The sequence below is a fragment of the Roseateles hydrophilus genome, assembly GCF_026712245.1.
GTDB classification, from domain to species: Bacteria; Pseudomonadota; Gammaproteobacteria; order Burkholderiales; family Burkholderiaceae_C; genus Pelomonas; species Pelomonas hydrophilus.
This window is the reverse complement of the sequence record NZ_JAPPUY010000001.1, coordinates 1-53776: the sequence shown is the minus strand read 5'-3', so window position 1 is coordinate 53776 and position 53776 is coordinate 1. Positions and strand designations below refer to the sequence as shown.

General features: G+C 68.0%; 56 protein-coding genes, 1 tRNA gene and 2 pseudogenes (1 of these 59 cut by a window edge). 20 read left to right on the top strand and 39 right to left on the bottom strand.

The genetic code is table 11. The features are described 5' to 3' along the window. The 5 genes from prmC to NYO99_RS00275 form a co-directional block, all read left to right on the top strand. On the top strand, positions 1–11 hold the 3' portion of the coding sequence (prmC, locus tag NYO99_RS00295) for a peptide chain release factor N(5)-glutamine methyltransferase (protein ID WP_268165096.1). The gene continues 793 nt to the left of window position 1, outside the view; the window shows 11 of its 804 coding nt (coding positions 794–804); the start codon falls outside the window, past its left edge; it ends in the stop codon at positions 9–11. A 131-nt stretch (positions 12–142) separates the two neighbouring features. Beyond that, the gene (locus tag NYO99_RS00290; RefSeq protein ID WP_268165095.1) at positions 143–715 is read left to right on the top strand and encodes a hypothetical protein; all 573 of its coding nucleotides are present in this window, start codon (positions 143–145) and stop codon (positions 713–715) included. Positions 716–774: 59 nt separating this feature from the next. Next, a complete protein-coding gene (gene grxD / locus NYO99_RS00285) occupies positions 775–1089 on the top strand; it encodes a Grx4 family monothiol glutaredoxin (protein ID WP_268165094.1) in 315 nt (104 codons plus the stop codon). Next, positions 1089–1652, top strand: a complete 564-nt coding sequence (locus tag NYO99_RS00280) for a UbiX family flavin prenyltransferase (protein ID WP_268165093.1) — start codon at positions 1089–1091, stop codon at positions 1650–1652. The genes grxD and NYO99_RS00280 overlap by 1 nt, the downstream gene beginning before the upstream one ends. An 82-nt stretch (positions 1653–1734) precedes the next feature. After that, positions 1735–2310: a hypothetical protein gene (locus NYO99_RS00275; protein WP_268165092.1), complete on the top strand. Its 576-nt coding sequence runs from the start codon at positions 1735–1737 to the stop codon at positions 2308–2310. Between the two features lie 8 nt (positions 2311–2318). Here the strand turns inward: NYO99_RS00275 and NYO99_RS00270 are convergent, their stop codons facing one another. The 3 genes from NYO99_RS00270 to NYO99_RS00260 form a co-directional block, all read right to left on the bottom strand. Continuing rightward, the gene (locus tag NYO99_RS00270; RefSeq protein ID WP_268165091.1) at positions 2319–4451 is read right to left on the bottom strand and encodes a M3 family metallopeptidase; all 2133 of its coding nucleotides are present in this window, start codon (positions 4449–4451) and stop codon (positions 2319–2321) included. 79 nt (positions 4452–4530) lie between these two features. Beyond that, the gene (locus NYO99_RS00265; RefSeq protein WP_268165090.1) at positions 4531–5133 is read right to left on the bottom strand and encodes a lytic transglycosylase domain-containing protein; all 603 of its coding nucleotides are present in this window, start codon (positions 5131–5133) and stop codon (positions 4531–4533) included. Further along, positions 5130–6875: a proline--tRNA ligase gene (locus tag NYO99_RS00260; protein WP_268165089.1), complete on the bottom strand. Its 1746-nt coding sequence runs from the start codon at positions 6873–6875 to the stop codon at positions 5130–5132. The genes NYO99_RS00265 and NYO99_RS00260 overlap by 4 nt, the downstream gene beginning before the upstream one ends. Positions 6876–7015: 140 nt before the next feature. Between NYO99_RS00260 and NYO99_RS00255 the strand changes: the two genes are divergently transcribed. After that, entirely contained in the window at positions 7016–7600 is a 585-nt protein-coding gene (locus tag NYO99_RS00255) for an RNA pyrophosphohydrolase (protein ID WP_268166430.1), read from the top strand. A gap of 28 nt (positions 7601–7628) precedes the next feature. Here NYO99_RS00255 and proB read toward each other — a convergent pair whose 3' ends face one another. From proB to rplU, 4 genes are all read right to left on the bottom strand, one after another. After that, a complete protein-coding gene (proB, locus tag NYO99_RS00250) occupies positions 7629–8744 on the bottom strand; it encodes a glutamate 5-kinase (protein WP_268165088.1) in 1116 nt (371 codons plus the stop codon). Next, the gene (obgE, locus tag NYO99_RS00245; RefSeq protein ID WP_268165087.1) at positions 8741–9805 is read right to left on the bottom strand and encodes a GTPase ObgE; all 1065 of its coding nucleotides are present in this window, start codon (positions 9803–9805) and stop codon (positions 8741–8743) included. Before obgE ends, proB begins: the two co-directional genes overlap by 4 nt. A gap of 135 nt (positions 9806–9940) precedes the next feature. Further along, the gene (gene rpmA / locus NYO99_RS00240; protein WP_025564361.1) at positions 9941–10204 is read right to left on the bottom strand and encodes a 50S ribosomal protein L27; all 264 of its coding nucleotides are present in this window, start codon (positions 10202–10204) and stop codon (positions 9941–9943) included. A gap of 38 nt (positions 10205–10242) precedes the next feature. Then, positions 10243–10554, bottom strand: coding sequence for a 50S ribosomal protein L21 (gene rplU / locus NYO99_RS00235; RefSeq protein ID WP_268165086.1), 312 nt, complete (start codon positions 10552–10554; stop codon positions 10243–10245). Between the two features lie 348 nt (positions 10555–10902). Here rplU and ispB point away from each other — a divergent pair, with 348 nt between their 5' ends. Together ispB and NYO99_RS00225 are read left to right on the top strand one after the other, a co-directional pair. Then, positions 10903–11832, top strand: coding sequence for an octaprenyl diphosphate synthase (gene ispB, locus NYO99_RS00230; protein WP_422395476.1), 930 nt, complete (start codon positions 10903–10905; stop codon positions 11830–11832). Positions 11833–11854: 22 nt separating this feature from the next. Then, positions 11855–11931 (top strand) — tRNA-Pro (locus tag NYO99_RS00225). Positions 11932–12118: 187 nt separating this feature from the next. Here NYO99_RS00225 and NYO99_RS00220 read toward each other — a convergent pair. From NYO99_RS00220 to NYO99_RS00210, 3 genes are all read right to left on the bottom strand, one after another. Next, a complete protein-coding gene (locus NYO99_RS00220; protein WP_268165082.1) occupies positions 12119–13645 on the bottom strand; it encodes an IS3 family transposase in 1527 nt (508 codons plus the stop codon). A gap of 161 nt (positions 13646–13806) precedes the next feature. Further along, complete coding sequence (locus tag NYO99_RS00215; protein WP_268165080.1) at positions 13807–14319, bottom strand: hemerythrin domain-containing protein; 513 nt, start codon at positions 14317–14319, stop codon at positions 13807–13809. After that, the gene (locus NYO99_RS00210) at positions 14316–14681 is read right to left on the bottom strand and encodes a SirB2 family protein (protein WP_268165079.1); all 366 of its coding nucleotides are present in this window, start codon (positions 14679–14681) and stop codon (positions 14316–14318) included. The genes NYO99_RS00215 and NYO99_RS00210 overlap by 4 nt, the downstream gene beginning before the upstream one ends. A 133-nt stretch (positions 14682–14814) precedes the next feature. Between NYO99_RS00210 and NYO99_RS00205 the strand changes: the two genes are divergently transcribed. Further along, positions 14815–15681, top strand: a complete 867-nt coding sequence (locus NYO99_RS00205; RefSeq protein WP_268165078.1) for a hypothetical protein — start codon at positions 14815–14817, stop codon at positions 15679–15681. Here the strand turns inward: NYO99_RS00205 and NYO99_RS00200 are convergent. The 4 genes from NYO99_RS00200 to moaA all read right to left on the bottom strand — a co-directional run bounded on the left by NYO99_RS00200 (position 15666) and on the right by moaA (position 19946). Next, positions 15666–16352 (bottom strand): Crp/Fnr family transcriptional regulator, encoded by a 687-nt coding sequence (locus NYO99_RS00200; RefSeq protein ID WP_268165077.1) that lies wholly within the window; start codon positions 16350–16352, stop codon positions 15666–15668. The genes NYO99_RS00205 and NYO99_RS00200 overlap by 16 nt on opposite strands. Beyond that, entirely contained in the window at positions 16336–17571 is a 1236-nt protein-coding gene (locus NYO99_RS00195; RefSeq protein WP_268165075.1) for an NnrS family protein, read from the bottom strand. Before NYO99_RS00195 ends, NYO99_RS00200 begins: the two co-directional genes overlap by 17 nt. After that, the gene (locus NYO99_RS00190; protein WP_268165074.1) at positions 17568–18782 is read right to left on the bottom strand and encodes an NAD(P)H-dependent flavin oxidoreductase; all 1215 of its coding nucleotides are present in this window, start codon (positions 18780–18782) and stop codon (positions 17568–17570) included. The genes NYO99_RS00195 and NYO99_RS00190 overlap by 4 nt, the downstream gene beginning before the upstream one ends. 66 nt (positions 18783–18848) lie before the next feature. Continuing rightward, complete coding sequence (gene moaA / locus NYO99_RS00185) at positions 18849–19946, bottom strand: GTP 3',8-cyclase MoaA (RefSeq protein ID WP_422395462.1); 1098 nt, start codon at positions 19944–19946, stop codon at positions 18849–18851. Between the two features lie 142 nt (positions 19947–20088). Between moaA and NYO99_RS00180 the strand changes: the two genes are divergently transcribed. From NYO99_RS00180 to NYO99_RS00170, 3 genes are read left to right on the top strand one after another with little or no spacing between them, the layout of a single operon-like run. Further along, positions 20089–20490 carry a ribonucleotide reductase subunit alpha gene (locus NYO99_RS00180; RefSeq protein ID WP_268165073.1) on the top strand — a complete coding sequence of 134 codons (402 nt, stop codon included), beginning with the start codon at positions 20089–20091 and terminating at the stop codon, positions 20488–20490. Positions 20491–20504: 14 nt separating this feature from the next. After that, positions 20505–20702 (top strand): DUF3079 domain-containing protein, encoded by a 198-nt coding sequence (locus NYO99_RS00175; RefSeq protein ID WP_268165072.1) that lies wholly within the window; start codon positions 20505–20507, stop codon positions 20700–20702. Then, positions 20699–21088 carry a putative zinc-binding protein gene (locus NYO99_RS00170; RefSeq protein ID WP_268165071.1) on the top strand — a complete coding sequence of 130 codons (390 nt, stop codon included), beginning with the start codon at positions 20699–20701 and terminating at the stop codon, positions 21086–21088. The genes NYO99_RS00175 and NYO99_RS00170 overlap by 4 nt, the downstream gene beginning before the upstream one ends. 2 nt (positions 21089–21090) lie before the next feature. Here the strand turns inward: NYO99_RS00170 and NYO99_RS00165 are convergent, their stop codons facing one another. Then, positions 21091–21426, bottom strand: coding sequence for a cupin domain-containing protein (locus tag NYO99_RS00165; protein ID WP_268165070.1), 336 nt, complete (start codon positions 21424–21426; stop codon positions 21091–21093). 227 nt (positions 21427–21653) lie between these two features. Here NYO99_RS00165 and trhA point away from each other — a divergent pair, with 227 nt between their 5' ends. Beyond that, a complete protein-coding gene (gene trhA / locus NYO99_RS00160; RefSeq protein WP_326494809.1) occupies positions 21654–22268 on the top strand; it encodes a PAQR family membrane homeostasis protein TrhA in 615 nt (204 codons plus the stop codon). Positions 22269–22403: 135 nt separating this feature from the next. Here trhA and NYO99_RS00155 read toward each other — a convergent pair whose 3' ends face one another. The 12 genes from NYO99_RS00155 to NYO99_RS00100 all read right to left on the bottom strand — a co-directional run bounded on the left by NYO99_RS00155 (position 22404) and on the right by NYO99_RS00100 (position 33266). Beyond that, entirely contained in the window at positions 22404–23180 is a 777-nt protein-coding gene (locus NYO99_RS00155) for an anaerobic ribonucleoside-triphosphate reductase activating protein (RefSeq protein WP_268165068.1), read from the bottom strand. Further along, on the bottom strand, positions 23165–23389 hold the full coding sequence (nrdD, locus tag NYO99_RS00150) for an anaerobic ribonucleoside-triphosphate reductase (RefSeq protein ID WP_268165067.1): 225 nt from the start codon (positions 23387–23389) through the stop codon (positions 23165–23167). The genes NYO99_RS00155 and nrdD overlap by 16 nt, the downstream gene beginning before the upstream one ends. 11 nt (positions 23390–23400) lie before the next feature. Continuing rightward, positions 23401–25410: a ribonucleoside triphosphate reductase gene (locus tag NYO99_RS00145; protein WP_268165066.1), complete on the bottom strand. Its 2010-nt coding sequence runs from the start codon at positions 25408–25410 to the stop codon at positions 23401–23403. Between the two features lie 92 nt (positions 25411–25502). Next, positions 25503–26390, bottom strand: coding sequence for an acyltransferase (locus NYO99_RS00140; RefSeq protein ID WP_268165065.1), 888 nt, complete (start codon positions 26388–26390; stop codon positions 25503–25505). Further along, a complete protein-coding gene (ipdC, locus tag NYO99_RS00135) occupies positions 26387–28033 on the bottom strand; it encodes an indolepyruvate/phenylpyruvate decarboxylase (RefSeq protein ID WP_268165064.1) in 1647 nt (548 codons plus the stop codon). The genes NYO99_RS00140 and ipdC overlap by 4 nt, the downstream gene beginning before the upstream one ends. Then, on the bottom strand, positions 27999–29102 hold the full coding sequence (locus NYO99_RS00130) for a hypothetical protein (RefSeq protein ID WP_268165063.1): 1104 nt from the start codon (positions 29100–29102) through the stop codon (positions 27999–28001). The genes ipdC and NYO99_RS00130 overlap by 35 nt, the downstream gene beginning before the upstream one ends. Then, complete coding sequence (locus NYO99_RS00125; protein WP_268165062.1) at positions 29099–29422, bottom strand: metal-sulfur cluster assembly factor; 324 nt, start codon at positions 29420–29422, stop codon at positions 29099–29101. Before NYO99_RS00125 ends, NYO99_RS00130 begins: the two co-directional genes overlap by 4 nt. Then, on the bottom strand, positions 29419–30486 hold the full coding sequence (locus NYO99_RS00120; protein WP_268165061.1) for a DUF1513 domain-containing protein: 1068 nt from the start codon (positions 30484–30486) through the stop codon (positions 29419–29421). The genes NYO99_RS00125 and NYO99_RS00120 overlap by 4 nt, the downstream gene beginning before the upstream one ends. After that, entirely contained in the window at positions 30483–30908 is a 426-nt protein-coding gene (gene ubiT, locus NYO99_RS00115; RefSeq protein WP_268165060.1) for a ubiquinone anaerobic biosynthesis accessory factor UbiT, read from the bottom strand. The genes NYO99_RS00120 and ubiT overlap by 4 nt, the downstream gene beginning before the upstream one ends. Next, on the bottom strand, positions 30905–31888 hold the full coding sequence (locus NYO99_RS00110) for a U32 family peptidase (RefSeq protein ID WP_268165059.1): 984 nt from the start codon (positions 31886–31888) through the stop codon (positions 30905–30907). The genes ubiT and NYO99_RS00110 overlap by 4 nt, the downstream gene beginning before the upstream one ends. A gap of 7 nt (positions 31889–31895) precedes the next feature. Further along, a complete protein-coding gene (gene ubiU, locus NYO99_RS00105) occupies positions 31896–32924 on the bottom strand; it encodes a ubiquinone anaerobic biosynthesis protein UbiU (RefSeq protein ID WP_268165058.1) in 1029 nt (342 codons plus the stop codon). A gap of 36 nt (positions 32925–32960) precedes the next feature. Continuing rightward, entirely contained in the window at positions 32961–33266 is a 306-nt protein-coding gene (locus tag NYO99_RS00100) for a DUF2249 domain-containing protein (RefSeq protein ID WP_268165057.1), read from the bottom strand. Positions 33267–33409: 143 nt separating this feature from the next. On the opposite strand from NYO99_RS00100, the gene NYO99_RS00095 reads away from it, so the two are divergent. Then, the gene (locus tag NYO99_RS00095; RefSeq protein WP_268165056.1) at positions 33410–34024 is read left to right on the top strand and encodes a class I SAM-dependent methyltransferase; all 615 of its coding nucleotides are present in this window, start codon (positions 33410–33412) and stop codon (positions 34022–34024) included. Positions 34025–34031: 7 nt separating this feature from the next. Here NYO99_RS00095 and NYO99_RS00090 read toward each other — a convergent pair whose 3' ends face one another. Genes NYO99_RS00090 through NYO99_RS00055 form a run of 8 tightly spaced genes read right to left on the bottom strand, consistent with a single transcriptional unit; the run spans position 34032 to position 43855 of the window. Further along, the gene (locus tag NYO99_RS00090; protein WP_268165055.1) at positions 34032–34313 is read right to left on the bottom strand and encodes a DUF2249 domain-containing protein; all 282 of its coding nucleotides are present in this window, start codon (positions 34311–34313) and stop codon (positions 34032–34034) included. Further along, entirely contained in the window at positions 34306–35010 is a 705-nt protein-coding gene (locus NYO99_RS00085; RefSeq protein ID WP_268165054.1) for a carbonic anhydrase, read from the bottom strand. The genes NYO99_RS00090 and NYO99_RS00085 overlap by 8 nt, the downstream gene beginning before the upstream one ends. Before the next feature lie 5 nt (positions 35011–35015). Further along, positions 35016–35768 carry a peptidylprolyl isomerase gene (locus tag NYO99_RS00080; protein ID WP_268165053.1) on the bottom strand — a complete coding sequence of 251 codons (753 nt, stop codon included), beginning with the start codon at positions 35766–35768 and terminating at the stop codon, positions 35016–35018. Between the two features lie 4 nt (positions 35769–35772). After that, complete coding sequence (narI, locus tag NYO99_RS00075; RefSeq protein WP_268165052.1) at positions 35773–36474, bottom strand: respiratory nitrate reductase subunit gamma; 702 nt, start codon at positions 36472–36474, stop codon at positions 35773–35775. Then, complete coding sequence (gene narJ / locus NYO99_RS00070; protein ID WP_268165051.1) at positions 36471–37160, bottom strand: nitrate reductase molybdenum cofactor assembly chaperone; 690 nt, start codon at positions 37158–37160, stop codon at positions 36471–36473. The genes narI and narJ overlap by 4 nt, the downstream gene beginning before the upstream one ends. 12 nt (positions 37161–37172) lie before the next feature. Then, the gene (narH, locus tag NYO99_RS00065) at positions 37173–38696 is read right to left on the bottom strand and encodes a nitrate reductase subunit beta (RefSeq protein WP_268165050.1); all 1524 of its coding nucleotides are present in this window, start codon (positions 38694–38696) and stop codon (positions 37173–37175) included. Positions 38697–38710: 14 nt separating this feature from the next. Beyond that, on the bottom strand, positions 38711–42502 hold the full coding sequence (locus NYO99_RS00060; RefSeq protein WP_268165049.1) for a nitrate reductase subunit alpha: 3792 nt from the start codon (positions 42500–42502) through the stop codon (positions 38711–38713). A 15-nt stretch (positions 42503–42517) separates the two neighbouring features. Further along, positions 42518–43855 carry an MFS transporter gene (locus NYO99_RS00055; RefSeq protein ID WP_268165048.1) on the bottom strand — a complete coding sequence of 446 codons (1338 nt, stop codon included), beginning with the start codon at positions 43853–43855 and terminating at the stop codon, positions 42518–42520. A gap of 154 nt (positions 43856–44009) precedes the next feature. Here NYO99_RS00055 and NYO99_RS00050 point away from each other — a divergent pair, with 154 nt between their 5' ends. Then, the gene (locus tag NYO99_RS00050; protein ID WP_268165047.1) at positions 44010–44303 is read left to right on the top strand and encodes a hypothetical protein; all 294 of its coding nucleotides are present in this window, start codon (positions 44010–44012) and stop codon (positions 44301–44303) included. Between the two features lie 105 nt (positions 44304–44408). On the opposite strand, the gene NYO99_RS00045 is transcribed toward NYO99_RS00050, so the two are convergent. The 4 genes from NYO99_RS00045 to NYO99_RS00030 all read right to left on the bottom strand — a co-directional run bounded on the left by NYO99_RS00045 (position 44409) and on the right by NYO99_RS00030 (position 50105). Then, on the bottom strand, positions 44409–46049 hold the full coding sequence (locus NYO99_RS00045; protein WP_268165046.1) for an MFS transporter: 1641 nt from the start codon (positions 46047–46049) through the stop codon (positions 44409–44411). 135 nt (positions 46050–46184) lie between these two features. Next, positions 46185–47456, bottom strand: a complete 1272-nt coding sequence (locus NYO99_RS00040; protein WP_268165043.1) for an MFS transporter — start codon at positions 47454–47456, stop codon at positions 46185–46187. A 142-nt stretch (positions 47457–47598) separates the two neighbouring features. Continuing rightward, positions 47599–48258: a response regulator gene (locus tag NYO99_RS00035; protein WP_268165042.1), complete on the bottom strand. Its 660-nt coding sequence runs from the start codon at positions 48256–48258 to the stop codon at positions 47599–47601. Continuing rightward, positions 48255–50105: a type IV pili methyl-accepting chemotaxis transducer N-terminal domain-containing protein gene (locus NYO99_RS00030; protein WP_268165041.1), complete on the bottom strand. Its 1851-nt coding sequence runs from the start codon at positions 50103–50105 to the stop codon at positions 48255–48257. The genes NYO99_RS00035 and NYO99_RS00030 overlap by 4 nt, the downstream gene beginning before the upstream one ends. Positions 50106–50163: 58 nt before the next feature. Here NYO99_RS00030 and mobB point away from each other — a divergent pair, with 58 nt between their 5' ends. From mobB to NYO99_RS00005, 5 genes and pseudogenes are all read left to right on the top strand, one after another. Further along, positions 50164–50769 carry a molybdopterin-guanine dinucleotide biosynthesis protein B gene (gene mobB / locus NYO99_RS00025; RefSeq protein ID WP_268165039.1) on the top strand — a complete coding sequence of 202 codons (606 nt, stop codon included), beginning with the start codon at positions 50164–50166 and terminating at the stop codon, positions 50767–50769. Further along, a pseudogene (locus tag NYO99_RS00020) lies at positions 50744–50941 on the top strand (transposase); the annotation flags it as partial. The gene mobB and the pseudogene NYO99_RS00020, both read left to right, overlap by 26 nt. Continuing rightward, positions 50942–51205 (top strand): annotated as a pseudogene (locus NYO99_RS00015) (N-6 DNA methylase); the annotation flags it as partial. Positions 51206–51226: 21 nt separating this feature from the next. Continuing rightward, positions 51227–52219 (top strand): Abi family protein, encoded by a 993-nt coding sequence (locus tag NYO99_RS00010; protein ID WP_268165038.1) that lies wholly within the window; start codon positions 51227–51229, stop codon positions 52217–52219. A 344-nt stretch (positions 52220–52563) separates the two neighbouring features. Beyond that, positions 52564–53676 (top strand): hypothetical protein, encoded by a 1113-nt coding sequence (locus NYO99_RS00005; protein ID WP_268165037.1) that lies wholly within the window; start codon positions 52564–52566, stop codon positions 53674–53676. The last annotated feature ends 100 nt before the right edge of the window (positions 53677–53776 follow it).

Sequence of the window (53776 nt, the reverse complement as noted above, 5' to 3'; positions counted from 1 at the left end):
GGCTGGGGTGATCACGCCACATGCGGCACCCGCTCGCGGGTCTGCGTGATGTTTTGCCAGCAGTTCGTCATTCCCTCGCACGAACTGCCGGCGTAGTATCGAACCCCGGTGCCCTCTCGTTCGCACCGCGCAGGAGTCGATCATGTCCCGCCTCGCCCGCGCTGCCATCCTGAGCCTCTCTGCCGTTCTGCCGGCCACCGCCTTCGCCGACCTCACCGCCAGCCCGCGCTGGCAAGCCCGCCTGCAACTCAGCAGCACCGACGCCAACGCCGATGCCACGCCGCGCCTGGGCGGCTCGCGCATCCTGAGCGCCAACCTGCTGGGCGACTACTACCTCACCACCTCGGGCCTGTCCGGCGTCAGCGGTGGCCTGCGCGCCACCGGCGGCGTGCTGCTGGGCGCGACCGCGATCTCGCAAACCAGCAGCGGCCTCGCGCTGGGCGGCGGGCTGCTGTCTGCCGGCAGGCGCAGCATGTCGCTGAGCCGGCTGGACAGCGATGTGCTGGGCCCTGGCAGCAGCCTGTCCTACGTGGGCATCGGCTACACCGGCCGCCTGGAGGGCAGCGGCCTGGCCTTCAGCGCCGACCTGGGCCTGATGTCCGGCACGCTGGGCGGTCTGCGTCTGGGACGCAGCGCGGCCCAGGGCTTCGAGGACGCCATGCGCGACCTGCGCTTCAAGCCCTTGCTGCAACTGGGCCTGGCCTACAGCTATTGAGCCCGGCCGGCCGCCGTCTCGGATAATCCGGTTTTCCTCACAAAACCCGAGATCCCCACATGAGCGACGTTCAGCAACGCATTGACGACCTGGTCAAGTCCAACCGCGTCATGCTCTTCATGAAGGGCACGGCCCAGTTCCCGATGTGCGGCTTCTCCGGCCGCGCCATCCAGATCCTGAAGGCTGCCGGCGCCACCGACATCAAGACCTTCAACGTGCTGGAAGACGAGGCCGTGCGCCAGGGCATCAAGGACTACGCCAACTGGCCCACCATCCCGCAGCTCTACATCAACGGCGAATTCGTCGGCGGCTCGGACATCATGATGGAGATGTACGAGTCGGGCGAGCTGCAGCAGGCGCTGTCGGCGGCCTGATGACTCAGCGACTGGTTGTCGGGCTGACCGGCGCCACCGGCGCGGCCTATGCGCTGCGCCTGCTGCGCCGCGCGCGTGAGCTGGGCGTGGAGACCCACCTCGTCGCCACGCCTGCCGGCATCCTGAACGCTCACCACGAGCTGGGGCTGGACCGCTCCTCGCTGGAAGCCGAGGCCAGCCACGCCCACTCGCCCGGCGATGTCGGCGCGTGCATTGCCAGCGGCAGCTTCTCGACCGCCGCGATGGTGGTGGCGCCCTGCTCGATGAAGTCGCTGGCGGCCATTGCCCACGGCCTGGGCGACAACCTGCTGACGCGTGCCGCGGACGTGACGCTGAAGGAGCGCCGCAAGCTCATCCTGATGGTCCGCGAGACGCCGTTCAACCTCGCCCACCTGCGCAACATGGTGGCCGTGACGGAGATGGGCGGCATCTGCTTCCCGCCGCTGCCGGCCTTCTACCACCATCCCAAGAGCATCGACGAGATGGTCAACGAGACGGTGGAGCGGGTGCTGGAGCTGGCCGGCATTGCACAGGCGCAGCCCAAGGTCTGGACGGGGCTGTAGCACGGCATCGCCCGAGCAGCGCGGCCAATCCCTCGCTGTTGCGGCGTTAGGCCGCGGGCCGGTGCCGCACCATGCCGGCACCATGGTCTCCAGCATCAACAGCGCCCTGCTCGGCTATCTGTCCACCCAGGGGCAGGACAGCAGCAAGGCCGCCGCGTCCAGCGGCAAGTCGGCCACCACCACCCTCTCACCTGCCGCGATGCAGCGGGTGAGCGGCATGACCAGGAACGCCAGTGCCATCCAGGCGCTGGACAACCGCCAAAAGGCGCTTTCCGCCGACCTGCGTGCGGCGATGGAGAAAGCCGGCATCAAGCTGACCGGCGCCATCGAGTTCACCATCAAGAGCGACGGCAGCGTGGACGTCAAGGCCAGCGAGGCCGACAAGGCTGCCACGCAGGCCTTCCTGAAGGCCGACACCAGCCGGCCCTCGTTCGCCACCCGCATCGCGACGCAGGCCAAGGAGGCGCTGCAGCTGTCAACGACGCTGCAGCAGAGCGCCGCCATCTCGCAGGCTGCCAAGGCGGCCCGCAGCACCGGTGGCGTCATGGCGCTCTACACCTCGCTGATGCAGCAGGCTGGCACGGCCAGCGTCAGCTTCTCGGTGTCCGCGACGGCCAGCACGCTGACCTACCCGGGCTCACTGACGGCCCGGGCCTGACCCGTCGCTCAGGGCTTGGCGACCACCAACCCACGCCGCTCGAGCAGCGGCTCGATGCGCGGCTCGCGGCCCACGAGGTTGCGGAACAACACCATCGCGTCCTCGCTGCCGCCACGCGACAGCATCTTGGCGCGCAACGCGTCGCCATTGGCGCGTGTCAGGCCACCCTTGGCCAGCAACCACTCGACGGTGTTGGCATCCAGCACCTCGCTCCAGATGTAGGCGTAATAGCCCGCCGCGTAGCCACCCATGATGTGGCTGAAGTAGGGCATGCGGTAACGCGGCGGCACCGGGGCGAAGGCCACGCCCTCTTCCTGCAGCACGCGGGCCTCGAAGCCCATCAACGCGTCGGCTGCCGGCGCCTGCGCCGCCTGGTGCAGGCGCTGGTCCAGCAGGGCCGACTGCAGGTAGGACAGCGTCGTGTAGCCCTGGTTGAAGCGCTTGGCGCGCGCCACCTTGTCCAGCAGTTCGCGCGGCATGGGCGCGCCCGTTTGGTAATGCTTGGCGTAATTGGCCAGCACGCTGGGCCAGTCGGCCCAGACCTCGTTGACCTGCGAGGGGTACTCGACGAAGTCACGCGGCGTGCGTGCCAGGCTGGGGTAGCGGCTCTTGTTGAACATGCCGTGCAGCGCATGGCCGAACTCGTGGAACAGCGTGTTGACCTCGTCCCAGGTCATCAGCGTCGGCTGGCCGGCCGGCGGCTTGGGGATGTTGAGGTGGTTGGCAATGACCGGCTGCGTGCCCTCCAGCGCGTTCTGGCCCACATAGGCATTCGCCCACGCACCGCCGCGCTTGGCCGGGCGCGCGTACATGTCGGCGATGAAGATGGCCAGCGGCTTGCCGTCGGTGTCGAAGACGTCATAGACCATCACGTCGCTCTGATAGACCGGCAGGTCCGTACACCGCTTGAACGTGATGCCGTACAGCTTCTCGGCGGCGAAGAACACGCCGCGCTCCAGCACGCTGGTCAGCTCCAGGTAGGGCTTGAGCTGGCTCTCATCGAAGCCGTACTTGGCCGCCCGCAGCTTCTCGGCGTAGTAGCTCCAGTCCCAGGCCTGCAGCGCAAAGCTGGGCTGGCCCTTGGCGGCCTGCTCGCGGTCGATGAGCTGCTGCAGCTCGGCCGCCTCCTGCTTGGCCGATGCCAGCGCCGCCGGCGCGAGCTTGCGCAGCAGGGCATTGACGGCGGCCGGCGTGCCCGCCGTTTCATCCTCCAGCACAAACGCGGCCGGCGAGGCATGGCCCAGCAGCGCCGCGCGCTCCTGGCGCAGGGCGATCACACGGGCGACCGTGGCACGCGTGTCGAAGCCATTGCCACGGGCGCCACGATCCACCGATGCCCGGTGCAGGCGCTCGCGCAAGGCACGGTTGTTCAGCGAGGCCTCAAAGGGCTGGATGGTGGTGTTGAGCAGCGCGATGACGTACTTGCCCTCCAGGCCACGCTTCTTTGCGGCCTCGGCGGCAGCGGCGATCTGCGCGGGGCTCAGGCCGTCCAGCTCCTGCACGCTGTCGACCACGACGGCGGAGTCGTTGACCTCGGCCAGCACCGCCTTGCTGAAGCTGGCGCCCAGCGTGGCCAGCTCGGCATTGATGGCCCGCATGCGGGCCTTCTGCTCGTCATTGAGCAGCGCACCGGCGCGCACCATCTCGCGGCGATAGCGCTCGATCAGGCGCTTGGCCTCGGCATTCGGCGCGGCCTTGTCCCGGGCGGCGTACAGCGCTTCCACGCGCGCAAACAGCTTGGGGTTGAGCAGCACCGCGTCGCGCTGCGCGGCCAGCTTGGCGGCGTACTCGGTCTGCAACTGCTGGCGGGCGGGCGTGACATCAGCGCCGATCAGCGCGAACAGCAGCGTCGTCGTGCGGCCCAGCAGCCGGCCGCTTTTCTCCCAGGCCACCAGGGTGTTTTCGAAGGTCGGCGCGGCCGGGTTGTCCGCGATCGCCTGGATCTCGACCAGCTGTTCGGCCATGCCGCGGTCCAGCGCAGGCGCGAAGTGCTCGTCGCGCACCTTGTCGAACTGCGGGTACTGCAGCGGCAGCTGGCTGAGCGTCAGCAGCGGGTTGTCGGCGGGGGCCTGGGCCTGGCTCAGGCCGGCGGCCAGCAGGACGGACAGGAGCAGGGGCGCGAAGCGTTTGGCAGCGGGCATGGCGTGGTGTCTTGTGGACGAAGTCCGCAAGCCTAACCGGCCTGCGCCTGCGGGCCGAAAGCCATGCGCGGACGGCGCGCTAACGCTCGCCGGGCAGCAGCCACTGGCGCCGCGCAGCGAACACGGCGTTGGGGTACTCCGCGCGGCCACGGCTGCCGTTGTAGCGGCCCAGCGCCAGGAACAGGTCGCCCTTCTCGCGGTCCAGGTAGTGGCGCAGGATGACGCAACCGAAGCGCAGGTTGGTCTGCATGTGGAACAGCGTCGAGGCGTTGCCGTCGCCGATCACGCGCGTCCAGAACGGCATGACCTGCATGTAGCCACGCGCGCCGGCCGTGCTGATCGCGTACTTGCGAAAGCCGCTCTCGACCTGGATCAGCCCCAGCACCAGCCCAGGCTCCAGGCCCGCACGCTTGGCCTCGTACCAGACCGTCTCCAGGAACTCGATGCGGATCTGCGTCTCAGTCTTGCGCTTCTTGAGACGCTCGCTCATCTCGCCCAGCCAGCGCAGGTAGGCCACACGCGCGTTGGGGTCGTCGAACCGCGGGCGCGGCGGCGCGGCCTGCGCGATGGAGGCGCTGAGCGCCGAGCGGATGGAGTCGGCCAGCGGCTCCTCCACCTGCGCGCCGGCCCGCGCCAGCAGCGGCGCGCCCAGTCCGCCCAGCAGCAGAAGCCGGCGCTTCAAAGCTTGAGCTTGCCCTTCAGGTGGGCCACGATGTCCGCCACGGCCACCTTGGTCGCTGCCTCGTCACGGCGGCCCTGGTACTCGACCTGGCCTTCCTTCAGGCCGCGGTCGCCCAGCACCACGCGATGCGGCACGCCGATCAACTCCCAGTCCGCGAACATCGCGCCCGGACGCTCGCCGCGGTCGTCCAGCAGCACGTCCACGCCCAGCGCCTTCAGCTCGCCGTAGAGTTTGTCGGCGGCGACCTTGACGTCCTCGCTGCGATCCGCGCCGATGGGGCAGACGACGACAGTGAACGGTGCGATCGAGTCCGGCCAGATGATGCCGCGCGCATCGTGGTTCTGCTCGATGGCGGCGCCCAGGATGCGGGTCACGCCGATGCCATAACAGCCCATCTCCAGCAGCGCGGGCTTGCCGTTGACGTCCAGGAAGGTTGCGTTCATTGCGGCCGAGTACTTGGTGCCCAGGTAGAACACATGGCCCACCTCGATGCCGCGCTGGATGGCCAGCACGCCCTTGCCATCGGGCGAGGGATCACCGGCGACGACGTTGCGGATGTCAGCGACGACATCGGGCTCGGGCAGGTCGCGGCCCCAGTTGGCGCCGGTGAAGTGGAAGTCCACCTCGTTGGCGCCGCAGACGAAGTCGGCCATGTTGGCCACCGTGCGGTCGGCAACGATCTTCAGCGGTGCCTTCAAACCGATGGGGCCCAGGTAGCCGGGCTTGCACCCGAAGTGCGCGTCAATCTCGGCAGCCGTTGCAAAGCGGAAGCCGCCCTTCAGGCCGTCGACCTTGCCGGCCTTCACTTCGTTGAGCTCATGGTCGCCACGCACCAGCAGCAGCCAAACCTGGCTCTTGATGATGGTGCCGTCCTTGTCCAGTTCGTCGGTGGCCAGCACCAGCGACTTGACGGTCTGCGCCAGCGGCAGGCCCAGCAGTTCGGCGACATCCGCGCAGGTGCTCTTGCCCGGCGTAGGCGTCTTGGCCAGCGCCTGGGTGGCAACGCCGCGTTCAGCCGTCAAGGCGACCGCCTCGGCCAGCTCGATGTTGGCTGCGTAGTCGCTGGTGGGGCAGTAGACGATGGCGTCCTCGCCCGTCTCCGCGATGACCTGGAACTCGTGCGAGCGGTCGCCGCCGATGGCACCGGTATCCGCCGCCACGGCGCGGTACTCCAGGCCGAAGCGCTCAAAGATCTTGCAGTAGGCCGCGTACATGTTGTCGTAGCTGCGGCCGGCGGATTCCACGTCACGGTCGAAGGAGTAGGCGTCCTTCATCGTGAACTCGCGGCCGCGCATCAGGCCGAAGCGCGGGCGGCGCTCGTCGCGGAACTTGGTCTGGATGTGATAGAAATTTTTCGGCAGCTGGCGGTAGCTGCGCAGCTCCTGGCGGGCGATGTCGGTGATGACCTCCTCGCTCGTCGGCTGCACGATGAAGTCGCGGCCATGGCGGTCCTTCACACGCAGCAGCTCCGGGCCCATCTTGTCGAAGCGGCCGGTCTCCTGCCACAGCTCGGCGGGCTGGATGACGGGCATCAGGCACTCGACGGCGCCGGCCGCATCCATCTCCTCGCGGATGATCTTCTCGACCTTGCGGATCACCCGCAGGCCCATGGGCATGTAGTTGTAGATGCCCGCGCCCAGGCGCTTGATCATGCCCGCGCGCATCATCAGCTTGTGGCTGACGATCTCCGCGTCCGCGGGCGCTTCCTTGAGGGTGGAGATGAAGAACTGGGAGGCTTTCATGGCGGGGCTGGAATGCGAAGGCCGGGTGAAAACCCGGCCAAGTCACGACAAAAGGGAGAGAAGTCTCCGGGTTAGCGAGGGCGCTACCGCGATCGCGGCCCGATGCAATAATCGAACCAACTAGAGATTTGAGGTTGATTATGCTCGACCGTGAAGGGTTCCGCCCCAACGTCGGCATCATCCTGCTCAACCATCGCAACGAGGTGTTCTGGGGCAAACGCATCAGGACGCATTCGTGGCAGTTCCCGCAAGGGGGCATCAAACACGGCGAGACGCCTGAGCAGGCGATGTTCCGAGAGCTCCACGAAGAAGTGGGGCTCACACCAGAGCATGTGCGCATCCTTGCGCGAACGCGCGACTGGCTGCGCTATGAAGTGCCCGAGCACTTCATCCGGCGCGACGCGCGCGGCCACTACCGCGGTCAGAAGCAGATCTGGTTCCTGCTGCAGATGGCGGGCCGCGATTCCGACGTCAACCTGCGCGCCACCGACCACCCGGAGTTCGACGCCTGGCGTTGGAACGAGTACTGGGTCCCGCTGGAAGCCGTCATCGAGTTCAAGCGCGGCGTCTACGAGATGGCGCTGACCGAGCTCGCCCGCTTTTTGCCCCGCATCAACCACCACAACCGCTATCTGCGCGCCGGCATGCGGCCAGCCCATCGGGAGCGGCACAGCGCGCCCGCGCCGCTGGATGCGGCGCCCGCCAAAAGCGATCCACCGGCCTGAGCTGCCAGGTGGCGCAGGGCGAGCCCGCCTAGCGAAGCACCAGGTTGTCGCGGTGGATCAGTTCCGGCTCGGCCGCATAACCCAGCAGGCTCTCGAACTCCGATGACGGCTTGCGTGCAATGAGCCGCGACTCGGCGCCTGAGTAGTTCGCCAGCCCACGCGCCAACTCCGTGCCATCTGGCGCCAGCACCGCGATGACGTCGCCGCGGTGGAAGTCGCCCTGCACCTCAGTAACGCCGATGGGGAGCAGACTCTTGCCCTCGCCGCGCAGCTTGGTCACGGCACCGGGGTCCACCGTCACGGCGCCGCGCATCTGCAGGTGATCGACCATCCACTGCTTGCGCGCCTGCAGCTTGGCAGTGGCGGCGTGCAGCGCCGTGCCGATGGCCTCGCCGCGCGCCAGCCGCAGCAGCACGTCGGGCTCGCGCCCCCAGGCGATCACCGTGCCCGCACCGCTGCCCGCCGCGCGCTTGGCCGCAAGGATCTTGGTCAGCATGCCGCCGCGGCCGATGCTGGAGCCCGCGCCGCCGGCCATCAGTTCCAGCTCGGGATCGCCGGCCTGCGCGTTGTCGATGAAGCGCGCGTTCGGGTCCTTGCGCGGATCGGCCGAATACAGGCCGCGCTGGTCGGTCAGAATGACCAGCGCATCGGCCTCGACGAGATTGGCCACCAGCGCGCCCAGCGTGTCGTTGTCGCCGAACTTGATTTCGTCGTTGACGACCGTGTCGTTCTCGTTGATGACCGGCAGCACGCGGTGCGCCATCAGCGTCAGCAGCGTCGAACGAGCGTTCAGGTAGCGCTCGCGGTCAGCCAGGTCGGCGTGCGTCAGCAACACCTGCGCGCTGTGCAAGCCGTGCGCACTGAGCTGGCTTTCATACATCTGCGCCAGGCCCATCTGGCCGACAGCAGCAGCGGCCTGCAGTTCATGAAGCTCCTTGGGCCGCGTCGTCCAGCCCAGGCGCTTCATGCCCTCGGCGATGGCGCCACTGGACACCATGACCAGCTCACGCCCCTCGGCTGCCAAAGCCGCCAGCTGGCGGCTCCAGTTCGCAATCGCCTCGGCATCCACGCCGCGGCCCTCGTTCGTGACGAGGCTGGAACCAACTTTGACAACGATACGGCGCGCGCTGGACAGCAGACTCATTCGGCAGGATCAGGGGAATCGAAACGGACATCGCGCTCTTCGATGACGCGCTGCTCGGCGGCAACGTGGTCGTAGATCGCATGGATCAGCGGCTGGCAGCCTTCGCGGGTCAGCGCCGAGATCTCGAAGACCGGGCCCTTCCACTTGTAGCGCTTGACGAAGTCCTTCACGCGCGCAGCGCGCTCGTCCTCGGGCACCATGTCCAGCTTGTTCAGCACCAACCAGCGCGGCTTGGCGTGCAACTCGGCGTCGTACTTCTTCAGTTCCGCGACGATGGCCTTGGCTTCCTTGACGGGATCGACCTCGGGATCGAAAGGCGCCAGGTCGACGACATGAAGCAGCAGCCGCGTGCGCTGCAAGTGACGCAGGAACTGGTGACCCAGGCCGGCGCCTTCCGCCGCGCCCTCGATGAGGCCCGGGATGTCAGCGACAACGAAGCTCTTCTCGGGCCCGACGCGCACGACGCCCAGGTTGGGGTGCAGCGTCGTGAAAGGGTAGTCGGCGACCTTGGGGCGCGCGTTGGACACCGCCGTGATCAGCGTGGACTTGCCCGCATTGGGCTGGCCCAACAACCCCACGTCGGCCAGCACGCGCAGTTCCAAGCGCACCTTCTTGATCTCGCCCGGCCAGCCCGGCGTCTTCTGACGCGGCGCGCGATTGGTCGACGTCTTGAAATGCAGATTGCCGAAGCCGCCGTCACCGCCCTTGCACAGCAGGATGCGCTGACCCGGCTCCAGCAGTTCGCCGATGACAGACTCGGTTTCCAGGTCCGTGATGATGGTGCCGACCGGCATGCGCAGCACGATGTCATCAGCAGCAGCGCCGAAGCAGTCGGACCCACGCCCGGCCTCGCCGTTGCGCGCCTCATGACGGCGCGCGTAACGGTAGTCGATCAGCGTGTTCAGGTTGCGATCGGCCTCCGCCCACACGCTGCCGCCCTTGCCGCCGTCGCCGCCATCCGGCCCGCCGAACGGAATGAACTTCTCGCGGCGAAAGCTCGCGCAGCCGGCTCCACCGTTCCCGGCGGCGACATCGATGGTGGCTTCGTCAACGAATTTCATGGCGTTCGGCCATCGTAATGGCTGGGTGGATTCCGGCGCACCGTCGTGCGACGCGCCAGACTTCAGAAATGACAAAGCCCCGGCAGGCCGGGGCTCGTGGGTCGGGCGATGTAGTCGCCCTCAATCGCTGTCGCCTTAGGCGGCCAGCGGGGTCACGACAACCGTCGAACGGTTGTTGGCGCCCTTGGTGGTGAAGCTCACGTGGCCATCGACCAGCGCAAACAGCGTGTGGTCCTTGCCGATGCCGACGTTGACGCCGGGGTGGAACTTCGTGCCACGCTGGCGGACGATGATCGAGCCAGCGGAGATCAGTTCACCGCCGTAAGCCTTGACGCCCAGCATCTTGGGCTTGGAGTCGCGGCCGTTCCGTGTAGAACCGCCGCCCTTTTTCTGTGCCATGTTTAGCTCCTAGAAATTAGCGTAAGAAGGGGTTGGGATCAGCCGTTCACCGCGCTGATTTCCAGCTCGGTGTAGTTCTGGCGATGGCCCTGGCTCTTCTTGTAGTGCTTGCGACGGCGCAGCTTGAAGATGCGAACCTTGTCGTGCTTGCCATGGCTGACAACCGTGGCGCTGACGGTGGCACCAGCCACCAGCGGCGCGCCGACGGTCAGGCCATCGCCGCTACCAACAGCCAGCACCTGGTCCAGCGTGACCACAGCGCCAACCTCAGCGTCGAGCAGCTCAACCTTGATCTTTTCGCCGGCAGCAACCTTGTATTGCTTGCCGCCAGTCTTGATGACTGCGTACATGAACTTCCTTTCACACCCGGAGGTGCATCACCGAACTGCCGCTGCAGCCAAAGCCGCCGCGTTTCGTTCAGCCTTTTTGTGGGTTTTTGATGCTCTCAGCAACACCGCACACACCAGCATGCTGGGCGCACGAATTGTAAAGAGCCCGCGAGTATACCCGCATCTTCACGCCAAGAGCAATGCAGGCCCTCGCGTGGATCGACAACATCAAGCCAGACAAGCGCCACGAACAATGCAACGGCGGTCACTACAATCGCGAATTTCTTCGCTTGAGAGACAAGAGTGCGCGTCGAGTCTGCCTCGCCCCCACCCCAAATTGCCGAGGCACTCGCCCTGCTGACCGCCGAAATGGCGCAGGTCGACGCCGTGATCGCGCAGCGCCTGAGCTCCGAGGTCGCGCTGATCGACCAGATCGCCCACTACATCGTGCACGCCGGCGGCAAGCGCATGCGCCCGAAGCTCGTGCTGCTTTTTGCCAATGCGCTGGGCTTCGAGGGCGCCGCGCGCTTCGAATTGGCAGCCGTCGTCGAGTTCATCCACACCGCCACGCTGCTGCATGACGACGTCGTCGACGAATCGTCGCTGCGCCGCGGCAAGCCGACCGCCAACGCCCTGTTCGGCAACGCCGCCAGCGTGCTGGTGGGCGACTTCCTTTACTCACGCGCCTTCCAGATGATGGTCTCGGTGGACCGCATGCGTGTGCTGGAAGTGCTGGCCGAGGCAACCAATGTCATCGCCGAGGGCGAGGTCCTGCAGTTGATGAACATGCACGACCCCGACATCACGGTCGAGAGCTACCTGCGTGTCATCCGTTTCAAGACCGCCAAGCTGTTCGAGGCCAGCGCGCGACTGGGCGCCGTGCTTGCGAATGCATCACCTGAGATCGAAGAGGCTTGCGCTGGCTACGGGCGCGCATTGGGCACGGCATTCCAGCTCATCGACGACGTGCTGGACTACGAAGGCGATACGCACGAACTTGGCAAGAACATCGGCGACGACCTGCGGGAGGGAAAAACGACGCTGCCGCTGCTCATCGCCATGGAGCGAGCCACCCCGGAGCAGCGCGCGCTGCTGCGCCACGCCATCGAGGAAGGCGAGCTCGACAAGCTGCAGGACATCGTCGCCATCGTCCGCTCCACGGGCGCGCTGGAGTCCACGCGCGAAGCCGCTCGCACCGAGGCGCAGCACGCAGGAAACTGCCTCAAGTTGCTACCTCGCAACAAGTGGACAGAATCTCTGCTAGAATTCGCAATTCAGTCAGTTGAGCGCCACTCCTGAAGCGGCAAACAACATCGACAAACGGGGTGTAGCTTAGCCTGGTAGAGCGCTACGTTCGGGACGTAGAGGCCGGAGGTTCGAATCCTCTCACCCCGACCAGGATTTTTTAGAAAAAGCCCAAGTGAATCAAGCACTTGGGCTTTTTTGCTTTGGATCGTCATGAATGACGATTTAGAGTAAATCTCGGCCCTCGATGGCCCAAGAATGGCCCAGCAAGTCGATGTGGTTTTGACTGGCAACCCGTCCCGTGCGTAGCGCAGGGGATGCGGACAAAAACTTGGACTGGTTATGTGGCGATGCCCAAGCGCCGCCTATGCTGGGCGGGGCTGCGAAAGCCCAGTGAACTCTTGATCCGAGCCTCGTTGTACCAGCGGATGTAGGCGTCCACCGCCGCCACGAACTCTTCGATGGTCGTCGTGAGCCAGTCGCGAGCGAAGAACATCTCGGTCTTGAGCCGACCGAAGAAGCCCTCGCACGCCGCGTTGTCCGGTGAGCATCCCTTGCGTGACATCGAGCGGACCAGCTTGGCGTCAGCGATTCGAGCCAGCCAGCCTGGCCACCGATAGTGACCACCGCGATCGGAATGCACCACGGGCTTCTCGCCACTGACAGCGACCTTGTCGATCGCAGCGTCCAGCATCGTGTTGACCAACTCGGCGTTCGGCCGCGTGCCGATCGACCAGCTCACGACCATGCCGTCGAAGCAATCGATCATGGGAGAGAGATACACCTTTCCAGCCGGGATCTGGAACTCCGTGATGTCAGTGAGCCACTTCTCGTTCGGCGCACCGGCGCTGAAATCGCGGTTCAGCACGTTGTCGGGCGCTGGACTGATCTCGCCCATGTAGGAGCCGTACCGACGACGCTTGCTCGTCGCGGCGACCAGGCGCTCCTGCTTCATCAGACGGCGCACGACCTTCTCCGAGACGTTCACGCACTGATCGCTCAGCGACGCGTGAAGTCGCCGGTAGCCATAGCAGCGGTAGTTGCGCTCGAAGATGTTGGTCATGGCCTGGCGCACGCCGGCGTACTTGTCGGCCACTCCGAGTCGGGCCCGATGGTAGAAGTAGGAACTGCGCGGCAGGCCGACTTCGCACAGCAGCTCCGTCACCGTGTAGGTGGACCTCAGGGCATCAACCAGCAGCGTCTTCTCCCGGTTCGTCAGGGGCTGCTGATCGATGCCCAGCTCTTTTTTTAAGAGTTCATTCGCCTTCTTCAGCAGATCCTTCTCGAGCTGCAGCCGCCGGATGTCTTGTCGCAGCTTCTCGAACTGCTGTTCGAGGGCAGCTCGATCTGAGCTTGCAGGGGCGCCTTGCTTGCGCTTCATGGATGCGGGTGCGTCGTGGCCGAGCAATTGATTTTTCCACTTGTACAGCGAGCCCCGTGACACGCCGACCTCGTCGGCCACTGCCTGCGCGCTGGCCGGGCGCGTGCAGAAGGCAATGACAGCCGACTGTTTGGCTTCGGGCGCCAGCTCCTGCGGCCGACCGACAACGCGCGTGCGCTGCGGATGAAGCTCTTGAAGCCACGCGGACAGCAATGAACGGCAGGGATAGCCAAGCGCCTTGATCGTCGCCGCGATGCACTGGCCGTGCTCGAGGTAGTGCTCGACAGCCCGTGCCTTCTGCGCCTGGGAAAACTTCGCCGGCCGCGTGTAGCCGGCGCGCAGCTCGTGGCTCTGTTCGTACTCGCGGTACCAGGTCTTGAGCGCGTTCTTCGTCGGATATCCCAGCTGCCGAATGGTCAAGCCGATGCGCTTGCCCAGCTTGACGTACAGCTGCACGGCTCGAAGCCGGTCCTCGTATGAATACATGAACTACCTCCAGGTAGTCCAAGAAATCGTCCGCATCCCCAACTGGAACTGGTCGACCTGGGCGACGCCAAGAAGGAAACGAAGGGCGACCCGGAGACCTACCGCCTGGAAGCCAAGCCCCTGAGTGGCTGCTTTAGGCGGGTGCACGCGGTAGCGTTTTGTCACCCGTTGCGCCGGCGCGCGGCCATCTCGGCGCCCATGGTCGCCAGGACCTCAGGCCCGCTAAGCTGCAGAGTGGCGGGATAGGCCTCAACCTCCTCCAACGCGATGTGCGCACGATAGAGCGCTGCGAAGACCGACCAGGCCCTTGTGTCAGGCATCAGGCCCTTGTCGAGCAAGGCTTCGAGCCCGGGTCGCAGCGCCAGATAGGCGGCGTGCATCTGAACATGGTCGGCGGCAATACGATCCGCCAGTTCGCCTCGCCCGATCTGGCGCAACAGCGGCAGCACGTGACGCTCCTCGTCCTCATGGTGGTGCGGCGCGGCAATGTCAAAGTAGCGTTGGACATCCAACGCGGCATCGCGGGCCTGTTGGTCCACCTCACCGCGGGCCCGCAAGTGCGTGCCGAGTCGCAGCAGAAGACTCAGACTACGCTCCACGCGCTCATGGCAGGCCTCCAGCATCTCGTAGGGCTGATCGAAGCCGACGGCCGGAGCATTGTTCAACAGATTCATGCAAGACGTCCCAGCGGGTGATGCGCACGCGCCGTGGCCACCAACTGAGCGGCGCAAAGCAGGGCGAGCAGGAAACAGAGCCAGCGCGCTCGCTGGCCGTGCGCCCGGCGAAGGGCCAGGGTGCCCAACAGGATGTAGGCGAGCAGCCAGCCGAACTTGGCGAACAGCCAGGTCATGGGCGCCCAGCCCAGCTGTGCCCAGAGGCCCAGGCCGGCGGCCAGCAGCAGGCTGTCGACGAGCACCGTGGCGCGGCGCAACGCGGTCCGCATCGGCCAGGCCGCGCCGGCCAGCACGCCTAGGCCGCGGGCGGCAAAACAGATCAGGCTCAGGGACACCAGGCCGATATGCGCCTGCTTCAGCAAGAGGTAACTCGTCATCGCAGCCGAAGCATGCCGCAGCCCGGGCGTCGCTGCGCTTGCGCTGCATCAAGCCCCAGCGGTGCCGGCTTGAAGCAGATCAAGGCCGCCGCCGTTCCGCGGATCCAGCATCGGCTCCATGCCAAGCGCCATACCTCCCAGCTGCTGCGCCGGCCTTCGCCCCACCCTGCTGCAGGGCTGGCGCCAGGGCCTGCCCCTGCATAGCTCACCCTTCCGCGAGATGGCGGCGCGCAGCGGCGCCACGCCGCATGAGCTGTTGCGCACCTGCGCCCAGCTGCAGCGTGACGGTGAGCTGCAGCCCATCCACGCGCGCTGGGGTGAGGCCCTGCCGCGCGAACGCTGGCTGCTGTTCTTTGACAACGCCGACGAGGCCCTGGCCGGTGCAATGGCCGGCCTGCCCGGCTGCCTGCGCATCGAACGCTGCGCGGCCGAGGGCGATCCGCCCTGGCTCTGGGCCGAGCTGGAGGCCCTGGACGGCGCAGCCCTAAAGGCCCAGCTGAACTGCCTGCCCGCGTTGCCGGCGGCCAAGCTGCGTCTTGCAGCCGCCGCGAACGCAGCTGCCGGCCCCTGCGCCGACCCGCAGCTGGCCGCCTACCTTGAGCGGGGCGTGCCGCTCTGCGCCAACCCCTACGCCGCCTGCGCGCGCCGGCTCGGGCGCAGCGAGCGCGGCCTGCTCGCGGCTTTGCTCAACTGGCAGCGCGCCGGCGAGCTGCAGGGCCTGGTGCTGACGCCCGCACCGCCGCGCGGATCGCGGCCCGGCTGGATCGCGCTCTGGCAGCAGGCACCGGCGCTGCAGGCTCTGCACGAGCTGCCCGGCCTGGAGCGCCTGCTGCCCGCACCAGCGCGTGGCGACTGGCCCTGGGCCCTGAGCGCGGTGCTTAGCGGCGCCGCCCGGCCCGCGGAAATGCCCGCCGGTGCGCGCTGCCTGCGCCTGCACATCCAGCAGCCGCGCGAGGCGGCGCTGCTGTTTCAGGGCCCGGGGTAGGCGGCCAGGCGCTCCACCGCCTGGATGTGGATGCGCCGCCCCTCGACGAGGATCAGCCCTGCCTCCTCCAGCTCGCGCAGCACACGCGAGAAATACTCCGGCGTCAGCGAGAGCCGCGAGGCCAGGGTGCCCTTGCTGACCGGCAGCTCCACCATGCTGGGGCCGCCGTCACCGGCGTCGCGCAGCAGATAGCCGATGACGCGCTGCACGCCCGACTGCAAGGCATAGGCCTGCACATCGCTGACCAGGCCGTGCAGGCGGCGGCTCAGGCCGGCGAGCATGCGCAGCGCCAAGCGCTGGTCGGCGGCCATCGCGTCCAGCACGGCCTGGCGCGGCAGCACCAGCAGTTGCGTGTCGCCCAGGGCCTGCGCGTTCACCGGGCTGGGCCGGCCGAGGAACATCAGCGCCTCGGCAAAGCTGTGGCCGGGGCCGATCAGCTCGATGACCTTCTCGTTGCCATTGGCCGCCAGCACATAGAGCTTGATCGGCTGGCCGAGGTTGACGAAGAAGGCCTCGCAGGGGTCACCGGCACGTAAGGCCAGCTCGCCGCGGGCGAGCGGCTTGAGGCGCGTGGCGGCGGCCAAGCGGGCCAGCGATTCGGCGTCGATCTCGCTGAACAGCGGCAGGCGCTGCAGCCAGCGCTCGGCCGAGAACTCAACCTGGCCGGCCATCGATGCGCGGTCGGCCGAGCCAACCACCGTAGCGCCAGGTCCAGAACACCGTGACTGCGGCCCAGATCGTGGCGGCAGGGATCAGGCTGTTCAGGCCCAGCGAGGCGGCCAGGCGCAAGAGCACGCCGAGCTGCAGCAGGCCGTAGATGGCCCAGGCCGCGCGGTCCACGGCCAGCGGTCGGCCGCTATGGCCGGCGGCCACGCGGGTGATCATCGCGATCAGCGTGCAGCCAAGGTAGCCGAGGGTCAGGGCGTGCAGCGGAGCGGCACCAAGACTTCCCTGCCCTGTCGCCTGCAGCGTCAGCGAGACGGCTTGCAGACCGAGCGCCAGACCCAGCCAGACGAAGCCGCCGTGCAGCATGGCCAAGAGGCGCAGGGACTCGCCCTGCAGGCTGCGCACCAGGCCCCAGCGCACGGCAAGCAGAAGCAGGGCCAGCGATGCCAGCGCCAGCGGCGGCGCCAGCAGCCAGGCCGGCAACCAACCCATCTCGGCCAGACCACCGGCGACTAGGCCGCCCAGCATGGGGACCAGCAGCGCGTTCGGCTTCCAGGCCTCCAGCTTCGGCAAGGCGGCGGCACTGAAGAAGGGAATCATGCGGTGCGAGACGATGGCGTAGACCGGGGCCACGAAGCCCCAGAGCCCGAGCTGGGTCGCGCCGCGCAGCAGCAAGGGCTGCTGGCTCAGCAGGGCCCAGCCGGCGAGCGCCATCGCCAGCACACCGAGCCCACAGGCGATCAGCACGCCCTTCGCGTGCAGGCGATCAGGGGCCGTGCTCTCGCGCACGAGCCGGCCGAAGCGCAGGGTCAGGCGCAGCCAGCCGGCCGCCGCGAGCGCAACGCCGAGCGCGGCAACCAGGCCGCCGGCATGCAGACCCACGAGCGCCAGCGCCCAGCCGATCCCGAACTGCAGCAGCGGTGCCAACAGGGTGCGCGCCTCCACCGGCGGCATGCCCAGCCAACGCGGCCCGGCGGTGAACAGGAAGCCGACCATGAAGGCCGGCATGAAGCCCAGGGTGAACAGCAGGCCATGGGCCAGGGTCGGCGCCACCACCCAGGGCAGCACGAGGTCGAAGCGCGGCGCGAGCAGCACGAGCAGCCACCAGATCGCCAGCAGGCTCATGGCCGCGGCGCCGACCGCAAAGCCCAGGCGATGCGGCGCGCTGAGCAGGCGCTGCGGGCGCCAGGGCTCGCGCAGGGGCTGGATCGGGATCGTTCTCATGCGGGGGTCCCCAGCGGGGTCCCGACCGGTACGCCGGGCGTTAGCAGGCGCTCCATCAGCTGGCGCACGCTGGCGATTTGATCGCCGAAGGGCAAGGCGCCGCGGCCGCGGAAGAACAGGCCCTTCGTCACCTCGCCGCGCAGCGCGGCGGCCAGGCGCTGGTCGATGCAGAACTGTCCCCAACCCTTGAGCCCGTCGCGCAGCCCGCATTGCTGCAGGCAGTCGAAGGCCATGGTGCAGCGCTGCTTGAGCTGCGCAACCGCCTGCAGCCGCGGCTCGGCCTTCAGGTAGCGCTCCAGCCAGGGCGTGCGCAGCGCGCGCGCCGGCAGGCCGGCCACGCTGGTGAACTCGACCAGGTCCTCGTCGCGTGCGCCGGCCAGCACCTGCTTGAAGTTCTCATGCGCATCGCACTCGGTGGTGGCCACGAAGGCGGTGCCAAGCTGGGCCGCGTCGGCGCCCAGGGCTTGCAGGCGCTGGATGTCCTCGCAGCGGCGCACGCCGCCGGCGGCGATCAGCGGCACCTGACCCTCCATGCCGGCATCGCGGATCAGCTGGCGCACCGCCGGCAGCGCGGTCTCGAACTCGAAGCGTGCCTCGCCAAGGTCGGCCACCTTGGCCGCGCCCAGATGCCCGGCGGCGTGGGCCGGGTGCTCGATGACGATGGCGCTGGGCAGGCGGTTCTTGCGCTCCCATTTCTTCCACAGCAGCGCCACGCCGCGGGCGTCGGACAGGATGGGGATCAGCGCGGCCTTCGGGTGATCCTGGGCCAGCTCGGGCAGGTCCAGCGGCAGGCCGGCACCGACGACCAGGGCGTCGATGCCCTGCTCCAGCGCAGTGCGAACCGAGGCGGCGTAGTCGGTCACCGCACGCATCACGTTCACGGCCAGCAGACCGCGGCCACCGGCGATGACCCGCGCGCCCTGGATCTCGCGCGTCAACGCCTCCTGATTCGCTTGCTGGATGACGGCCTTCTTCTCCTCACCGTCCTTCATCCCCTCGCTGCGCGCCATCAGATCGGGGTGATGGCGGCGCAGGTCCACCGAGGCGATGGTGCCCCAGGCGCCCTCGGCCGCCACGGCACCCGCCAGGCGGTGCGCCGAGATGCCCACGCCCATGCCGCCCTGCACGATGGGCAGCAGCGAGCGTCCTGCCAGGTTCAGGGGGCGCAGGCCGGCGCCGGCGATGCGATCGAACAGGGAGATAGCGGTCATGGGCAATCCGGGACGGGGCAAAGCGGCGATGCTGGCGCGAACCGCCGCGCAGCGCCTTGACGTGGTTCAACCTCCGAGCACATGCATGTCGGCACGTTCGGTTTGCAGCTCGCGCAGGCGCTCGCGCTGCTCGGAGTAGGCGTCGGCGCGCGCCGCCCAGATCGCGGCCAGGCGTTCGCGCAGCGCCTGCTCGCTGGCTTGGGGGCCGCGCAGCAGCGGCCGCAGGTCCTGGCCCTGCGCACCGAACAAGCAGGTGAACAGCCGCCCGTCGGCCGTCAGCCGGGCTCGCGTGCAGTCGCCGCAGAAGGCCTTGCTGACCGCGCTGATGAAACCGATCTCGCCCTGGCCATCGCCATAGCGCCAGCGCTCCGCCGTCTCGCCGCCCTTGCTCGGCGCCAGCGCCTGCAGCGGCCAGCGCGCATGGATGCGTTCGCGCAGGACGGCGCTTTCCAGCACCTCGTCGCGCTTCCAGCCGTTCTGGCAACCGGCGTCCATGAACTCGATGAAGCGCAGCACCATGCCGGAACCACGGAAGTGCTCGGCCAGCGGCAGCGCCTCCTGGTCGTTGACGCCGCGGCGCACGACCATATTGACCTTGATGGACTTGAAGCCCGCCTGCTGCGCAGCCTCCAGCCCGCGCAGTACTTCCGCGACCGGGAAGCCGACCTCGTTCATGCGGCGGAACACCGCGTCGTCGAGCGCGTCCAGGCTGACAGTGAGGCGCCTCAATCCGGCGTCGCGCAAGCCTTGAGCCTGATCGGCGAGCAGGCTGCCGTTCGTCGTCAGCGCCAGGTCCGGCGCCTCGCCGTCCAGGGTGCGCAGTTCGGCCAGCTCGCGGATCAGGGTCGCCAGATCGCGGCGCAACAGGGGCTCGCCGCCCGTCAGGCGCAGGGTGCGCACGCCGAGCTGCAGGGCCTCGCGGGCGACCTGCACGATCTCCTCGAAGTTCAGCAGTTGCGATTGCGGCAGGAAGCGATGCCCGGGCCCGAAGCGGCTGCGCGGCATGCAGTAGCTGCAGCGGAAATTGCAGCGGTCGGTCAGCGAGATGCGCAGGTCCCGCCAGGGCCGCTGGCGGCGGTCGCGCAGCGAGCCGTCGAGAGGGGGAGAAGGCACAGCCGCCAGCGCGCGCGGCGCGCTCATCCAGTGCACAGGGGCCAGATCCATGCGGCCGATTCTGGGAAGGCAGGGGTCGGCGGCCCATCCCGCCGTGGCAGGAGCAGCGCCGCCGGGGCCTAGTCCTTTCGACCTACCCCTCCCTCCTTCGGATGCGCTGCCGCCGCGAGCGCCCAGGCCCTAAGCTGGGCGCATGAACATCGAGCACTTCGACGACCTGCTGGCCCTGGCCCGCGCCCAGGCCCAAGCCGAACCGCAGCGCCTGCTGATGGTCTTCACGGCCGCCGAGTGCGAGCCCGACGCCACACCCGCCCAGCGCGCCGCGCACGAGGCCGGCAGCGGCGGCGTGCTGCGCCCGCTGATGTGCGTGGACAAGGACCCGGCCGAACTCGCCGACTTCGCGGCCCTGGCCGCCGAGGCGCGGCATGCCGGCCCGGCCTGGAGCCTGATGTTCGCGGCCGCGCTGGCCGGCCAGAGCAGCGCCAAGGAGGTCGAGCGCATGCTGGAGCTGCTGGTCAAGCGCGTGGAGACCGGCGAGCTGGGCGGGCTGATCCCCTTCAACACCGCCGGCGAGGCGGTGCAACTCATGGCCTGATGCGCTGAGGCCTCATGGCCAAACGCTTCCCCATCGCCCCCGCCCATCCCGAGCGCATCTGCTGGGGCTGCGACCTCTACTGCCCGGCCGATGATCTGCGCTGCGGCAATGGCAGCGATCGCACCCAGCACCCGATCGAGCTGATGGGGCCGGAGTGGTTCACCGAACCCGGCTTCGAGGACCTGGCAGCGCCCGCCAAGGATCCGGCATGAGCGCCGACGCCGAGCCGCTCCCGCTGGTCTACGCCTGCTCCGGCTGCTCCAGCGCCGCCCAGCTGGCCAATCACCTGGCGGTGCGTCTGGACCGCGAGGGCAGCGCCGAGATGTCCTGCATCGCTGGCGTCGGCGGCGGCGTCAAGCCGCTGGTGCGCACCGCGCGGCGCGCGGCCGAAACCGATCGACCCATCCTCGCCATCGACGGCTGCCCACTCGGCTGTGTGCGTGCCAGCCTCGAACGGGTCGGCGTCACCGCCGCCGATGAGCTGCGCCTTCACGAACTGGGCGTGCGCAAGGTCCAGCATGGCGACTTCGACCCGGCGCAGGCCGAGGAACTGCTCGTCCTCTGCCGCGAGCGCTTGGCGAGGCTTGGCGCGCGCTGAAATCAGGCGGGCTTGGCCAGGCAGATCGTCACCAGCGCCGACGCATCCTCCAGCGCGTTCAGCGCATGCGGCTCGCCAGCGCGCAGATGGATCAGGTCGCCAGCACCCAGCAGCTGCTGTCCGGCCGGGGTGTCGAAGGCGATGCGGCCCTCCAGGCAGAGCACGGTGATCTCGCCGGGCGCGCTGTGCTCGCGCAGGCCGCGGCCCGCCGGCAGCACCAGGCGCACCAGCTCCAGCTGCTCGGCCTTCAGGATCGCCGTGGTCTTGAACTCGGCCAGCCGCTCGCCGTAGGGCGCGAGCCCGACCACCTCACCGGATCGCGCGTGCATCTGGGCCATGGCAGTTCCTCCTTGTATTGCCTTGAAGCGCGTCAAGGCAGCGGCTCATCGTGCTGCCGAGAATAGCCGCATCGCGCCCGGCCGCCCGCTGGCCCTGCCAACCGCACTTCAGCCCTCATGAACTTCCAGCCCCGTAGCCCATTGGCGAACGTCGCCTCGACACCCGCATCGCCGGTCACGGCGGGTCGCGCATGACGAGGGCGCGCGCGCAAAGCCCTGGCGAGGAGATGGCCAACAGCATCAGCCACGGCCTCGGCCTGTTGTTGGCCGTGGCCTCGCTACCCATCCTGCTGCACTTCGTCGCGCAGCGCGAGGGCGGCGTGGTTGCGGTGAACGCGCTCAGCGCCAGTCTGTTCTGCGGCACGATGATCCTGCTCTACGCGGCATCGACCATCTATCACGCGCTGCCGGCCGGGCGCGCCAAGCAGTGGTTCAACCGCATCGACCACGCCGCCATCTACCTGTTCATCGCCGGCAGCTACATGCCCTATCTGCTCGGCGTACTGCGCGGCCCCTGGGGCTGGAGCCTGTTCGGCGTCGTCTGGGGCACGGCGCTGGTCGGCGTGCTGGCCAAGCTCTTCAACCGCCTTCGCCGCCCGCTGTGGTCCACCGGCATCTACATCGCAATGGGTTGGGTGGCCCTGGTCGCCGCCGTGCCCCTGTTCGAACGCCTGCCCGCCGCCGAGCTGAGCTGGCTGGTCGCCGGCGGCCTGGCCTACACGCTGGGCGCGGTCGTCTTCCATTTCGACGAGCGTCTGCGCTACGGGCACCTGGTCTGGCATCTGTTCGTGCTGGCCGGCAGCGCTTGCCATTTCGTCGCGGTGTTGTTGCAGACGGTTTGAGGTGGCGACGCCAAGTGCGCTGCTTCCCTGAATTCGTAGCACCGCCTTCCAGAGTCCGTTCACCCCGACGAGGAGATCGGATCGAAGCAGAGGTGTTTCTTCCGCCTGGAGTCGCTACAGAGCCAGGTGGACCTGCTACGACCTTAGAAGCAAATCCCCCCGAATCCGCCTCGCCGCCTCCATCAGCGCTGCAGACGGAAAGCCCGCCGGCGCCGTGAGCCGGCCCTGCGCATCCGGCAGGCGCGCGACCTGCAGCACATGGCGCGGCGCATCGCGCAAGGCCTCGACCAGGCGCAGCACATCGGCGTCGCTGAACCATTGCGGGTGCACGGTGCTGCGCAGCTCGTAGGCGATGCCGCTGCCCTTCAAGAACGCGAGGGACTCGCGCACGTGGCGCAGGGCGCCGACGCTACCGGTGATGCGGTCGTGCAGCAGCTCGTCGGCGGGGGCGGTCTTCATGTCCAAACCGACCCAGTCGAGCAAGGGCAGCAGCTCGGCCAGGCGCTTGGGCGCGAGGCCGGCCGTGTGCAGACCCAGGCGGTAGCCCATCGCGCGCAGCGCTTGGAGAACTGCGGGCAGGGCCGGGTCCAGCGAGGGCTCGCCGCCGCTGAAGACCACGGCGTCCAGGCGCCCCAGCCGGGCCTGCAGCCAGTCGCGCAAGACCGGCCAGCGCGGCCCCTCCCCCGGGCCCTTGGCCTGCAGCGCCGGGTTGTGGCAGTAGCCGCAGCGCCAGGGGCAGCCCTGCAGGAAGACGACCGCGGCCAGCTGGCCGGGGAAGTCCACGGTGCTGAAGGGCTGCAGGCCGGCAACGGCCAAGCGCTCCGGCACCGCGCTCTTTGGTGGGCCGAGCGCCGGGCCGCTCCCAAGCCGGCCCGCACAGGCGATGTGCTCGCCGGTCAAGCCGGCAAGCATTGCCATCCCCTCGGGGGATCGGCCAAGGTAGTCCTTGGACGAAGGACTTCTTCAAAAGGCGTGCGCTCGGCGAACTCACCCTGCTTGCCGATGTTGAACGAGGCCACCGGGCGGTGGTAGCCCATCACCCGGGTCCAGACCTCGCAGCGCTGGCGTTCCTCGTCGCGCAGCGTGACGGCTTCTTCTTGGCGTTCGATGACAGCTTCCATGTGTTTCTCCTTCAGGCGGGTTGAAGTTGTTGTTGACGCTTGCGAGCGAGGCGCTCCTCGTCACATCGTGGGCAGAACTCGTGATGCCCGGCCAGATAGCCATGCGTCGGGCAGATCGAGAAGGTCGGCGTGATCGTGATGTAGGGCAAGCGGTGGTAGGTGAGCGCGCGACGCACCAGTTCACGGCAGGCGTCGCTGCTGCTGATGCGCTCGCTCATGTAGAGGTGCAGCACCGTGCCGCCGGTGTACTTGCGCTGCAGTTCCTCCTGGCGCTCCAGGGCCTCGAAGGGGTCGTCCGTGAAGCCGACGGGCAGCTGCGAGCTGTTCGTGTAGTACGGATTCGCGTCCGTGCCGGCCTGCAGGATGGCCGGCCAGCGGCGGCGGTCTTCCTTGGCGAAACGGTAGGTCGTGCCCTCGGCCGGCGTGGCCTCGAGGTTGTAGAGATGGCCTGTCTGCTCCTGGAACTCGACCATGCGCGCACGAACATGGTCCAGGAGCCGCACCGCCATCGCATGCCCGGCCGGCGTGGTGATGTCGTGCGCGCCCCGCGTGAAGTTGCGCACCATCTCGTTGATGCCGTTCACGCCCAGGGTCGAGAAGTGATTGCGCAAAGTGCGCAGATAGCGCCGCGTGTAGGGGAAGAGCCCTTGGTCGATCAGGCGCTGGATCAGCTTGCGCTTGATCTCCAGGCTGTCGCGGCCGAGCTCCAGCAGCTCGTCCAGGCGCGCCAGCAGCGCGGGCTCGTCACCCGCGTGCAGGTAGCCCAGCCGCGCGCAGTTCACCGTGACCACCCCCACCGAGCCGGTCTGCTCGGCCGAGCCGAACAGGCCGTTGCCGCGCTTGAGCAGCTCGCGCAGGTCCAGCTGCAATCGGCAGCACATCGAGCGCACCATCTGCGGTTCCAGATCCGAGTTGAGGAAGTTCTGGAAGTAAGGCAGACCGTACTTGGCCGTCATCTCAAAGAGGGCCGCGGTGTTGGGGTTGTCCCAGTCGAAGTCCTTGGTGATGTTGTAGGTCGGGATCGGGAAGGTGAACACGCGGCCCTTGGCGTCGCCGGCCGTCATCACCTCGATGTAGGCGCGGTTGATCAGGTCCATCTCGGCCTGCAGCTCGCCGTACGTGAACGGCTGCTCCTGCCCGGCGATCACCGGCACCTGCTCGCGCAGATCCGCCGGGCAGCTCCAGTCGAAGGTCAGGTTGGTGAACGGCGTCTGCGTGCCCCAGCGCGACGGCACGTTGAGGTTGTAGATCAGCTCCTGGATGCATTGCCGCACCTGCTCGTAGCTCAGGCTGTCCTTGCGCACATAGGGCGCGAGGTAGGTATCGAAGCTGGAGAAGGCCTGCGCGCCGGCCCATTCGTTCTGCAGCGTGCCGAGGAAGTTCACGATCTGCCCGACCGCGCTGGACAAGTGCTTGGGCGGCCCGGCCTCGACCTTGCCGGGCACGCCGTTCAGCCCTTCGTGCAGCAGCGTGCGCAGGCTCCAGCCGGCGCAGTAGCCGCTGAGCATGTCGAGGTCGTGGATGTGGATGTCCGCCTCGCGGTGCGCCTGGCCGATGGCCGGCGGGTAGACATGGTCCAGCCAGTAATTGGCGACCACCTTGCCGGAGACATTGAGGATCAGCCCGCCCAGGCTCCAGCCCTGATTCGCATTGGCGTTGATGCGCCAGTCGCGCTGCTGCAGGTACTCGTCCATGGTGGCCTGCACGTCGACCAGGGTCTGGCGCGCATCACGCAGGCGGCGGTGCTGCTCGCGGTAGACCGTGTAGGCACGCAGGGTCTTGCGCCAGCCGGCGTCGAACAGTGTCGACTCGACAGCGTCCTGGATCTGCTCGATGCCGGGCAGCGGCAGCGCGAGCAGGCGCGGCAGCACGCCGTCCTCGGTGAGGCGCAAGGCCTCGTCGGCCCCGAACTCGGCGCTGGCGCGGCCGGCGGCCGCCAGGGCCTGGACGATCTTGCGCGCGTCGAAGACCTGGAGGCGGCCGTCGCGCTTCATCACCTGCTGGGGAGTTTCCTGACTCATTGCGCTACCTGTAGTGGGCGTAGGCCGTGATTGGCGCTACATCTAGTGGCAGGCAGTGTCGGCAGCGGGTGCGGGTGCGTCCTTGAAGCAGATCAAGAAAGGGCCGCGCCCAGGCGCTGCTCGATCAGCTCGTCCTTGGCCTGCCATTGCGCGTCCACCCAGGCGCCCAGGCGCTGACGGTAGGCCTTGTCGCGCATCGGGTCGCGGCCCAGCAGCTCAGCCGGGATGGGCAGCTGTCGCACATGCACGCTGACGGCGCCGCAGCGACCGCTGAGCAGCTGCCAGAAGCTGGGCGTGCCCTGCGGGTAGACGATGCTGACGTCGAGCAGGGCCTCGAACTGCTCGCCCATGGCCGCCAGGGCCACGCCCAGGCCGCCGATCTTGGGTTTGAGCAGATGCCGGTAGGGCGACTGCTGCGCCGCCTGCTTGGCCGGGCTGAAGCGCGTGCCCTCGACGAAGTTCATCACCGTGGTCGGGTTGAGCTTGAACTTCTCGCAGGCCGCGCGCGTGCGCTGCAGATCGTTGCGGCGCGCATCGCCACCGCCGCCCTTGCCGCGCTTCATGAAGGGGAAGTCCAGCGCCCACCAGGCCAGGCCGATGACCGGCACCCAGATCAGCTCCTGCTTGAGGAAGAACTTCAGAAAGGGCACGCGGCGGTGGAAGACGCGCTGCAGCACCAGGATGTCGACCCAGCTGCGGTGGTTGCAGGACAGCAGGTACCAGCCGCGCGGGTTCAGGCCCTCGACGCCCTGCACCTCCCAGGCCTGCGGCTGCAGCGCGGCGATCCAGGCGTTGTTGATCGCCACCCAGCCCGAGGCCAGGGCGTTCATCAGGCGGTCGCAGCGGCGGCGCAGGGGCTTGAGGGGCAGCAGCAGCTTGAGCAGGGCCGGCGGCAGCAGGGCCAGGGCGATGAGCAGGGTGTTGAGCGCGAGGACGGCGGCGGCCAGGCTGCCGCGCAGCAGCGCGAGCACGGCGCTCATGCGGGCTCCGGCATCGAGAGCCGCTTCACCGCGGCAACGAAGCGCTGCAGGGTCTGCGAACGCGCGCCCGGCGCGAGGCGGATGTCGATGAGCTGGAAGCGCCCGCGCGTGGCCAGGGCTTTGCGCAGCGCGGCCGCCAGCTCGGCGCGGGTCTTCACGGCGTGGCCGTCCCCACCCATGCCACCGGCCATCGAGGCGAAATCCCAGCGCCCAAGGTCGTGGAAGCCGCCCTCGGGCAGGAAGCTGCGCAGCATCTCCCAACCGCTGTTGTTGAACACGAGCACGATGGGATCCAGGCCTAAGCGCGCCGCATGGCCGATCTCCCAGCCGGTCATCTGGAAGGCGCCGTCGCCGACCAGGATCAAGGGCCGCTGACCGCTGGCCTGCTGCAGGCCCAGGCCGGCCGGCACGCCATAGCCCATGGTCGCGTAATAGCCGGGCGCCAGCAGCGCCGAGGGGCGCAGCGCCATCGCCGTGAACAAGCAGTCGCCGACATCGCTGGCGATGGGCATGGGACCGTGGCGAGCGAACAAATCGTTGATGGCGCGGGCGATGTCGTCCGGGGCGACGGGCTCGTCGTCCTCCGCCAGGCCCTGCGGGTAGGCGGGCGGCGCCGGCGGTGCGGCCACTGCCGGCCTGGCCTGCGGCGGGCAGCGCTGCAGCAAGGCGTCGACCAGGGCCGCCAGCGGCAGCTCGGGATAGACATGGTGGCCGACGCGGACCTCGTCGTCGTAGGCGACGAGCGCATGGCGGAAGTCGATGCGCTTTGCAGAGACGGCGAAGTTCGTGTCGGAGACGATCACGCCGAGCAGCAGCAGGGCGTCGGAATGCTCGACGCGATGGCTGAGTTCGGGATCGCCGGCCAGGCCCAGGTAGGTGCCTGCGAGCGGAATGCCGGCCTCCGCCAGCAGGCCGCGGCCCATGAAACTGGTGATCACCGGCAGGCCGAGCCGGCGCGCGAGCTCCGCCACCTTGGCCTCCAGCCCGTAGCGCCGCACCTCCACGCCGACGACGAGCAGCGGATCGCGCGCGGCGCGCAGACGGGCCAGCAGCTCGTCGGCCGCCGCGGCGACGCGCTCGGCATCCCAGGTCCTGATCGCCGGCGCCGGCACCGCGGCGCAGGGCTGGCCCGGCAGGTCGCGGGGGATCTCCAGATAGACCGGGCGCGAGCGCGCCAGCGCGGTGTCGAGCACGCGGGCGATGGCCTGCGGCGCACGCTCCAGGTCGTCGAGGCGCGCGCGGTCGGCGGTGATCTCCTCGTACAGCCGCCATTGCGAATCCAGCTGCTTGACCTGGTGGTGCAGCAGCAGGCCGCTGACCGCCTCGTGCGCGGCCGGCGCTCCCGAGAGCACGACCAGGGGCACCCGCTCCGCGTAGGCGCCGGCCACGGCGTTGACGAGATTCAGCGCGCCGGCGCCGTAGGTGACGGCGGCCACGCCCAGCGCGCCGCGCACGCGCGCCGTGGCGTCGGCCGCAAAGCCCACGCCGGGCTCGTGCGCCAGCGTCAGGATGGGCAGGCGGCCGTCGCGTTCGATCTCGCGGAACAGCGGCAGCGCGAAGTCGCCGGGGATGCCGAAGATCTCGCGCGCGCCGCGCGCCAGCAGCGCGTCAACGAGGCGCTGCGCGAGGGTGGGATGGGACATGGGGAGCAACCTTCCGCGGGCCGCGCAGCGCGAGGCCCAGCTTCAAAAGCAGAAAGAGCGCGATGGCCGCGACCGAGCCCAGACCCGCGACGCGGCGCAGCGCGAAGTCATCGAGCAGCAGGGCCGCGTAGCGCATCAGCAAGCCGACGTGCAGCAGCGCCAGTGGCACATAGAGCAGCGCGCTGAAGCCCAGGCGGATGCGCAGCAGCGCCGGCGCGATCAAGGGCGCATGGCCGAAGACCATGGAGAACACGAAGCCCAGGCCGAGCGCGTGCAGCGCGGCGTCGTAGCTGGCCTGACCCGGCTGCAGGCCGAAGCCCAGCAGCAGCGCGCCGGCGATGGCCAGCTGCACATAGCCGGCGAGCAGCGAGGCGGCGACGAAGCGCGTCAGGCCCTGGAGCCGCAGCGTGCGCCGCGCGATATCCCATCGCGCCAGCCAGGCGGCCAGACCGAGCAGGGCCGCACCGAACAGCCGCGCGTCCCAGGGCTCGGGCAGGGCCAGCGCAGCGAGCAAGGCCAGCAAGACGGCAGCGAACAGCGGCGGCGCCTTCGCTGGCCGCGGCGCATAGCGCGACAGCTCCAGGCGCTCGCCGGCGATGGTCAGCACCAGGAAGCCGAACAGCGGCAGCAGCGTTTGCTGGAAGGGCGCGCCCACGGCCAGCAGCAGATGGCCGAGCAGGCCGCAGAAGGCGCCCAGCACCAGCACGCCCATGAAGGCCTCGGCCTGCTTGCGCGCCGCCGCCAGGGTGGCGAGCAGCAGCACGGCGCTGCCGAGCGCATAGCCGGCGAAGCCGGCGGCGGCCTCGCCGCTCAACAAGGCCAGGGTGCCGGCACCGGCGAACAGTGGCGCGCCATAGGCCCAGGCGCGACCGATGGCGACCGCACGCTCCAGGCCGATAACGACGCCGAACAGACCGCCAAGCATCAGCGGGCCATGCCAGGCCGTCGCCGCGGGCAGCGGCAAGGCCCAGCCGATGCGCGCCAGGCCACCGGCCAGGCCGCTGGCCAGCGCGGCCATGCCCAGCAGCAGCAACAGGAAACGCGGCCAGGTCGGCGAGGTTCTGCTCATGCGCCCTGCTCCCAGCCCAGTTGCTCACGCGCCGCGGCGCTCAAGCGCGCCGGCGTCCAGGGCGGCGCGAACACCAGCTCCAGCTCCAGTTGCTGCGGCGGCGGCAGCAGCGCCTCCAGCGCCTCCTCGACCTCGCCGAGTAGCATCTCGGCCATCGGGCAGGCGGCGCTGGTCAGGGTCATGCGCACATAAAGCCCTTCAGGCCGCTCCTGCAGCGCCTCGATCAGGCCGAGGTCAACGAGGTTGACGCCAAGCTCGGGGTCGACGATCTCGCGCAAGGCCTCGCGGGCCTGGGCGACAAGCGGGGTCCTGTCGCTCATGCCGGGAGCAAGAGGGCGTGATTGTCGGGGACCATGGCCTGTGGCCAGGCCAGCATCTGCGCGCCGCCGGCCTGCCAGCGCGCAAGGCCCCGACCGGCGACGAGCAGCACCGCGCGCTCGCCCTCGTGCCAGCCGTCCTGCAGCGCACAAGGCTCGGTGAGTTCGGCGATGCGCGTCCAGCGCTCCGGCTGTGCCGGCTGCCAGAGCAGGCCCAGGCCGGCCTTCTGCGCGCTGAGCACAAAGCCGCCGCCGGGCGCGGCGCAGATGTCGCCTGCATAGCCGAGGCCAGGTCCGCCGGTGACGGGCAGCCTGAGCCGCTCGCCGTCGAACAGCGCGAGCAGGGGCGCATCCTCGCGGCTCCCGGCCTGCGGGTGTTCGGCCTGCAGCGCGATGCCGAGCTGCTGGCCATCATGCGACCAGGCGAGATGGCGCAGGCTGATGTCGGGGTCCGCCAGGGTCCAGCGCGCCAGCTCGCGGCCGTTGCTGGGGTTGATGCGCAGCAGCGCCGACGCGATGGGCTCGCCGCTGCGTTTGCGCCCGTCGGGCCAGCGCGGCAGGCCGCCCAGCGCGAGCAGCAGGCTGCCGTCGCGCTCGGCGACGATCTGGTGTCCATCGCGCCCGGCCAGTGGCCAGCGGGCCATCAGCGCCAGGGTCTTGGGGTCACGCAGCGCCAGATGCGCCGTGTCGTCGCGCGGATCGGTCTCGGTGGCGAACAGGCCGGCGGCGTGCGGCAGCAGATGACCGTTGAAGCGCCAAGGTCCGTACTGCCTGACCCAGCGCGGTCTGCCTGCCGCATCCCCATACAGCAGCCAGTCCCCCGCGCGGGCAGCCACCGCGTAGAAGCCCCCTGCCCCATCGCCGATCAGGCCATGGGCGCGACTGGGCAGATCCCAGGCGGCCTCGACATCGATCCGTCGCTCGGCCCAATCCAGGTTCAGCACTCCGACCTGGTCGCGGCCATTGGCGAGTCGCCAGGCCAGGGCCAGGCGGTGGGCGGGCGCAGCGGCCAGCGCCAGCAGCGGTGCCGCGGCCGCGCCGAGCATCAGCAGTTGTCGTCGTTTCATGCTCGCGCCCCCACCCAGAGCGGGCCGATCGCGTCCAGGGTGTTCTTCAGGATCAGGCCGTACTCGGTGTCGCCTTCCATCACCAGGGCGCCGTCGAAGAACAGGCGGTCGGCATCGTCCTCGCCGCGCAGCAGTCGCCACAGCGCCTCGACCGTGGCGCGCAGGCGCAGCCGGGCCGGGCCGCTCTCGGCTGCGGCTCCAAAGCCGCGCGGCCCCAAGCACAGGCGCACCCGGGCGCCGAGTTCCTGCAGCTCGATCTCGACGATGGCGCCCTGCAGGGCTTCGCGCTGGCCGGCGTCCAGGCGCGGCAGCAGCAGGCGGTCGAGCAACAGCGCCAGCAGGGTCGATGGCGGCCGCGTGGGCAGCCGCGCAACTCGTGCGCGCCAGGGCGCGGGCAGGCTGGGCAAGCTGAGTGCGCTCATGCGGTCTCCCGCCGGGCCGCCCCAAGGGAGACCAGGCCCCCTTGGGGGGCAGCTAGCGAAGCGCGCGTGGGGGCGGATAGCTTTGCCTCCTCCAGCCCCGCAACACGGCGTGCGAAGCCGTCCACCAGACGCCCTGGCAGCGGCAGCTTGCGCAGCTCGGCCAGGCCTTCACTCGGGCTCAGACCGCGCGCGAAGACCGCGTCGAAGAGCCGGATCACCTCGTCGAAAGGCCCGCTGCAGGGCGAGAGCCGCAGCCACTGCACCCCTGCCTCGCGCAGCGCATGGCCATGCCCGAGCAGGCATTGCAGGGCGGCGCTTTGCGTCTGGATGCCGTTGAGCGCGAGGAAGTCCTCGCCGTCGCCGGTCTTCAAGAGCAGGCCGTCGGCATCGTCGCGGCAGCGGAACTGGCAGTCGTCCTTCTTCAAGCGGTGATGCCGGGCGGTGAAGCAGCGTGCCGAAAGCGCCAGCGGCAATCGGCCGAAGCCCCAGACCTCGGTCGCAAGCCGGCTGGGCATCGGGTTGATGCGGCCGACCGCATCGAGCGCCAGCTCTACCGGCGCCACCCAGCGGTCGGCGCCCAGCTCGGCGTGTTCGGCCAGCGCGGTGGCGCTGTAGATGTTCAGGTGCGGGCCCAAGGTATGCGGGCGCCAGCCGGCCTCGCGCAAGACCTGCAGCGCGGCGGCGTCGCCCGCCTCGACCGGGAACTCGTCCTGCTCGCAGACGCGTCGCAAGGTGCGCAGCTCGGCCTCGCTCATCACCAGGGCCATGGTGGCCAGGCGCACGTCCTTGCCGGCGGCGCGCAGCTCACGGGCGATGGATAACCAGTCGTCGAACTTGATCTCGTTGCGCCGCGAGCAGACCAGCTCGCCCAGCACCACGGTCTGCACCGGCGAGTCGGCGATCTCGGCGTAGAAATTCATCAGCACGGCCCGCGGCCACCAGTAAAGCAGCGGGCCGACGCTCAGTCGGATGGGAGTCATGTCGGGGTCAACGCCAAGGTCTGTCATAGGCACCCAGGGTGTGCTGCTGGCCCTCGGCCCAGCGCGCCAGGCCGGCATCCCAGGCCGGCTGCACGCTGTAGCGGCCCCTGCCCTCATGGGCGGACCAGGCGCTGTCGATCGCGGCGCGCCAGACCTTGGTGACCTCGGCCACATAGGCGGGGCTGCGCTGGCGGCCCTCGATCTTGATCGCGGCCACGCCGGCCTGGATCAGCTGCGGCAGCAGGCTCAGGGTGTTGAGGCTGGTCGGCTCTTCCAGCGCGTAATCGCGCGCCAGCTCGCCGACCTCGAAGCGGCCCTTGCACAGGGTCGGGTAGCCGCGCGGCTCGCCCGGGCGGTAGTGGTCGATGAGCACGCCACCGAGGCGCGCGCGCACGCCGTCCGGCGATTCGTCCCAGCGCACGGCGGAAGGCGGCGAGCAGACGCCGGCGGTGTTCGGCGACTGCCCGGTTGCGTAGCTGGACAGATGGCAGCGGCCCTCAACCATCACGCAAAGGCTGCCGAAGCCGAAGACCTCGACGGGCGTTTCACAGCGCTGGATCAGCTGCTGCACCTGCTGCAGGGTCAGCACGCGGGGCAGCACCGCCCGCTGGATGCCGTAGCGCTCGCGGTAGTAACGGATCGCCTCGTGGTTGGTCGCCGAGGCCTGCACCGACAGGTGCAGCGTGAGCTGCGGGTGGCGGCGGCGTGCGTCGGCGAGCACCGCGCTGTCGGCGACGATCAGCGCGTCGGCGCCCAGCTCGGCGGCACGGTCAACGGCGCGCTGCCAGGGCGTCTCGTCCCGGGCGTCGGCAAAGGTGTTCAACGCCATCAGCACGCGGCGGCCACGGGCATGGGCGTAGGCCACGCCGACACGCACCTGCGTGGCATCGAAGTTCAGGCCGGCGAAGTTGCGCGCGTTCGTCGCGTCCTTCAGGCCCAGGTAGACGGCATCGGCGCCGGCGTCGACGGCCAGCTGCAGCGCGCGCAGCGAGCCCGCCGGGCAGACCAGCTCCGGCTTGGTGGGGACAGCAGTCATCGGAAGAGCGGCCGCGGCTAGCGCGGCCGGGGTCGATCAGCCGCGCCCAGAGCAGCTGCAAGAGCAGCAGCCCTCGTCGAGACCGGCCTCGACGGTCTTCGCGAAGCCATCGGCAACGCGCTGGATGCGGATGCGCCAGGCGCCCGGCGCCGCCTGCATCACCCGCCAGTCGAAGCGATTGGCGCGCTGCTCGGCGAACTGCATCAAGAGACCGCGCGGCTCGTGGTCGTTGATCAGCTCGAAGGCCTCGCCGTCGGCGAGCGCGTCGAAAGCCTGGAAAGCCAGCTGATGGCGCTGCGCCGGCATCAGCGAACGGAGGTCGTAGGTGGTGGTCGTTTGCATGGTGGCGTCAGCCTAGGTCCGGGCGCTCGGCGAAACCTTGAACTGGGTCAAGCGCAGCGGCCGCATGCTGCGGCGGACTTGCGCTGGCGCAAACCGACCCCAGCTGGCATCCCCACAAGCACACCTTCGGCTGGAGAAACGGCATGAGTAAATCGCATTGGGAGCAGGTCTACGGCAGCAAGGCGCCCGATGCGGTCAGCTGGTACGCGCCGCACCTGGCCGAGTCGCTGGCCTATATCCGCCAGGCCGGCGCCGATCTCGACGCCGCCATCCTCGATGTCGGCGGCGGCGAGTCGACCTTGGTCGACGATCTGCTCGATGCCGGCTACCGCCGCATCGAGGTGCTGGACCTGTCGGAGCAGGCGCTGGCGGTCTGCCGGGCGCGTCTGGGTGAGCGTGCGGCACAGGTCCGCTGGTGCGCCGGCGACGTACTGGAGATGGAGCTGGCGCTGAACTCGGTCGACATCTGGCACGACCGCGCGGTCTTCCATTTCCTCACCGATCCCGCCCAGCGCCGCCGCTATGTGGAGCAGGTGCTGAATGCGCTCAAGCCCGGCGGCTTCGCCATCGTCGGCACCTTCGGCCCCGAGGGCCCGACCGAGTGCAGCGGCCTGCCGGTCGCGCGCTATTCCTCAGACGGCCTGCACGCCGAGTTCGGCGCGCCGTTCCAGCTGCTCGAGCACGCCACCCACCTGCACACCACGCCCTGGGGCAGCACACAGCAGTTCGTCTACTGCTTCTGCCGGCGCGCGCACTGAGCCGCGTTCAGCGGCCGCCGCGCAGACTGCAAGGACAGGAGGCCTGATACGGCCTGATTTGCGCTGGCGCAATGTGCAGCAGACGCACCCGCCACTGCGCCGGGCCCTGCGACAGGTAGCGCCAGTCGAACTGGCCCGGCCTGGCCGATGCGAGCTGGAAGAACAGCGCATGCGGGTCATCGCTGGCCAGCAGGTCCAGGCTGTGGCCGAGGGGCAGCGCGTCGAAGCGGGCGAGCAGGCGCTCGTGGGTCGCGCAGTCGTCGAGGCCCTGCAGGCAAAGTTCAGCCATGGCCTTCGTCCACCATGGGCACGCCGCTGTAGTCCAGCCGATCGGCCTCGGTGAAACGCTGGTAGGGGCCGGTGCCGGCGTTGTCGGCCTGGCTGGCTGGGACGAACTGGCCGACGCCGACATCGAAGACATGGATCTCGCCGTCCTCGATCACGTAATGCCAGCCGTGCAGGGTGAGCTGGCCGGCGTCGACGCGGTCTCGCACCATCGGGTAGGCCATCAGGCGCTCCAGCTGCAGCACGATGGCGCGCTGCTCGGTGCGACGCAGCACCTCGGGACCGGGCTCGGCGACCGGTAGCGCCGCCTCGCGGCCGAGGTCCAGCCAGCGCGCCAGGTTCTGCGCGGCGGCCGGCACCTCGCCATAGAGCGCGCGGATCGCGCCGCAATGGCTGTGGCCGCAGACCACGATGCGCTGGACCTGCAGATTCAGCACGGCGAACTCGATCGCCGCCGCGGTGCCGTGGAAGCCCTGGCTCTGGTCGTAGGGCGGTACGAAGGCGCCGACGTTGCGGACGAGGAACAGTTCGCCCGGGCCGGCGCCTGTCAATAGATACGGCACCAGGCGCGAGTCGGAGCAGCCGATGAACAGCGTCGTCGGGTGCTGGCCGTCGTCGACCAGGTGCTTGAACAGCGAGCGCTGCAGCGGGAAGGCGTCGGTCTGGAACCGGCGCAGTCGTTCGAGCAGCTCGTCGGGCATGGTCTTTACTGGACGAGAGGCGAGCTGGCCCTCTGCAGGTCCACCCCTTCCAGGCGCGCATCGGCAGCCAGGGTCTGCAGGTACTGCCGCACCGCGCTGATCTGGTGCTGCTGGCGCATCTGCTGCGCTACCGCGGCCTTGACTTGCTCGAAGGCCGGCAGGCGGCCGGGCTCGCGGGCGTCGATGGCGACGATGTGCAGGCCGAAGCGGCTGTGCACCAGCCGTGGCAGCACGCCGATCTCGTTGCGGCCGAAGAGCTCGCGGGCGAACTCGGGGGCGCAGTCATTGGCCGTGAGCCAGCCCAGCTGGCCGCCCTCGGCACCGCTCGGGCAGTTGGACAGGCTCTTGGCCGCTGCCGTGAAGGCGGCCGGTTCACTGGCGCGCAGCTCGATCAGATGACCCTCGGCCTTCTGGCGCAGCAAGCCGACGTCGACGCCCGGCGTGACGGCGAACAGGATGTGCCGGACCTGCAGGCGCTCGCCCTGCGCGTAGTGCTTGGCGTTCGCCTCGTAGTGCCGGCGGCAGGCGGCCTCGTCGGGCTCGGGTCCGGCGAGTTCCTGCGCGATCAGCGCCTCAATGGCGGCGGATGCGGCCTCGCTAATCGCACCCTGCTCGGGAGCGGGGTCGGCGGCGTCCAGCAGGCCGACCTGCATCGCCCGCTGGCGCAGCAACTCGGTGCAGGCGCGTTGGCTCAGCTGCTTTTCGTCCAGCGCCTCCTCGGGCGCGGCGATCTCGATGTCGTTGACGGCGTAGCTCATGCTCTCAGCCCTTCTTCGGAAGATTCAGGCGGCGCGAGCGCACCACTTGATATGGTCGGAACACATAGAAGACCGAGGCCAGCCCGCTCCACACATGCACCAGGCGGCTGAAGGGGAAGAGCAGGAAGATCGTCATGCCCAGCACCATGTGCACCTTGTAGGGCCAGGCGAGTGCGACAAGGCCGCTGGCGTCCGGGTTCAGCACGACGATGCGCTGCGCCCAGTCCGACAGGATCAGCATCACCGAGCCGTCGCTGTGCGACAGCGAGAAGGGCAAGGTGATCAGACCCAGGCTGAGCTGGATCCACAGGATCCATAGGATCGCCAGATCGGTGCGGTGGCTGGTCAGGCGGATGCGCGGGTCGGTCATGCGGCGCCAGATCAGCATGCTCAGGCCGATGAAACAGGCCGTGCCGGCCACACCGCCGGCGACGATGGCCAGCATCTGCTTGTTGGCCGGGCTGATGAAGTGCTCGTAGACCGCGTGCGGCGTCAGCATGCCCACCGTGTGGCCGACGAACAGGAACAGGATGCCGCCGTGGAACAGATTGCTCGCCCACTTCATGCCGCGCGAGCGCAGCATCTGCGAGCTGTCGGACTTCCAGGTGTACTGGTCGCGGTCGAAGCGGGCCAGGCTGCCCATTAAGAACACCGCCAGGCAGATGTAGGGGTAGACGACGAAGAGGAAGTTGTGCAGGGCGTTCATACGCGGGCTCCCGGTTGGGTTGCAGCGGTCTTGCGCACGATGTGGATGGGCTGTGGTTGATCGGGCTTAGCCTGGCCGGCCGTGGAGCAACCGCCAAAGGCCTCGGGCTCGGCCCAGGCTTCGTCGAGCTCGGGTTCGGGCGGGATCTCGACGCTTTCAGCCCGCTCACCGGCCAGTTCGAGCACGGCGGCCAGCGCGCTGGCGTAGGCGCTCTGGCGGCGCAGCAAGGCGCTGAAGATCGCGCGGACGATGTGTGCGATCTCGCCGAGGAATGCCTTGGCCTCGCGCGGCGGCTGCGTGCTGGCGAACTCCAGCACCACCGCCAGGTGGTCGGGCAGCTCGCTGGCCGTCAGGTAGAGCCCGGCCTTCTCGTAGGTCTGCTGCAGATCGATCATGGCCGGCCCGCGCTCGCGCGAGTCGCCATGCACATGCTCGAACAGATGCAGCGCGGTGCCGCGGCCGCGGTCGAACAGGTCGACGAACTCGGACTCGACGGTGAACGGATCGTCGCGCTGCAGGCGGGTCAGCAGCGCTTGGAGCTCGTCGAGGCGAGCCTTGGGCAGCGCAGCCTCGTCGCTCAGCGCCTGCTGCAGCTCCGGAATCGCCGCGCGGAACGCGGCGTCCGGGTAGCGCAGCAGCGCGGCCAGCACGCGCAGCGTGTAGGGACTGGGAGTGATCTTGAACATGCTCTTGTCCCTTTACAGCGTGGCCTTGATGGGGATCGTGCGCTTCTTCTCCGAGCCGAACAGGCTGGTCTCGGTGACGCCCTCGGAGCAGCCGTTGCCGAAGCTGAAGCCGCAACCACCGCGCACGTTGAAGGCGTTCTCCGCGTACTCGCGGTGCGTCGTCGGGATCACGAAGCGGTCCTCGTAATTGGCGATCGCCATCACCCGGTACATGTCCTGCACCTGGGCCTCGGTCAGGCCGGCCTGCTTGAGGACAGCATGGTTCTTCACGCCGTCCACATGCACGCCGCGCTGGTAGGCGCGCATCGCCAGCATGCGTTCCAGGGCCGAGATCACCGGCGCGGTGTCGCCGGCGGTCAGCAGGTTGGCCAGGTACTTGACCGGGATGCGCAGCTGGTTGACGTCGGGCAGCTCGCCCACGCTGCCGATCTGGCCGGCGTTCGCCGCCGCGCTGATGGGCGACAGCGGCGGCACGTACCAAACCATGGGCAGCGTGCGGTATTCGGGGTGCAGGGGCAGCGCGACCTTCCAGTCCACGGCCATCTGGTAGACCGGGCTGTTCTTGGCGGCCTCCAGCCAGTTCTCCGGAATGCCGTCCTTGCGCGCCTGCTCGATCACCTTGGGGTCGAAGGGGTCGAGGAACAGATCGAGCTGGGCCTGGTAGAGGTCCTTGTCGTTCGGCGTCGCCGCGGCCTCGGCGATGCGGTCGGCGTCATACAGCAGCACGCCCAGGTAGCGGATGCGACCCACGCAGGTTTCAGAGCAGACCGTGGGCTGGCCGGCCTCGATGCGCGGGTAGCAGAAGATGCACTTCTCCGCCTTGCCGCTCTTCCAGTTGTAGTAGATCTTCTTGTACGGGCAGCCCGACACGCACATGCGCCAGCCGCGGCACTTGTCCTGGTCGATCAGCACGATGCCGTCTTCCTCGCGCTTGTAGATCGAGCCCGAGGGACAGCTGGCGACGCAGGCCGGGTTCAGGCAGTGCTCGCACAGCCTGGGCAGGTACATCATGAAGGTGTTCTCGAACTGGCCGTAGATCTCCTTCTGCACGTCGTCGAAGTTCTTGTCTTTCGATCGCTTGCTGAACTCGCCGCCGAGGATCTCCTCCCAGTTCGGGCCCCACTCGATCTTCTCCATGCGCTGCCCAGTGATCAGGCTGCGCGGCCGCGCGGTGGGCGCGTGCTTCATCTCCGGCGCCGACTGCAGGTGGTCGTAGTCGAACGTGAAGGGCTCGTAGTAGTCGTCGATCTCCGGCAGGTTGGGGTTGGCGAAGATCTTCATCAGCAGCGACCACTTGCCGCCCTGGCGCGGCTGCAGCGTGCCGTCGGGCTTGCGGATCCAGCCGCCGTTCCACTTGTCCTGGTTCTCCCATTCCTTGGGGTAGCCGATGCCCGGCTTGGTCTCGACGTTGTTGAACCAGGCGTACTCGACGCCGGGGCGGCTGGTCCAGACGTTCTTGCAGGTCACCGAGCAGGTGTGGCAGCCGATGCACTTGTCCAGGTTCAGCACCATGCCGATCTGTGCGCGAATCTTCATTGCATGCTCCTCGCTTAGGGGTTCTCGCCTTGCGCCTGGTAGGCGGCAGCGAGGTGGTCGTCACGCGGCGTGTCGAGCCAATCGACCTTGTTCATCTTGCGGATCACCACGAACTCGTCGCGGTTCGTGCCGATCGTTCCGTAGTAGTTGAAGCCGTAGCTGTACTGGGCGTAGCCGCCGATCATGTGGGTCGGCTTGGTGACGATGCGCGTCACCGAGTTGTGGATGCCGCCGCGCACGCCGGTGATCTCGGACCCCGGGGTGTTGATGATCTTTTCCTGCGCGTGGTACATCAGGGTCATGCCCGGATTCACGCGCTGGCTGACCACCGCACGCGCCGCGATCGCGCCGTTCAGGTTGAACAGCTCGACCCAGTCGTTGTCCTCGATCCCCGCCTTCTTCGCGTCGTCCTCGCTCAGCCAGATCACCGGCCCACCGCGGTTCAGCGTCAGCATCAGCAGGTTGTCGCTGTAGGTGCTGTGGATGCCCCATTTCTGGTGCGGCGTGATGAAGTTCAGCACGATCTCCGGGTTGCCATTGGGCTTGATGCCCTGCATGCCGCTGGTTGCCTTCATGTCGATCGGCGGCCGGTAGCTGCTGAAGCCCTCACCGAAGGCGCGCATCCAGGGGTGGTCCTGGTAGAACTGCTGGCGGCCGGTGAGGGTGCGCCATGGGATCAGCTCGTGCACATTCGTGTAGCCGGCGTTGTAGGAGACCTTCTCGCTCTCCAGCCCGCTCCAGGTCGGTGAGCTGATGATCTTGCGCGGCTGCGCCTGGATGTCGCGGTAACGGATCTTCTCGTCTTCGCGGTGCAGCGCCAGGTGGGTGTGCTCGCGGCCGGTGGCCTTGCCCTGGGCTTCCCAGGCCTTCACCGCCACATGGCCATTGGTCTCGGGCGCCAGCTGCAGGATGACCTCGCAGGCGTCGATGTCGGTAACGATGCGGGCGCGGCCGGCGGCGTCCTTGCCGTTCAGCTCGGCCAGCTGCGCCACCTCGGTCTTGGTGTCCCAACCGATGCCCTTCCCGCCGTTGCCGAGCTTGTCGAGCAAGGGGCCGAGCGAGGTGAAGCGCTCATAGGTGGCCGGGTAGTCACGCTCCACGATGGCGATGGTCGGCGCCGTCTTGCCCGGGATCAGGTCGACCTCGCCCTTCTTCCAGTCCTGCACGCCGAAGGGCTGGGCCAGCTCGGCCGGGGTGTCGTGCATCAGCGGGCTGAGCACCACCTCGGTCTCCTTGCCCAGGTGGCCGACGCAGATCTCGCTGAAGGCCTTCGCAAAGCCCTTGTAGATCTCCCAGTCGGAGCGCGCCTGCCAGACCGGGTCCACCGCCGCCGACAGCGGGTGGATGAAGGGGTGCATGTCGCTGGTGTTGAGATCGTTCTTCTCGTACCAGCTGGCGGTCGGCAGCACGATGTCCGAGTACAGACAGGTCGTGCTCATGCGGAAGTCCAGGGTCACCAGCAGGTCCAGCTTGCCCTGCGGCGCCTGCGCATGCCAGCGCACCTCGCGCGGCTTGGCGTCATCGGCCCCCAGGTCCTTGCCCTGAACGCCGTTCTCGGTGCCGAGCAAATGCTTGCAGAAATACTCGTGGCCCTTGCCGCTGGAGCCCAGCAAGTTGGAACGCCAGACGAACATGTTGCGCGGCCAGTTCTGCGGCGCGTCCGGATCCTCGCAGCTCATCTGCAGGCTGCCGTCGCGCAGGGCCTGCACCACATAGTCCTTGGCGTTCATGCCCGCGGCAGCGGCGTCCTTGACCACCTGCATCGGGTTGGTCTTGAGCTGCGGCGCGCTGGGCAGCCAACCCATGCGTTCGGCGCGCACGTTGCAGTCGATCAGGCTGCCATTGAACTCGGCCTTCTCGGACGCGGTGGCCAGCGGCGACAGCACCTCGTTGACGTCGAGCTTCTCGTAGCGCCACTGGTCGGTGTGCGCGTAGAAGAAGCTGGTGCTGTTCATCTGCCGTGGCGGGCGCACCCAGTCGGTGGCGAAGGCCAGCGGCACCCAGCCGGTCTGCGGACGCAGCTTTTCCTGGCCCACATAATGCGCCCAGCCTCCCCCGCTCTGGCCGATGCAACCGCACATCATCAAGAGGTTGATGACACCGCGGTAATTCATGTCGCAGTGGTACCAGTGGTTCATCGCGGCGCCGATGATGATCATCGACTTGCCCTGGGTCTTGTGCGCGTTCTCGGCGAACTCGCGACCGACGCGGACCACCTGGGCGCGCGGCACGCCCGTGATGGCCTCCTGCCAGGCCGGCGTATAGGGCGCGTTGTCGTCGTAGTCCTTGGCGCCGCTGCCGAAGCCGCGGTTGATGCCGTATTGCGCGGCCTGCAGGTCGAACACGGTGGCGACCAGCACCTCGCCGTCATTCGTCTGCAGACGCGTGGCCGGCACCCGGGCGTGGTGGCTGACGCCGTCAAGCTGCGGGTTCGGCGTGAAGTGGGCGCTGGCCGTGCCGGCGAAGTAGGGGAACGCGACATCGATCAGTTCGTTCGCCTGCTCACCGTCCTCGACCAGCGACAGCTTCAGCCGCACCTCGCTGCTGCTCTGCGCCTCCTTGGCTTCCAGATTCCAGTGACCGGTGTCGGTCCGCCCCTCGGCGCCCCAGCGGAAGCCGATCGAACCGTTCGGCAGCACCAGCCGGCCCGTGTCGTCGTAGGCCAGGGTCTTCCACTCTGGGTTGTTGCTCTGACCCATCTGGCCCTGCAGATCGCTGGCTCGCAGGTAGCGCGACGGCACACGCGTCTTGCGACCATCCGGCAGGGTCTGCTCTTCCAGCAGCACCAGCAGCGGCAGGTCGGTGTAGCGGCGCGCGTAGTCGTCAAAGTACGGCGAGCGCTGCTTGAAATAGAACTCGTTGAGCGCGACATGGCCCATCGCCATCGCGAGGGCGGCATCGGTGCCCTGCTTGGGGTGCAGCCAGAGGTCGGCCAGCTTGGCGACCTCGGAGTAGTCGGGCGTCACCGCCACGGTCTTCGCGCCCTTGTAGCGCACCTCGGTGAAGAAGTGCGCGTCCGGGGTGCGCGTCTGCGGCACGTTGCTGCCCCAGGCAATGATGTAGTTACTGTTGTACCAATCGGCCGACTCGGGCACATCGGTCTGCTCGCCCCAGATCTGCGGGCTGGCCGGCGGCAAGTCGCAGTACCAGTCGTAGAAGCTCATGCAGACGCCGCCGATCAGGCTCAGGTAGCGGCTGCCGGCGGCGTAGCTGACCATGGACATCGCCGGGATCGGCGAGAAGCCGATGATGCGGTCCGGCCCATGCTGCTTGATCGTGTAGACATTGGCCGCGGCGATCAGCTCGTTGACCTCTTCCCAGGTCGAGCGCACGAAACCGCCCATGCCGCGCAGCTGCTGGTAGTCGCGGCGCGCGGCCTCATCGCCCTGGATCAGCGCCCAGGCGGAAACAGGGTCACGAGCAACAGCCTTGGCCTCGCGCCAGCGCTTGAGCAGCCGGCCGCGCACCATCGGGTACTTCACGCGGTTCGCGCTGTAGAGGTACCAGGAGTAGCTGGCGCCGCGCGCGCAGCCGCGTGGTTCGTGGTTGGGCAGGTCGGCACGGGTGCGCGGGTAATCGGTCTGCTGGGTCTCCCAGGTGACGATGCCGCCCTTCACATAGATCTTCCACGAGCAGGAGCCCGTGCAGTTCACGCCATGCGTGCTGCGCACGATCTTGTCGTGGGCCCAGCGGTTGCGGTAGGCGTCCTCCCAGGTGCGGTCCTCGCCGGTGGTCACGCCGTGGCCGGCGGCGAAGACTTCCTTCGGCAGCTGGAAGGCGGTCAAGCGGTCCAAGAAATGGGACATGGAGTGGATCTCCGGTTAGCAGGAAAGTGGCGCGTTCCGCCGGGCGTAGAACCACCAGCAGATGCCGATGCAGCTCCCGTAGAACGCAAGAAAACAGAGCAAGGCGGCCGTGGGGTCGCCGGTCAGCGCGATGGCGCTGCCGAAGCTCTTGGGGATGAAGAAGCCGCCATAGGCGCCGACGGCCGAGCACAGGCCCAGCGCCGCCGCGCCTTGCGCGATCGCCTCGGGGCGCTTGGTGTGACTTGCCTGCGCGTCGCGCAGAAAGCCCAGCGGGATCATGCGGAAGGTGCTGCCGTTGGCCAGGCCGGCGGCGATGAACAGCAGCACGAAGCTGGCCACGAACAGCAGCGAGCTGCCGGCGCCGCTCAGGCTCACCAGCACGCCGACGCTGCCGAGCAGCAGCGCCACGAAGCAGGCCAGGCTGATGCGCGCGCCACCGAAGTCATCGGCCGCCCAGCCGCCCAGCGGCCGCGCGGCGGCGCCGAGCAAGGGACCTATCCAGACCAGCTGCTGCGCGGCCTGGAAGTCGGGGAACTGGCTGCGCAGCAGCAGCGGGTAGGCGGCGGAAAAACCAATGAAGCTGCCGAAGCTGCCGAGATACAGCCAGCTCATCAGCCAGCTGTGCCGGCGCGTGAACATCAGCGCCTGCTCGGCCAGGCCGGCGCCTGTAAACGCGAAGTCGTTCATGCCGAACCAGGCGGTGACGCTGCTCGCCGCGATCAGCGGCAGCCATACAAAACCGGCGTTGGCCAGCCAGAGCGCGCCGTCGCCCTGCGCTGGCAGGCCGAAAAGATCGAACGCGATGACGGTGGGCACCGCCCATTGCACGAGGCCGACGCCGAGGTGCGCGAAGCCCGCCCCCACACCCAGCGCCCTGCCCTGTTCGCGCGCAGGGAAGCAGGCGCTGATATGCGCCATGCCGCTGGCGAAGTTGGCGCCGCCCAAGCCGCAGAGCAAGGCCAGCATGACCATCCACTCATAGGGCGTGGCGGGGTCCTGCACCGCGAAGCCGATGCCGGTAGCGGGGATCAGCAGGCTGGCGGTGGACAGTGCCGTCCAGCGCCTGCCGCCGACCAGGGGCACCGCGAAGCCGTAAAAGATGCGCAGCGTGGCGCCGCAGATGGCAGGCAAGGCGCTGAGCCAGAACAGCTGGTTCGTTGAGTAGCGGAAGCCGGCCGCGGGCAGGTGCACGACGAGCACCGACCAGAGCAGCCAGACGGCGAAGGACAGGGCCAGCGCGGGGATCGCGAAGCCGAGATTGCGCAGGGCGATGGCGCGGCCGTGCCTGTCCCAGAAGTCCGGGTCTTCCGGTTTCCAGGTTGGCGTGGCGCTGCGCGGCTGCATAGGGGACATGCTCGGTGTTGGCGCGGCTGCCCGGCATCCACCGGCGGGGCGGGATGGTGGGCGCGGAATGACGATGCCGGGTTGGGGTGGCATCGTTCTTTGGAACTACCCTGGGTTGGTTCGCTGCGCGAGAGCCTGCCGGGTCTCGCCTTTGATCGCGCACTTGAAGGAGCGCAAGGTGTTCGCTGCGCGCTCTCGCGATTTCAGCGAGATCCCCCTGCTAAAGGCGGCAAACAGCAAGAACCGGCCCGACAGGGTGAGCGTGGCGGTGAGCGACTTGCGTCAGCGAGGCGCGTCCCGTCCACAGACGCAGAAGACGCTGACGAGCACGATCCAGTCCTCGTTCCAGAAGCAGCTCAGCGAGGTGGATTTGACCGAACTGCTGGATGCGCTGAAGCGCGATGGACTCATCGTGGTCACAGGCACCAAGGTGGGCTACTCGATCCCCGCGACATGACCTCCCGGCAGCCTCAGCCGCCAAAAGTAGGTCGCCCGCCCGGGCGAACTCCGGGCGGGCTGTGACGCTGTGAGAAGAGCTGCCCGCAGGCAACCCAGCCGCAACTCAGGGGTTGCGAATCTCCGCACCACCGCGGAGATAGAACCACCAGTTCAACATCAGACACACCGCATAGAACGCCGCAAACCCATAGAAGGCCAGCTGCGGCGTCCCCGCCTTGATCTGCTCGCCGATCAGCACAGGCGCGATGAAGGCGCCGTACGCGGCAACGGCCGACGTCCACCCCAGCACCGGACCAGCCTGCTGACGGTCAAAGATGACCCCCACCGACCGGAACGTCGACCCATTCCCCACGCCGCTGGCCGCGAACAGCAGCACCATCAGCCCCATGAAGGTCGGGAAGTACTGCTCCGGCGTGGCTGAGCCGTAGGCCTGCTGCATCACATAGCCCACGGCCACCGAGGCGGCCACCATCACGGCGGAGATGACCTGGGTGACGATGGAGCCGCCTACCTTGTCGCTGATCCAGCCGCCGATCGGCCGGATCGCCGCGCCGACGAAGGGGCCGATCCAGGCATAGGTGAGTGCCGACGGAGCGTTCGGGTTCTTCAGCGTGTGCGTCATCACCCCGGCGGCGTCCGGCACATGCTGGAAGCCGAAGATCACCGTGATCGCCAGCGGCAGGGCCATCGAGAAGCCGATGAAGCTGCCGAAGGTCACCACATAGAGGGCGGTCAGGCTCCAGGTGTGCTTGTTCTTGAAGATCGCGAACTGCTTGGCGACGTTCTCCTTCATCGCGCCGAAGGCAGCCAGACGCATCACCAATAGCGCCGCGCAGATGTCCAGCGGGATGGCGACCCACATGCTCAAGAGCCCCAGGCCCGTAGGCTTGGGCAGGTAGAGGTAGAGCATGCCGATGGTCGGGATGAAGGCCAGCGAGTACAAGTAGGTGATCTTCAGGAAGGCCATCAACGGCGAACCGGCATTCGGCGTCACCGTCTTCAGGTTGTTCATGCCGTACCAGCACAGCAATGCCAGCGGCACCAGTGAGACCAGCCAGGCGAAGCCGGCGTTCTGGATCCAGGTCGGTGTGCCCGCGGGGATCTTGCCGAAGATCCAGCCGCTGTCCTTTACCAGCGGCATGGGGTCGCCGCCAAAGCCCAGCCAGCCGAACAGGCTGACCGTCATCACCAGCGGAATGACGATCTGCATCGTCGTCACGCCGAAGTTGCCCAGCCCCGCGTTCAGGCCCAGGGCCGTACCCTGCAGGCGCTTGGGGAAGAAGGTGCTGATGTTGGACATCGAGCTGGCGAAGTTGCCGCCCCCCACGCCCGACCACAGCGCCATCAGCTGAAAGGCCCAGAGCGGCCAGTCCGGGTTCTGCAAGGCGATGCCGGTGCCGATGGCCGGGGCCAGCAGCATGGCGGTGGTGAGGAAGATGGTGTTACGACCACCAGCCATGCGGATCAGGAAGCTGGCCGGGATGCGCATGGTGGCGCCGGAGATGCCGGCTATCGCGGTGAGCGTGAACAGCTCGGCCTGCGTGAAGGGAAAGCCGAGGTTCAGCATCTGCACCGCAATGATTCCCCACATGCCCCAGACGGCGAAACCGCAGAGCAGGGCCGGGATCGAGATCCACAGATTGCGATAGGCGATGCGCTTGCCGGTCTGTTCCCAGAAGGTCTCGTCCTCCGGGCGCCAGTCCTGGATGTCGGCGCCGCTCGCTGCAGGTGCAGTCTTGTTCATATCAGTTCTCCTTTGCGTTTCGCGCGACCCGCGACACAGGGCTCGGTTCTTCAAGCGGCCACCGTGGAACCGGCTTTGCCGGGCCACCAGTGGCGCCCCCTTGAGGGGGCCGGCGAAGCCGGTACGGGGTGGGTGTCATCCAGCAAGGTGGAATTCGGTTGCATTGCGACCCATCACCTCGGTCTTGCGCACCTCGGTCCAGTACATCCAGATCAGGCTGACCCAGACCACGCCGTACATGAACATGAAGGCGGAAGAGCGGATGCCGGTGAAGTCCAGCAGCGCGCCGAACAGGATGGGCAGGATGAAGCCGCCCAGGCCGCCGGCCAGGCCGACGATGCCGCTGATGGCGCCGATGTTCTGCGGGTAGTCGTCGCTGATGTACTTGAAGACCGAGGCCTTGCCGAAGGCCCAGGCGACGCCGAGCACGGCCATGATGGCGGTGAAGGCATAGACGTTCAGGCCGATGAAGAAGGTCTTGGGCCCGTCAATCGTCGCCACGGTGAACTCGGTCTGCGGGTAGCTGAGCAGGAACAGGCAGATCCAACTCACCCACATCACCCACCAGGTGACCTTGTGCGCGCCGTACTTGTCGGAGAGCACGCCGCCGATGGCGCGCAGCACGCCGCCGGGCAGGCTGAAGCAGGCGGCCAGCAGGGCGGCCACGCGGATGTCCAGGCCGTACTCGCCGACGTAGTACTGCACCATCCACAGCGCCAGCGCCACATAGCCGCCGAACACGATGCTGTAGTACTGGCAGTACTTCAGCACCTTGGGGTCCTTGAGCAGCTTGAGCTGCTCGCTGAACTTGACGTTGCTGGGCACCAGGTGCTTGGGGTCGCTGTGGCTGAAGAACCAGAACAGCAGCACGGTGCCGGCCATGATGGCCGCGTAGACCTGCGGCACCATGGTCCAGCCGAAGGCGACGAGCAGGGCCGGGGCGACGAATTTGTTCACCGCCGAGCCGGAGTTGCCGGCACCGTAGACGCCCATGGCCATGCCCTGGCGGCTCTTCGGGAACCAGCGCGCCACGTAGGGCGTGCCGACCGAGAACGAGCCGCCGGCCAGGCCGACGAACAGGCCGATGACGAGGAAATGCCAGTAGGCGGTGGCGTAGGCCATCAGCCAGATCGCCGGCACGGTGATCGCCATCAGGATGGTCATCACGATGCGGCCGCCGTAGCGGTCGGTCCAGATGCCGAGCGGCACGCGGATCAGCGAGCCGGTCAGCACCGGCATCGCGGTGAGCAGGCCGAACTCGGTGGCGCTCAGGCCGAGCTGCTTCTTGATCGGGATGCCGATGACGCCGAACATCATCCAGACCATGAAGCAAACGGTGAAGGCCAGGGTGCTGACGATGAGCACCGACCAGGCCTTGCGGTCGATGGCTACAGCGGGGGCATTCATGCGGGGTGCTCCTCAGTGGGGATGCTGAGGACTTTGTCCCTGGGCCCCGGGCCCGCCCATTCACCGGAGGATCAGCCGGCGCCGCGCCGCTGGAGCGAGGGCGGGCGCCCTGCCCTCGTTCTAAAGAACTATTCGGCGGGATTCAGGTCGACTTGTGCTGCGTGACCAGCACCGCGGCCTGCACCCGCGAATCGAGCTCCAGCTTGCGCAGCAGGTGCTGCACATGGATCTTCACCGTGGTCTCGGCGATGCCCAGCTCGCGGGCGATCTCCTTGTTGGAGTCGCCGCGGGCGATCAGGTCGAGGATCTCGCGCTCGCGGGGTGACAGGCTGGCAAAGGGGTCGGGCGGTGGCGGCGCGGCAGCCTCCGCCTCGTGACGGAACGCGGTCGCCAGCTTGCCGGTCATCTCGGCGCTGAAGCTGGACACGCCGCGCACCGCGCGTTCGATGGCCGTGGTCAGCTCGGCGTTGTCCGCCGTCTTCAGCAGGTAGCCGCAGGCTCCGGCGCGCAAGGCGGCGCCGAGGTCGGACTCGGATTCGCTCATGGTCAGCATCAGCACCTGGGCCTGGGGCGCGGCGGCCTTGATGGCGGGCAGCGCCATCACGCCACTGACCCCGGGCAGGTGGTTGTCGAGCAGGATGATCTGGGGCTTGAGCTCGGCCGCCAGGCGCTCGGCGGCGCTCGCGTCGCCAGCCTCGCCGACGACCTGCAGCTGCGACTGGCTGGACAGCAGCGCGATCAGGCCGCGACGGAACAAGGTGTGGTCGTCAACGACCAGGACACGGATGGGTGCTGCAGTCATGCGCTCAGGGCAAGGGCTTGCGGCAGCGCGACGCGCACACGCGTGCCGCTGCCGGGTTGGGATTGGATGTCGACGACGGCGCCAACTCGCTCGGCGCGCTCGCGCATGATGCGCAGGCCGACATGGCTGTCGTCCGGGCCTTCGCCCTCGGTGTCGAAGCCGCGGCCATCGTCCTGCACCTCAATGCTGAACTGCGGCTGCTGCTCGACAACCAGCTTCACGCCTCTAGCCCCGGCATGCTTGCGCACGTTCGACAGCGCCTCCTGCACCACATGCAGCAGCTGCACCTGGTGGTCGGCCGGCAGCGGCGCGCCATGGCCGCGCACTTCCAGCTCGGCCTCCAGCCCGGACTGCAGGCGGAATTTGTGCAGGGTCTGCTGCAGCGCCGGCACCAGGTCGTCGCCATCGGTGCGGGTTCGGAAGTGCAGCAAGAGCGCGCGCACATCGGCGGTGCTTTCCTTGATGCCGAGCTCGACCTCGTCGAGCAACTTGGCGGCTTCCTCGTCGCAGCCAGCCAGCTGGGCCTGGCGTAGCAGCTGCACCTGGATCTTCGTGAACGCCAGGCCCTGCGCGATCGAGTCGTGCAGCTCGCGCGCCAACATCGCGCGCTCCTCGGCAATCGCGGCCTCGCGTTGCAAGGCGGCGGCGCGCAGGCGTTCGATGGTGGTGGACAGGTGCGCGGCCAGGCTGTCGAGCAGCACGCGGTCGGCCGGCAGCAGCTGCGGCGTGTCACGGTAGAGCAGATCGATCTCGCCGACGGTCTCGCCATGCAAGCGCAGCGCCACCGAAATCACCGCGCAGAAACCGGCCTTCTGGCAATGCGTGCCGTAGTCGGTCGCCGGTTCGATGCGGATCACGCGGGCGACCGGTTCGGGTGCGCCGCAATGGCAATCGCCCTTGGCCAGGCAGCGCTCGGCGTCCATCATGCCGGGCGGCAGGCCTTGCGAGGCCAGCAGCACCATACGCTCACGGCGCGGGTCCAAGCAACGGATGATGACCGCGTCGGATCGCGCGGCGCGGCGCAGCCGATCGGCGAATCCTGCGGCCAGCGCGTCGGTCGACTCGACCTGGGCGGCGAACGCGCTGGCCTCGTAGAGCAGGGTCAGGCGCTGCTGTTCGGCGCGCAGATCCGCGGTGCGATCGCGCACCTGCAGCTCCATGCCGCGGTAGGCGGCGCCCAGGCGCTCGGCCATCGCATTGAAGCCGTCGGCGACCTCGCCGAGTTCGTCGCGGTTGCGAACCGGCACGCGGGCGCTGAGGTCGCCGTTCTCCAAGGCGCGCAGCGCATTGCGCAGCCGGTCCACCGGCAGGAACACGAGTACGCGCGAGGCCACCAGCAGGCCGACGCAGCCGACGATGGCCAGAGGCAGCAGGGCCAGCTGCAGCGAGGAGAGGATCGCGGTCCAGCCGGCGATGCGTTCCTCGACTCGGCTGACCAGCGCGTCGATCTGCGCGACCAGGGCCCTGGCCTCGCGGTCGTTGATTACATGGCCGCGTGCCTCCCGCCAAGCGCGCTCGACGGCCTGCAGCTGCGTTTGCGTGTCGGCATCCCTGGGCAGGAACAAGGGCCGCGCCGGCTCACCGCGGGCTAGCAGCGCCAGCGACGCGTCGATGCGCGCGCGCAGCTGCTCGGCCTGGGCTTGCTCGCCACGCGCGCTGACATGGGTCAGCTCCCAGGTCTGCATGCGCAGGCGTCCAGCCTCGTTGACTGCGGCCGCGCCGCCGACCAGCTGCCAGCTGATCCACAGCGTGGCGCCGATCGAGGCCAGCGCCGCGAGCAACAGCGCAGCCCCGAGCACACCGATCTTGGTGGCCAGGCGGGCGTCGCGCCATGCATGTTTTTTCATGGCGGGCATTTTGCGTCGCATCAAGGACCGGCGGATTGCGCCACATCACAATGCTTGCATGAAGGTATTCGGCATCGCCGGCCGCTCCGGCATGGGCAAGACCACGCTGCTGGAGCGGCTCATCCCGGCCCTGGTCGCGCGTGGTCTGAGCGTCTCCATACTTAAGCACAGCCACAAAGACATCGAGGTCGACCGCCCCGGCAAGGACAGCCACCGGCTGCGCGAGGCCGGCTGTCAGGAGGTGCTGCTGCTCGGCCGGACGCGCTGGGCGCTGATGCACGAGTTGCGCGACCAGGCCGAGCCAACCCTGCAGGAGCTGCTCCCACGCATACAGAGCTGCGATCTGCTCCTCGTCGAAGGCTTCAAGTCGGGCGACTTCCCCAAGTTGGAGGTCTGGCGGGCCGAGGTCGGCAAGCCCCTGCTCTGGCCGGACTTTCCGGGCATCGTTGCAGTGGCATCTGATACGCAACCGCCCGCCGAGGCGCCGCGCTGGCTAGACCTCCGCGACACGCAACGGCTGGTCGAGCTGATGCTGTCCGAGGCGCATGACACCGCCGAGTTGACCCCTAGGGAAGGTCTGCAAAACCTCTCGTCAATCCGACTGGTGCGCGGCCTGAGCGTCGGGGACGATGATGGGCATGGATCAGATCACGCTCGGCCTTGACCCGCTGCCCAAGAAGACCCGCAAGGAAGTCTTCCTCGACGAGATGAACCAAGTCGTGCCGTGGGCAGAGCTGGTGGCGCTTGTTCAGCCGCATGCGCGCGGCGCGCACCAGGCACTGGGCGGCCGGCCGCCGTTTCCCATCGAGACCATGCTGCGCATTCACTGCCTCCAGCCTGAGCACATCAACAAGATCATCGGCACCTACCAGTTCCGCAAGGAAGAGCAGCGCTACTCGCGCCGGGTGAGCATGGAAGAAATCGAGAAGAACGATTTCAACCTGAACATCTCACGCTACGTGAGCACTGCGGAGGACGAAGAAGAGATCGACCTGGCGAAGGTGCACGAGGAGTTGGTGGCCTTGGATCGGAAGATCAAGACCGCCACACAGCAGCACAACGAGTTCCTCAAGGAGCTGGGGCTGCCATTGCTGCCCTGACTCCCCGGAAAGGCCGACCGCGTGAGCTATCCCAAACCCTGGAAGAGCTATGCCGATCAACTGGACCAGTTGATCGGCCGGGGCATGGTCGTCACCGACCGTGCTCGGGCGCTGGACTACCTGGAGCGCATTGGCTATTACCGCCTCAGTGGCTACTGGTTCGCGTTCCGGGAACGCAGCGAGCCGTTATGCCTGTTGGATGAGCACGGTCGCAAGCCTAAGAAGGTGCGCGAAGAGCGCATCGCCCTTGACGCCTTCCGGGCTGGGACCACCTTCCAGAATGCGGTGGACCTGTACGTCTTTGACAAGCAGCTTCGGCTCCTGGTCATGGACGCATTGGAACGCATCGAAGTCGCGCTGCGCGTTGACTTGTCCCACACCCTTGGGCAACTTGACCGCTTTGCTTATCTCAAGCCCGAGCTTTTCCACGACGAGTTCAGCGTCAAGTTGGACAAGGATTCCGGCGTCACCCGGCACCACGAGTGGCTGGGTAAGCATGCCCAGTTGATCGGCCGCTCCAAGGAAGAATTCGTTCGGCACAACCGGACGAAATATGGCCTACCACTGGCAATCTGGGTGGCCTGCGAGGTGTGGGACTTCGGCACGCTTTCGACGCTATTCAACGGCCTTCGCGAGGCCGAGCAAGACGCGATTGCCAGCCAGTACGGCGTGAGCAACGGCCGGGTGTTCGCGACATGGCTGCGAAGCCTGAACTATCTGCGCAACGTCTGCGCGCACCACAGCCGTCTCTGGAATAGGAACATCGTCGATCAGCCCAAGTTGCCGTCGTCTGCAGAGCAGGCCTGGGTCACACCGTTTGAGACCGATGCACACGCGCGGGCACGCTGCTTCTTGCTCTTGAAGATCACCCGACATCTGCTGGGCGTGGTCAATCCTCGGTCGAGCTGGCCTGATCGGATGAAAGCGCATCTGCTCGCCTTCCCCGATCTCTCTCACCTCGGCCTGAACCTAGCGGGCATGGGCGCCCCTGGTGGGTGGGAGGCAGACTGGTGAGAGTAGGCAATAAAAAACCCCTCAGCAGCTTCCCTGCCGAAGCAGAGTCACCGAGAGGGGCCGTGTTGCCACAAATTCTAGGCTACCGGGCTGGTACCGTCAACGTCCGTACTTGTCCGCAGACGTGCACCAAGGACTAGGAAAGCGCGAAATTAGGGAGGAAAAGATGGCAATTTGGTTGATTCGCGCGGGATCTCACGGCGAACACGAGAAGAAGGTAGTAAAAGAGAACCGAGGCTACGGGGCCCGGGATGGGCTGGAGCTGGTCTTCGCCGCGTTCCTTGAAGGGAAGAAGCCTTCCTTTCCGCCCACTCCCAGCGCTCACGGGAGGATTGCGCCGTTCAATGCGCTGCAGGCAGGCGTTCGTGGCGCGCCAGCTACCGGATGGCGACGGCAAATCCAACGAGGCGATCTACGTTCAGACCGACACCACAGTGGTGATACCCGCAGCCAATGTGCTGCGCCAGACCACCAACCGTGACGGCCTGCGTGCGCTATTGGCGTCCTGGGTTGGCATGTCCGATTACCTGCACGAGCCGCCGCCCGGTCAGAGCCGGGACCCGCTGGCCGCCTCGATAAGCCACGCCCTCACGTTCTGCTTCCAGTCGCAGACCGAGATCGCGCAGCGAAAGCACCTGTTCCACGGGTCGAGCGACCGATTCGTGGCCCTGGCCATCAAGGACACCCTGCCGTATTTCCTGGGGGCCGTCACCGAAGACTACGTGGCGAAACAACAGGAACTCAAACGTGTGCGTGCAGAGATCCGGCAGATCGAGCGCAGGCTTGCCGAGGCAGCAGCCATCCGCGGCGAAGGACTGAGCCGCGCCGACACGCTGCTGGCCGAAGCGAAAGCGGTTGGCCTGACTGCGCTCGATGACAGCGCCCCCTGGCAGGAGAAAATCGAGACCCTACGCACGATCCAGAGCACCCCGTTGCCTTCTGCAGCTTCAGAAGCTGGCGAGGACGTCGAGTTCCGCCGACTCTCCGATGTGCGAAGCGAGCTTGTGCGCGAGCAGCGCACTCTCCAATCAACCCTGGAGCGAGCTCGTAGCTTCGAGGGAAGCTCCAGGGGCTACGCCGCTGAGGCACGGGAGCATGCTGCTCGACTCCAGGCGGTGACGATCTTCGAGCACGATGCGCCCGGACACGCCTGCCCGCTGTGCATGCAAGACTTACCTGAAACGTCGCAGGTGCCTTCAATCAGCGATCTGCGCGCCGCACAGGACTACATCGGCGAGCGCAGCGGTGCAATGGACTCCGCAACACCCCGCATCGCGACAGCAATCCAGGAAGTAGAAGGCAAGCTCGCCGACGTACGCCGCCGCCTCGACGCAAACCGCACCCTACTCACGGCTGTCAAGCGCGGCAACCAGCGCCTGCAGCTAGCCACAGACACCGAGGCGCGAAGCGCCATGGTCCTGGGGCGGATCAGCCTGTTGAGGCTCGCAGCGAACTGACCCGGGGCGCTCGTGCAGAACTGACCCACCCCTGAAGGCTACCCGAGGGAGCCTGAGTCTGTGGATATCTCTGAGGTCTTGGGGTCTCCTTTCTTGCGTT

Excerpts from the sequence above, each read along its gene's own strand:
- NYO99_RS00090 (WP_268165055.1), bottom strand. The coding sequence starts at position 34,313 with ATGGCTGAACTTTGCCTGCAGGGCCTCGACGACTGCGCGACCCACGAG.
- NYO99_RS00280 (WP_268165093.1), top strand. The coding sequence starts at position 1,089 with ATGACTCAGCGACTGGTTGTCGGGCTGACCGGCGCCACCGGCGCGGCC.
- ubiT (WP_268165060.1), bottom strand. The coding sequence starts at position 30,908 with ATGAGCGCACTCAGCTTGCCCAGCCTGCCCGCGCCCTGGCGCGCACGA.
- NYO99_RS00005 (WP_268165037.1), top strand. The coding sequence starts at position 52,564 with ATGCGCTGCAGGCAGGCGTTCGTGGCGCGCCAGCTACCGGATGGCGAC.
- narI (WP_268165052.1), bottom strand. The coding sequence starts at position 36,474 with ATGAACGCCCTGCACAACTTCCTCTTCGTCGTCTACCCCTACATCTGC.
- NYO99_RS00275 (WP_268165092.1), top strand. The coding sequence starts at position 1,735 with ATGGTCTCCAGCATCAACAGCGCCCTGCTCGGCTATCTGTCCACCCAG.
- rpmA (WP_025564361.1), bottom strand. The coding sequence starts at position 10,204 with ATGGCACAGAAAAAGGGCGGCGGTTCTACACGGAACGGCCGCGACTCC.
- NYO99_RS00100 (WP_268165057.1), bottom strand. The coding sequence starts at position 33,266 with ATGCAAACGACCACCACCTACGACCTCCGTTCGCTGATGCCGGCGCAG.
- NYO99_RS00095 (WP_268165056.1), top strand. The coding sequence starts at position 33,410 with ATGAGTAAATCGCATTGGGAGCAGGTCTACGGCAGCAAGGCGCCCGAT.
- NYO99_RS00255 (WP_268166430.1), top strand. The coding sequence starts at position 7,016 with ATGCTCGACCGTGAAGGGTTCCGCCCCAACGTCGGCATCATCCTGCTC.
- NYO99_RS00170 (WP_268165071.1), top strand. The coding sequence starts at position 20,699 with ATGAGCGCCGACGCCGAGCCGCTCCCGCTGGTCTACGCCTGCTCCGGC.
- obgE (WP_268165087.1), bottom strand. The coding sequence starts at position 9,805 with ATGAAATTCGTTGACGAAGCCACCATCGATGTCGCCGCCGGGAACGGT.
- mobB (WP_268165039.1), top strand. The coding sequence starts at position 50,164 with ATGAAGGTATTCGGCATCGCCGGCCGCTCCGGCATGGGCAAGACCACG.
- narJ (WP_268165051.1), bottom strand. The coding sequence starts at position 37,160 with ATGTTCAAGATCACTCCCAGTCCCTACACGCTGCGCGTGCTGGCCGCG.
- NYO99_RS00155 (WP_268165068.1), bottom strand. The coding sequence starts at position 23,180 with ATGCTTGCCGGCTTGACCGGCGAGCACATCGCCTGTGCGGGCCGGCTT.
- NYO99_RS00215 (WP_268165080.1), bottom strand. The coding sequence starts at position 14,319 with ATGAATCTGTTGAACAATGCTCCGGCCGTCGGCTTCGATCAGCCCTAC.
- trhA (WP_326494809.1), top strand. The coding sequence starts at position 21,654 with ATGGCCAACAGCATCAGCCACGGCCTCGGCCTGTTGTTGGCCGTGGCC.
- NYO99_RS00190 (WP_268165074.1), bottom strand. The coding sequence starts at position 18,782 with ATGACCGCTATCTCCCTGTTCGATCGCATCGCCGGCGCCGGCCTGCGC.
- NYO99_RS00270 (WP_268165091.1), bottom strand. The coding sequence starts at position 4,451 with ATGCCCGCTGCCAAACGCTTCGCGCCCCTGCTCCTGTCCGTCCTGCTG.
- NYO99_RS00180 (WP_268165073.1), top strand. The coding sequence starts at position 20,089 with ATGAACATCGAGCACTTCGACGACCTGCTGGCCCTGGCCCGCGCCCAG.
- NYO99_RS00140 (WP_268165065.1), bottom strand. The coding sequence starts at position 26,390 with ATGAGCGCCGTGCTCGCGCTGCTGCGCGGCAGCCTGGCCGCCGCCGTC.
- proB (WP_268165088.1), bottom strand. The coding sequence starts at position 8,744 with ATGAGTCTGCTGTCCAGCGCGCGCCGTATCGTTGTCAAAGTTGGTTCC.
- NYO99_RS00040 (WP_268165043.1), bottom strand. The coding sequence starts at position 47,456 with ATGAATGCCCCCGCTGTAGCCATCGACCGCAAGGCCTGGTCGGTGCTC.
- ispB (WP_422395476.1), top strand. The coding sequence starts at position 10,903 with ATGGCGCAGGTCGACGCCGTGATCGCGCAGCGCCTGAGCTCCGAGGTC.
- NYO99_RS00205 (WP_268165078.1), top strand. The coding sequence starts at position 14,815 with ATGCCAAGCGCCATACCTCCCAGCTGCTGCGCCGGCCTTCGCCCCACC.
- NYO99_RS00035 (WP_268165042.1), bottom strand. The coding sequence starts at position 48,258 with ATGACTGCAGCACCCATCCGTGTCCTGGTCGTTGACGACCACACCTTG.
- NYO99_RS00045 (WP_268165046.1), bottom strand. The coding sequence starts at position 46,049 with ATGAACAAGACTGCACCTGCAGCGAGCGGCGCCGACATCCAGGACTGG.
- NYO99_RS00125 (WP_268165062.1), bottom strand. The coding sequence starts at position 29,422 with ATGAGCGACAGGACCCCGCTTGTCGCCCAGGCCCGCGAGGCCTTGCGC.
- NYO99_RS00200 (WP_268165077.1), bottom strand. The coding sequence starts at position 16,352 with ATGGCCGGCCAGGTTGAGTTCTCGGCCGAGCGCTGGCTGCAGCGCCTG.
- NYO99_RS00055 (WP_268165048.1), bottom strand. The coding sequence starts at position 43,855 with ATGTCCCCTATGCAGCCGCGCAGCGCCACGCCAACCTGGAAACCGGAA.
- ipdC (WP_268165064.1), bottom strand. The coding sequence starts at position 28,033 with ATGTCCCATCCCACCCTCGCGCAGCGCCTCGTTGACGCGCTGCTGGCG.
- nrdD (WP_268165067.1), bottom strand. The coding sequence starts at position 23,389 with ATGGAAGCTGTCATCGAACGCCAAGAAGAAGCCGTCACGCTGCGCGAC.
- NYO99_RS00165 (WP_268165070.1), bottom strand. The coding sequence starts at position 21,426 with ATGGCCCAGATGCACGCGCGATCCGGTGAGGTGGTCGGGCTCGCGCCC.
- NYO99_RS00195 (WP_268165075.1), bottom strand. The coding sequence starts at position 17,571 with ATGAGAACGATCCCGATCCAGCCCCTGCGCGAGCCCTGGCGCCCGCAG.
- NYO99_RS00260 (WP_268165089.1), bottom strand. The coding sequence starts at position 6,875 with ATGAAAGCCTCCCAGTTCTTCATCTCCACCCTCAAGGAAGCGCCCGCG.
- rplU (WP_268165086.1), bottom strand. The coding sequence starts at position 10,554 with ATGTACGCAGTCATCAAGACTGGCGGCAAGCAATACAAGGTTGCTGCC.
- ubiU (WP_268165058.1), bottom strand. The coding sequence starts at position 32,924 with ATGACTGCTGTCCCCACCAAGCCGGAGCTGGTCTGCCCGGCGGGCTCG.
- NYO99_RS00175 (WP_268165072.1), top strand. The coding sequence starts at position 20,505 with ATGGCCAAACGCTTCCCCATCGCCCCCGCCCATCCCGAGCGCATCTGC.
- NYO99_RS00085 (WP_268165054.1), bottom strand. The coding sequence starts at position 35,010 with ATGCCCGACGAGCTGCTCGAACGACTGCGCCGGTTCCAGACCGACGCC.
- NYO99_RS00130 (WP_268165063.1), bottom strand. The coding sequence starts at position 29,102 with ATGAGCAGAACCTCGCCGACCTGGCCGCGTTTCCTGTTGCTGCTGCTG.
- NYO99_RS00060 (WP_268165049.1), bottom strand. The coding sequence starts at position 42,502 with ATGTCCCATTTCTTGGACCGCTTGACCGCCTTCCAGCTGCCGAAGGAA.
- NYO99_RS00110 (WP_268165059.1), bottom strand. The coding sequence starts at position 31,888 with ATGACTCCCATCCGACTGAGCGTCGGCCCGCTGCTTTACTGGTGGCCG.
- NYO99_RS00220 (WP_268165082.1), bottom strand. The coding sequence starts at position 13,645 with ATGTATTCATACGAGGACCGGCTTCGAGCCGTGCAGCTGTACGTCAAG.
- narH (WP_268165050.1), bottom strand. The coding sequence starts at position 38,696 with ATGAAGATTCGCGCACAGATCGGCATGGTGCTGAACCTGGACAAGTGC.
- moaA (WP_422395462.1), bottom strand. The coding sequence starts at position 19,946 with ATGGATCTGGCCCCTGTGCACTGGATGAGCGCGCCGCGCGCGCTGGCG.
- NYO99_RS00145 (WP_268165066.1), bottom strand. The coding sequence starts at position 25,410 with ATGAGTCAGGAAACTCCCCAGCAGGTGATGAAGCGCGACGGCCGCCTC.
- NYO99_RS00290 (WP_268165095.1), top strand. The coding sequence starts at position 143 with ATGTCCCGCCTCGCCCGCGCTGCCATCCTGAGCCTCTCTGCCGTTCTG.
- NYO99_RS00030 (WP_268165041.1), bottom strand. The coding sequence starts at position 50,105 with ATGAAAAAACATGCATGGCGCGACGCCCGCCTGGCCACCAAGATCGGT.
- NYO99_RS00120 (WP_268165061.1), bottom strand. The coding sequence starts at position 30,486 with ATGAAACGACGACAACTGCTGATGCTCGGCGCGGCCGCGGCACCGCTG.
- NYO99_RS00080 (WP_268165053.1), bottom strand. The coding sequence starts at position 35,768 with ATGAGCTACGCCGTCAACGACATCGAGATCGCCGCGCCCGAGGAGGCG.
- grxD (WP_268165094.1), top strand. The coding sequence starts at position 775 with ATGAGCGACGTTCAGCAACGCATTGACGACCTGGTCAAGTCCAACCGC.